This window comes from Brevundimonas sp., from assembly GCF_041648055.1.
Taxonomy (GTDB): Bacteria; Pseudomonadota; Alphaproteobacteria; order Caulobacterales; family Caulobacteraceae; genus Brevundimonas.
In genome coordinates this window covers 164,557-220,921 of sequence record NZ_JBAZPS010000004.1, presented here as the reverse complement: position 1 = coordinate 220,921, position 56,365 = coordinate 164,557, and the positions used below count along the sequence as shown (strand labels likewise).

Sequence of the window (56,365 nt, the reverse complement as noted above, 5' to 3'; positions counted from 1 at the left end):
GGCCACGAACTCTAAAAAGCCGGCACCGATGACGATCGGGTGGATGGGGGCTGCTCGTTCGCTGGCGCGGTTCTTCAGCCTTTTATCGTTGGACCGGATCCCATCCTTGAAGAGTGAGAGATCCAGATAGGCTACCCCGTCATCGATCTTCACGTCCGCGGTCTTTAGCTGACAGATTTCGCCCAAGCGGGCTCCGCCAAGGCACAGCGCCGGGACCCAATACCTCGATGGCTGGGGGGAGCCCTTGAACTGCTTCAGGCTGTCAAAGAGCTGTATGAGCTCAGATGGGCTGAAGCCGCGACGTTGCACGGTGATGGTAGCAGGACCGGCGAGCCCGATCGCCGGGTTGAAGTCCATCAGTCGCCTGATCTTCACTGCCCAGTTGAAGAGCGAGGACATCGCAATGACGTATGACCTCACTGTCCCGACGCTCAGGCGAGCGCGTCCATCTCGTTCACCCAGCCTGATCGCTTCTGATAGCGGCACATTAGGATAGAGCTTGGACGCGTTGGCCGGCACCATCTGGAGGAACTTTTTGACAGCGATGGCGTCGTCCCTGGTGATCGACCGGACGGGTTTGTCAGCCCCCAGGACTTCCTTCAGCGCACGAAAGATGTGGGCACCAGCCTTGTCTGCGGCGGCTTGCCCGTTCTTCGCAGCCTTTTCGGCCTGATAAGTCTCAATCAGTTCGGCGACCGTTCTGTCGTCGGCGCGCGGGATATAGGATGTAGGGCCCGGCGCTATGATGAGCTGGTCCGGCGCGCGAGCTACAGCGTCTGCAGCCGCCAGGATACTAGCAGCGATTGATCGTGACGATTCTTCCAGTTGCACCACTTCGAGCCATGCTCGAGCGAATGCAGGCCGGGCCTGCTCCACCACCGAAATGGGAACCCTCAGGCTGAGCCCAGCGTCCTGGGAAGCTTGCAGCAAGGTCCGATCGAAGCCCTCGATGTCCTGCCAAAGGCTTGGGTCGACAGCCATCGATTGGAGACGGCCCCGCAAGAGGCTCGTAAGTGATGCCGAGGGGTGAGGGTCTGAAGACAGCTCGGGCCGATGCTCAAAAAATCTCAGCGCCCACTGGCGAGCGGAAAGGCCAACTTCCGGCCCGACAGTGATCACGGTCGGAATGTCGATGGCCATTTCACCTCTCGGAATTCCAAGCGCCGTTCGCAGGTTCCGGACAAGAGGGCGTGAGGCGACGTCCACCGTTGACGTAGCCTTCAAGGCCATCGTCTCGGTCGCGCGCCAGTCATCAATTGCTCGTAGGAGCGCAGGGAGGTCGGCAAGAGGGCCAGGTCCGAACCGCCGCGCCTCTGCAATGGCCTGGTCCCAGCCGCGCCATATGCCCTCAGCCAAGCGCTCGGCGCGGGCGTAGTCAGCGGTGCCTGTGCTCTTCATGAGCCAGCGTGTTGGGAAAGCATGACGGACGTCGGGAGGGACGGCGCGGCGCATGTGATACGGCGCATTGGGGATCTGCTCCCACTTCCCGGAAGGGCTCTTCTGCCGCTTACGTGTCAGCCCAAATCGGAGCGCCATCGAGGGTTCACATACACACCAAGTACACACCACAGCGTAGGCGCAAACAACCGCGGAGCAAGGCCATTTTGATATTTAAGGAGGATTCGGGACCATGGTGGGTGATGTAGGGTTCGAACCTACGACCCGCTGATTAAGAGTCAGCTGCTCTACCAACTGAGCTAATCACCCGTACCATGTCGTCGGGGCAGGCCTCGCAAGGCCCGTGCCGTCCCGGTTGTCCCGGGGCGGGACTGGCGAGAACGGGCGGATGTAGAGGGCAACGGCGGTCAAGGCAAGGCGTTTCGATCCGGCGTTCCGGTTTGTCGCAGGTGGCTTACGGTCAAGCTGGCGATCATGATAACCACCGCTGCGTAGCCGGGAGTGAACGACATGGCATTGCGCGACATATCGGGGGCGGTGGATTTCACCGTGCTGGAAGCCATGACGGCCGGTGATGACGCTATCGGCGAGGAGGTGCTGGGTCTGTTTGTCCAGCAGGCCTCGCTCTGGTCGCCGATGCTGGATGCGCGAAACGACGGCTGGCGCGATGCGGTGCATACGATCCGGGGGGCTGCAGCCGGGATCGGGGCCAAGGCCCTGGCCGAGGCGTGTGCGCGGGCCGAGGGTGAGACCAGGGCCACCGTCTCGCCCCGGCTTGACCGGGTGCGCGATGCCCTGGATGCGGCTCTGGCCGACGTGGCCGCCTATCGCCACGCGCTGATGCTGAAGAGCTTGAGAGCCTAGCCTCGCGTCCGGTCCCAGACCGCGAGCTCGTGGGCGATGCAGCGGTCGATCAGGGTGCGCCACACGGGCTCGGCGATGTCGGGCGACAGGCCGGCGGGCCCGGCGGCGGCCAGCACTTTGCTCACGACATCCTCGATGCGCGCGTCGTCATGGACCACGTCGCGGCTGGGCTTGATGCGCGCGGCGGCGTGCATGTAGCGCTGGCGCTCGCCCAGCAGGGTCACCAGGGCGCGGTCCAGGGCGTCGACGCCCTGGCGCACCTGGGCCATCGTCTCGCAGGCCTCCGGCGCCGTGCGGGAATCAATGGTGATGCTCTTGGGAGCGCCCACTTAAAACGCTCCGCTCATCCCGGCGAAAGCCGGGATCCAGTTCTGTCCAGCTTGACGCAGGCATTTCAGGACTGAAGGGTTTGCCAACACGGTCGCACCGTTCACCCAAAATACTGGGTCCCGGCTTTCGCCGGGATGAGCGGATTTATAGCGGTCATCCGACAAAGGCGCGCTCCAGCACATAGTCGCCCGGTTCGGCGTTCGAGCCTTCCTTCAGGCCATAGGTTTCCAATAATTCGCCAGCTTGCTTGATCATGGCCATCGAACCGCACAGCATGACGCGGTCGGTATTGGGCGAAAACCCGACGGGCAGGCCCAGGTCGGTAAAGACGTCTCCCGACTTGATCCGTTCGGTGATCCTGCCCGGCGTCTCGAACCGCTCGCGCGTCACGGTGGGATAATAGACCAGCTGGGCCTTGGCCTCCTCGCCGATCAGGGGGTCGTCGTGGATGCCGGCGGTGAAGAAGTCGCGGTAGGCCAGGTCCGCGACGTTACGCACCGTATGGCAGACGATGACCTGACCGAACCGGGCATAGGTATCGGGGTCGCGCGCCACTGACAGCCAGGGGGCCAGGCCCGTGCCCGTCCCGATCAGCCACAGCCGCTCTCCGCCCGTCAGGGCATCCAGCACCAGGGTGCCGGTCGGCTTCTTGCCCATCAGCACGGTGTCGCCCGGCTTGATCTTGACCAGCCGCGAGGTCAGCGGCCCGTCGGGCACGGCGATGGACAGGAACTCCAGCTCCTCGTCCCAGTGCGGGCTGGCGATGGAATAGGCGCGCAGGATCGGCTTGCCGCCATCCTCGCTAGGCAGGCCGATCATCACGAACTCGCCGGAGCGGAAGCGGAAATCCTCGGGCCGGGCGATGCGGAAGCTGAACAGCTGATCGGTCCAGTGGCGCACCGACAGCACCTCCAGTTCATGGAAGGGGCTGGCCTTGACGGGAGGGGGGGATACGGCGGCGTCGGTCATGTGCGGCGTCTGTTAGCGGTTGAGGGCGTCCGGCGAAAGGGATGGGGTGTCGCTGTCGGGTGTCAGCCGGCGTCGCGCGGCATCCATTGCGGCCAATGGGCGGTGACGGGTCGTCCGTCGACACTCAGCGCCCCGTCCAGCCGGTCGACGCGCAACAGGGCGATGGCGGCACCCTCGTGCCCGCCCATTACCTCGCCGGCGCGCAAGCTCCCGTTCAGCACCTCGGCCCCGAATGGTGGCGGCGGGCCGTCGAAGGTCAGACCCATCATCCGGTTCTTGACCGTGCCGCGCCGGTGCATGCGCGAGGCCGTCTCCTGGCCGATGAAACAGCCCTTGTGGAAGTCGATGCCGTGCAACAGGTCGAAGTTGGCCTCGATCGGCCAGGTCTTGTCCGGCACCGTGTCCAGCGCCGGATCGGGCACGCCGTGCCGGATGCCGTGGGCGCGATAGTCGTCCTCGCTCGCCGTCGTCTCGACGTTAAGGCCCCAGGCCCGGCCGCCCAGCGCCGACAGTCGCGGGTCCGCCACGAACCCCGCCGCCTCGCCGTCCCAGGCGGCGAATACCGCCTCGTCCAGCGCCGCGATCTGCACGTTCGAGCGCAGGCGATACATCGACAGCCGCTGGATCAACGCCTCGCGCCGGTCCGCCGCCACATCCAGCACCACACCTTCCGCCTCGCCCCACAGGAAGAGGTCGAACAGCAGCCGCCCCGGCGGCGACAGCAGGGCCCCATACCGCACGGCACCGTCCGCCAGCGTCTCCACGTCCTGGGTCAGCAGATTGTGCAGGAAGGGTCGGGCATCGGGGCCCGACACCCGGATCAGGGCGCGGCTGTTCAGGCGGGCGATCTGCGTCATGGGGCCTAGATAGGGGCCCTCGTCCCCGCCGACCATAGCTGGGGACAGTTGCGCACCCCCTGATCCCCGGCCGAGAATCCGTATACGGTCCAGTCATGTCGGCCCGTTTCCCCATTCTGTACATTGCCGAGGCCAGCCCGGAGGATGCCGTCCTGTCGTCCGGCGTGCTGGCCTATCTGGTCGAGGCCATGCCGACGGCGGACTTCACCATCGTGGGGTCCAGGACCAGCGCACCGCTGTTCGCCGACACCCCGCGTCTGCGTCGCCTGATCGTGCTGGACAAGGAGACGCGGCTGGACTGGCTGGGCCTGTGGAACCAGGTTCGCGACACCCGCTGGGGGCTGGTCGTCGACATGCGCGGCTCGACCATTTCCGGCAAGTTGAAACGCCAGAAACGGGCCGTGCGGGGCGCAAGCGAGGCGGGGGTGCATGCCGTCGAGCTGGCCGCCCGGGTGCTGCACCTGGACGATATCCCGTCACCCCGCCTGTTCGTGTCGGAGGAAACCCAGGCGACTGTCGACGCCCTGATCCCTGCGATCACCGGCCCCATCATCGCCGTAGCCCCCGGCACCGACTGGATGGGTCGGCACTGGCCCGCCGAACGCTATGCCAAGGTCGCGGCACCCCTGATCGCCGACGACGGTCCGCTGGCGGGCGGACGGCTGCTGATCCTGGGCGATGAAAAGGACCGCGACGACGCCCACACCATTCGCCTGGCGGTCAGCCGGGGCCGGGCGACGGAGCTGGTCGGGCGACTGACACCCTTGCAGGCCGTGGCCCTGCTGGGGCGTGCAGCGCTGTATCTGGGGCCGGATTCGCTGTGGACCCATCTGGCCACGGCGGCGGGCGCGCCCGTGGTCGCCGCCTTTGGCCCGTCGGACGAGGCCGAGCGCGGCCCCTGGACCGGCATCGCCGTGCGCGGTCCTCGCTCGGTCGAGGAATACCGCAAGATCGACCCCCGCCTGAACCAGGCCATCCAGCACATGAACGACCTGCCCGCCGAGCGGGTGCTGAAGGCGGCGAAGAAGGTGCTGGCTGGGTCCTAGCCCACCGCCGCCACCACCGCCTGATACGCCGGATTGGCCCGGCCCTCGGCGTCCAGCAGCAGGGGGCTGTCGCTGCTCTTGCCCTCGCGGACCAGCCAGCTGTCGATGTCGCGCAGGCCCCAGGTGGTGAAGGCGTACCGCTGCCGCTCCGGCAAGGCCATGAACGCCTCCGCCAGTTCGCCCACCCGCGCCACCTGCTGTGCCCGCTTGTCGGCGACGCTGCGCAGGTCGGGCATCCGCCCCTCGCGCTGCATCGGGAAATCCAGCTCGGACACATGGATCGGCAGGCCAAGAGACGCGGCGTCCCTCATGAAGGTCGTGACCTGACCCGCCGGGATTTCGATATCCAGATGCGACTGGGTGCCGATGCCGCCGATGGGCGCGCCCAGTTTCAGCAGCCGCTCGACCAGCTTGAGGAAGGTCGCGCCCTTCTTCGGGATGTTCTCCAGATTGTATTCGTTCAGGAACAGGACCGCGTCCGGATCGGCCGCCTTCGCCTGTTCAAAGGCACGGACCATATAGCCATCCATGCCCAGCGCCCGGCTCCAGTGACAGTCGCGCAGGCCGTCGCCGTCCTCGGCCACCGGCTCGTTGACCACGTCCCAGCCCGCCATCTGGCCCTTGTAGCGACCCACGAAGGTGGAGATGTAGCGGTCGTATTCGGCGGCGAACCGATCGCGCGGCACGGTGGCGTCGTCGAACACCTCGGCCCCTTGCGAATACCAGATGACCGTGTGGCCATGGACGCGCAGGCCGTTGTCGCGGGCAAAGCCGACGACGCGGTCCGACGGCTCGAAATCATAGGTGAAGCCGGGCCCCAGGGTCCGCTCCATCTTCTGCTCCCACTCCGGCGTCAGCTGGGAACAGTGTTTCAGCGTCTGGGCGATCCAGTCCGCCTGATCCAGCTGCCAGGTCATCCCCGTCGCCCCGAACGGGCAGGGCAGGATGTCCTTCAACGGCGCGGCCTCCGGCCCCGGCGCGGGCGCGGCGGAGGCGAAGCGGTCGCAAGCGGCGAGGGCAGGTACAGCCAGCAACGGCGCGGCCAGCAGGTCGCGGCGGCTGGGCCTCACGGTCTCAGACCGCGCGCCGCCGCAATCCCATCTCGTCGAACGCGGCCGTCTCGCGTTTACCGGCGGCAAGAAGGGCGTTCAGGCGGGTGGTTTCGGCGACGTGTTCGAACTTCTTCAGCTCTTCGAAGGCGCTGGTCAGGGCGTCGCGCGCCCCTTCTTCCTCGGCCTCGATGGCGGCGACGTCGGCCTGGACGGCGGCCTTCTTCTGCTTCCAGCCGTTCAGATAGGCCCGCAGCATCATGGCGGCGTCGACGTCCTGACGGGCGCGGTCCTGCTCGCCCTCGGCCTCGGCCTCCAGCATGGCCAGACGCATTTCCGTCTTCGCCTTGCGATCGCTGATCTCGGCCAGACGCTTCTGCAGCGTCTCGACCTCATAGTTGGAAATGCGGATCAGCGATTGCGCCCAGGTGGTCATGAAGGTCACGATACGGTTGGAGGGTTAAGCGAAGGTGAGGGTCTAGGTTTCAGGTTCTAGGTTCTAGGTTCTAGGTTCTAGGTTCTAGGGGAGAGGCGGTTGCGCAGCGCAGTGAGCATTCTCCCGACTTCCGCAGCCAGTTCGAGGACCGCCTCGCAGCGTTCCGCGTCGGCGAGTTCAAGGGCTTTCACCAGCAACACAAATGTCTCGATTTCAGAGAGCGAACCACGCGCGATGCTGATGAAGTGAGCGTAGTCTTTTCTGGTCCCTCGACCGTGCCCCTCGGCGATATTGGCAGGAACCGATGCTGCGGCGCGGATGATCTGGGATGTCATCCGAAACTCTTCCTGTTTCGGCATCAGGCGCGTCAGCCGATACGCTTCCACAGCCAGGCCCATCGATTTCTGCCAGACGACGAGGTCGCGGTAAGACTGTACCGAAGCCGTCATCCCCTAGAACCTAGAACCTGAAACCTGGAACCTCATGCCAGCATCCCCTGGTTCAAAATGACCTCCAGCCGCTGGAACGCCTCCGCCAGCGGCGTGTGATCGTCCTTGTCCTGGCCCAGGAAGGCTTCCAGCGCCGGATTCAAGGCGATGGCGCGGTCCACGATGGGATCGGCCCCGGTCCGGTAGGCCCCGATCTTGATCAGCTCTTCCATGTTCGCATAGGCGCTCAGGCACTGACGCGCTCGCTTGTTCAGCTCGCGCTCGGGCGGCGTCTGGCAGGCGGGCAGGGTGCGGCTGACGGATTTCAGCACATCGATGGCGGGGAAACGCCCGCGCTCGGCGATCTTGCGGTCCATGACGATGTGGCCGTCCAGGATACCGCGCACGGCATCGGCGATCGGCTCGTCATGGTCCCCGCCGTCCACCAGCACGGTGAACAGGGCGGTGATCGGCCCCGCCGTCGTCCCGTCGGCCCGCACCGGGCCCGGCCCGGCCCGCTCCAGCAGCTTGGGCAGTTCGGTGAAGACGGTGGGGGTGTAGCCCTTGGTCGTCGGCGGCTCGCCCGCGGCAAGCCCGATCTCGCGCTGGGCCATGGCAAAGCGGGTGACGCTGTCCATCAGGCACAGCACCTCCAGGTCCTGATCGCGGAAATATTCGCTGATCGCCATGGTCATATAGGCCGACTGGCGGCGCTTCAGCGCAGGCTCGTCCGATGTCGCCACCACCACGACGGCCCGGCGCAGGCCCTCTTCGCCCAGCGTCTCCTCGACGAACTCGCGCACCTCCCGGCCCCGCTCGCCGATCAGGCCGACCACGACGACATCGCAGGTGGCCTCCTTGGCCAGCATGGACAGCAGTACCGACTTGCCGACGCCCGAGCCGGCAAAGATGCCCAGACGCTGGCCCCGGCAGGTGGTGGTGAAGACGTCCATGGACCGCACGCCCAGGTCCAGCCGCTCGCCCACCCGGCCACGCGAATGGGCCGGGGGCGGCGGCGCGCGCAGGGGATAGGCCGCCGGGCCCTGGGGCAGGGGCCCCTTGCCGTCGATCGGCTGGCCGAAGGCGTCGATGATCCGGCCCAGCCAGGCGGTCGTCGGCCGCACGCTGGCGGCACTGTCGATGATGCGGATATCAGCCCCGGGCGCCACGCCCTCGACCGGGCCGAACGGCATCAGCAGGGCCTTGGCATCGCGAAACCCCACGACCTCGGCCGGCAGGGGATTGAGACCGCGCCCGCGCTGGATCTCCGCCCGCGCCCCGACCGACAGCCGCGACAGCCCGCCCTTGGATTCAATCAGCAGACCGTTCACCCCCGCGACCTTGCCGGTCACGACCAGCGGATCGATCGCTTCGACGGCGGCGGTGAGTGAGCGCACGATGCAGAGGACCCCGAAGGCCGCGCTGAGCCAGCCCGGCAAATACTGCCTCTACGGATGGGTGATCGTGGTTAACAGGGGGTGAAGGCGACGACGCTGTCCACCGCTTCGAACGCGGCGGACTTGCTGCGAACCTCGGCTCCGTCCTTGATCTTCATGGGCGTCGTCCTTTCAGGCCGTTTCCGTCTTGAGCGTGTGGGGATGTCGCAGCCTCGACAGCGCCGCGATCATCGGCGGCACCAGCATGTGCGGCACCGTCAGGATCGACAGGGTCATGAAGCTGGCCGCCATGATGCGATCGGGCATGGCCGCGCGAATCTCCAGGCCGAAGACCAGCACCCCGATCGCCCCCGCCGCCAGCGTCAGCGGCACGACCACCCAGCCCCAGGTCGCGACCCCGCGCCACTTCAGCGTCAGCAGGCTTTCACGGAAATGCCGGGGCGAATGGAACAGGCAGAAATACAGCGCAAAGCCTACGATCGGCGGCAGGATCAGCATGCCGGTCAGGGCCGCCAGCCCGCCGATGGCCTGATCACGCCGCCCGGCCTGCCACAGCGCGGCAATGGCGATCAGACCCAGACCGACGGCCACCGGCAGGACCAGCATCAGCCCGTCCGTCACCGCCGATGCGCCCGCCCTGTCGGTCAGGCCGATGAAGATGGCGTCCAGTTCGGCCCGGTGCAGCAGCGTCGGCGCGGCCAGCAGGGCCAGGGCCAGACCGGCCCTCAAGATGACGGGGCCCGCCCCGTCCCAGTCTTCGGAAAAATGCGCGGCGGCGATGGCGATGAAGGCCCCCAGGGCCAGCACAGGCTCGGCTCGCCACAGGCCGTACATGGCCGCCGCCAATCCCAAGTACAGCAGAACCAGTGTGACCATCCCGGTCCACGGGCCCGCCTGCTGCGCGCGAATGATCTCCAGGTCCAGCGTGCCGTGCGGCAGGCCGAACACCAGCAAGGCCAGACAGGCGATGGCCGTGGCCATGCCCCCCGACAGCGGCACTCCGGCCGCCAGCGCCAGAAGGGCGAGGGCGAGCGCCCCGACCACCAGCATCGACCCCGACAGTGATCGTGGCAACCCCGGTATCGATGCAAAGGTGACAGGCATCGTGATGCCTCCAGTTGGGACACTGTCCGGACGGGCGCGAACCCGTCCGGACGTCGTATCCGCCTGACGCCGTCAGGACGCGGTGGTGACCGTGTGGCCTGGCTCACCGTATTCGACCGCCGATTTGCGGACGGCGATGATGTAGACCAGCACGCCCACACCGGCCTTGGCGATGATGTCGGCGATGGTGTAGCCGATCTGGACCGCCGTCTCGACGCTGCCGCCCCCCATGTTGGTGAAGGGGATCATGTAGACGATGGGATAGAAGCCCCAGGAGGCGAAGGTCAGCATGCGGGCCCCCTTGATCAGGCCCTTGACGCTCTCCGGCTGGCGCTCGATCGAGGCCCCCAGACCCTTGAACAGCTCCCACACGATGTACAGGAACGGCACGGTCGACAGCGTGCCCCAGATGGCGCGCGTGGCGTTGTCGTCGGCGATCTCGCCCGGATAGCCCAGCACGATCATCAGCGCAGCGGCAAAGCCCAGCTTGATCGACTTGGACATGGTCTCCGACTGCGACAGCCGCATGACCAGGATCAGTTCGATCAGCAGCAGCGGCACGGTCAGCAGCCAGTCGACGTAGCGATAGGCGTCGTTGAACGCCAGGCCGGTGACCTGGATCACGCCGTTGCGGACCTCATAGGCGGACTCCCAGCTCTCGAAGATGCGGAAGTAGTGATAGGCGGCGATGGCGGTCACCAGGCCAGAAATGACCAGGGCCGAGCGATAGGCGGGACCGACCTGCGAGCGGCTCAGCCACAGGAAAAGGGTCGCCGCCGCCATGGTGGCGAAGGTGAAAGAAAAGGCGTTGTAGACGAGCAGGTACTGCCCGACGTCGATGGTTGGCATTGTGAATCCTCCAGTCGGCCCTTGTCTGGCCTTGCTGGAGAACCGTCAGCCTTTAAGCCCGTCTGCGCCATACGGCCTTTAGGCCGTACCCGGAGTGTCGCCGCCCTTAGAGCCCGGCTTCGACGGCCACGCGGATGGCGTCCGCGACGTTATGCGTGCCGATCTTTTCCAGGATCAGGCCCCGGTGCATCTTCACCGTCTTTTCGCTGAGCGACAGGTTGTAGGCGATCTGCTTGCTGCGATGGCCGGTGGCGATCTGTTGCAGGATTTCGCGCTGTCGCGGCGAGAGGGTTCGTACCACTTCGACCGCATGGTGGTGACGGCTGGACGAGGGGCCGACCGCATCGGGCTCCAGCTCGACCTGGGAGCCGAGGAAATACTCCAGCTCGCCATCGGGCGTGAACACCGGTGCCACCAGCACGGCGTTTCGGAACGGCTGACCATCACGCTTGTAGTTCAGGATTTCGACCAGGGTCGCCCGACGATCCCGCGTGCCCTGGCGGATGCGTTCGGTCAGCCAGGGTTCGGTCGCCGGCCCGGCCAGAAACCGGCAGTTGCGACCCAGGATCTCGTCGTCGCTATAGCCGGTCAGCTCGCAAAAGGCCTGGTTGACCGCGATGATGGGATTGTCCAGCAGACGCGGGTCGCTGACGACCGACGCGATCGGACTGCGGACGATGGAGTCCCTCAGGCTGATACCGTCTTCGTCCAGTTCGTAGGCCATTCGCTCCGTCGTCCCCCGAACAGGACCCTACGCCCAGGATCGGAGGTGGCAAGCAGTCATCCCGTCGCGGTCTTTCTCAGGCCGGCGCGACCGGCTTGCCCGCTTGCCCATCGACGTCACGATGTCGATGCTAGCGAAACCAGAAGGCGTCCGGGTCTGCCGTGATCTCGCTGCCCTTGTCGATCACGCGGCCGTTTCGTTCCACGTCGATGCCTCTGATCGCGTAGGAGACGGATCCATCGATTGCGGCGGAGGCGCGATAGACGATCAGCATCACCCCCGGTCCGCTCTCAGGGCATGTGCCGGAAACCCGAAAAGTTGCGGCCGGCTCGCCGACGAAGAAGTCTGCCAGTTCCGGCGAGATATCGACCCGCCGTCCGTTGTAGCGGATGCGTGGCCCCTCGAATTCAGACCCCCACCCGTTCAACCCTTCGATGGAAACGCGTCGCCCCCGACACACGACTTCGGTTGATGTCGAGACCACAACAGGCAGCGGCGGCCTGCTCGTTCGCACGACAATCTCCTGATGGGGAAGCAGGACCGACAGGATGAAGGCTGTTGAGAGCATCACACGACCGCCAGATTTACTCGACTGACGGGCAGACTAGGCTGGCACGACGGGTTCTGCCAGCGTCACATCGCGCGTTCCCGTCGTCAGGATGGCCCCGACCGAGGCCACGACGATAAAGCCGATGGCCAGCCATTGCAGGCCGCTGAGCTGTTCATGCAGCAGGACCAGTCCCGCCACCGCCCCGATGGCCGGTTCGCCTGACAGCAGGACGCCGAAGGTGCGTTTGGGGATGTGGCGGAGCGCAATCATCTCCAGCGAATAGGGCAGGGCGCTGGACACCAGGGCGACGCCCAGCCCGATCAGCAGGACGGACGGGGCCAGCAGGGCGACACCGGCACTGGCTACGCCGAAGGGCAGGATGACCACCGCCGCCGTGCTCATGCCCAGGGCCACCGACTGGCCCGCGTGCATATGCGACAGCCGCTTGCCGAAGACGATGTACAAAGCCCAGAACAGACCCGCCGCCGCTGCGAATGCGACGCCGACCGGGTCCAGCGCCTCCAGCCCGCCCCGGATCGGCAACAGCAGGCCCAGGCCCGCGACGGCACAGGCGATCCAGACGAAATGGATAGGCTTGCGCGCATGGATCAGCGCCAGCGTCAGAGGCCCGGCGAACTCGATGGCGATGGCCAGCCCCAGCGGAATGGTCCGCAGCGACATGTAGAAGCACAGGTTCATCAACCCCAGAACCAAGCCGTACAGCAGCACCCCCTTCGCATCCGCCCGACCCAGAGCGAACCGCCATGGCCGCCAGATTGCCACCAGCACCAGGGCCGACAACCCGACCCTGAGGGCCGAGGTGCCCTCTGCCCCCACCACCGGAAACAGCGACTTGGCGAACGACGTGCCCACCGCCAGCGAGACCATCCCGCCCAGCAGGGCCAGATAGGGCAGGGCGGCGGCAAGGGACGGGCGGGAAGAGAGACGTATCATCCGGCCCCTTAAGCACAGGTCTTCGCCTTTACGGATAGGCGTTCGTACCGGATCGGTTCACGCCGATGACGCGTTATCCGACACAGGCCCGCCTTGTGCCGAGGGACCGCTGCGCTATGTCTAACGCCAGTCAGCGTCCGCATCGCCCCAGTGCACACAGTGCACTCGATTTTCTACAGTGCACTTCATCTCCGACAGCGACAGAGCCACCCCATGACCGACATCGCCTATGACGCCTCGCGCCACCTGAAAGCCGGTCGGGGCAAGGTCTATGAATCCATCCTGGACACCATCGGCGACACCCCCATCGTGGGCCTGCCGCGCCTGTCGGCGGAGTATCAGCCCAAGGCCAAAGTTCTGGCCAAGCTCGAGTTCTTCAACCCCGTGTCGTCGGTCAAGGACCGGATCGGGGTGGCCATGATCGAGGCGCTGGAGCAGTCCGGCCGCCTCAAGCCCGGCGGTGTCCTGATCGAGCCGACATCCGGCAACACCGGCATCGCCCTGGCCTTTGTCGCCGCCGCCAAGGGCTACAAGCTGATCCTGACCATGCCCGAGAGCATGTCGATCGAGCGGCGCAAGATGCTGGCCCTGCTGGGGGCCGAACTGGTGCTGACCCCGGCCGAGAAGGGCATGAAGGGGGCCATCGCCATGGCCCAGGAACTGCTGGACCGCACCCCCGGTGCCGTCAGCCCGGCCCAGTTCGACAACCCCGCTAACCCCGCCATCCACAAGGTCTCGACCGCCGAGGAAATCTGGAATGACACGGGCGGCGCGGTGGACATCATCATCGCCGGTGTCGGTACCGGCGGCACCATCACCGGCGTGGGTCAGGCTCTGAAGGCGAAAAAGCCTTCGCTGCGCATGATCGCGGTCGAGCCCACGGCCAGCCCCGTCCTGTCGGGCGGCGAGCCGGGCCCGCACAAGATCCAGGGCATCGGCGCGGGCTTCGTCCCCTCCATCGTCGACCGTTCGGTCATCGACGGGGTGGAACAGGTCTCCAATGACGACGCCTTCGACATGGCCCGCAAGGTCGCCCGCGTCGAGGGCATTCCCGTCGGCATCAGCTCCGGTGCCGCCGTCCTGGCCGCTTTCCGCCTGGCCGCCCTGGACGAAAACGCAGGCAAGACCATTGTAGCCATCATCCCCAGCTTCGCGGAGCGGTATCTGTCGACGGCGCTGTTCGAGGGGTTGTAGTTTGCTGGCCTCGGCGTTGCTCGCCGTCGCCCTGCTGGCGCAGCAGGAAGCATCTGGGCCGACCTCGCCTCTGGCCAGCCTGCACGCGGCGCATGCCTTGGCGTGCGGCCTGGATGATCGGGATTGTCTGGTTCAGGAGTTGGGATTTCGCCGTGCGGCGGATCAGGGGGTCCGGCAGGATGCTTTGCTGAACCTCGACTGTCAGGCCCGCTACGGCGCGGACGCGACGCCGCATCAATGCCAGGCCATCTGGAAGGAAGTCGATGCCGACAACCTGCCCAGAGTAGAAGCTATTCTTGATCGTCATGGCTGGCCGACCGGGAGTTCTGACTTCCAGAAGGCCATATGGCTGATCGTCCAGCATGCGCCCGACGAAGGCGGTGGCACGGAGTTGCGTGAGCGCTGGCTGCCCGACGTGCGCGCCGCCTACCAGCGTGGCGAGCTGAGCGCGTTCGACTATAGCGCCATGGTGGACCGGGTCAGCATGGCCCGTACCGGTCTGCAGGTCTACGGCACCCACCGCCCCTGCCGAGACGGGGCCTTCGACCGCAGTAGCGTCGACAGCGCCGAGGCCGTCGAGGCGGCGCGTGCGGAACTGGGCATGGATATTCGCTGGGCGGAGCTGTTGCCCTTTTACGATCAGAAGTGCGCGGCCGAGGCATCCATTCCCGGTTAACCGCGTCCGGGCTAGGCTCGCCGTCCATGTCCGAACCGGCCACCCTTTCTGACGAGGCGAACCCGCAAGGGGAGTTCCGCGCGCGGCATGCCCTGCTGAAGCGGTTGGCCGATGTCGTGTCCCTGCCGGCCAGCCGGATCAATGCGTTCGAGCGGGCGGTGACGGGCGATCTGCTGGTCGAGATGCTCAGCCTGGCCACGACCGAGGACCGCAAGCGCGTGGCCCAGCGGCTGGCCCCGCTGTCGGAACTGCCCAATGCCCTGGCGCGGATGCTGCTGCGCGACGAACCCGAGATCGCGGGCCTGCTGATCGAGAACTGTGCCTCGCTGAGCGATGCGGACCTGGCCGCCTGCGCGCGCGACACCGGCCGCGAACACCGGCTGCTCATGGCCGAGCGCAAGGGCCTGAGCGAGGTCGTCACAGAAACCGTCATGAGCTTCGGCGAAAGCGACGTCATCGAGGCGGTGCTGAAGAACCGCACGGCCCGGCTGGGCCAGTCCGCGATCGAGGGTGTCGTCAGCCTGAGCCGGCACAATGTGGTGCTGTGCGAACATCTGCTGAAGCGTCCCGAACTGCGGCCCTCGGCGGCCTATGTCATGTTCTGGTGGTGCGGACCCGACGACCGGCGCACCATCCTTCAGCGGTTCGCCGTGTCGCGCGAAGTCATGCAGGAGGTGTCGGAGGACATCTTCGCCATGGCCGCCGACGAGGGCTGGCAGGACCCGGTGTCGCGCAAGGCGCTGCAGTTCATCGAGCGGCGCCAGCGCAACCGCGCGGCTGTCGAGCGCAGTCCCTATGGCGGGCTGGAACAGGCCATCGCCGCGGCCGCCGAGATCGGGCTGAACCGTGAGGTGGCCGCCGAAATCGCCTATCTGTCGGGGGTCAAGCCGCTGACGGGGGCCAAGATACTGGGCGATGCGGGCGGCGAGCCCCTGGCCATTCTGTGCAAGGCGACGGGTCTGACCAAGGGCGATCTGGCGGCCCTTTGGCGGTCGATGAAACGGCCCGAGGTTACGGCCAGCGGCGAGGTCTCTCCCGCCTGGGAGCGCGTCCAGGTCACCTATGACATGCTGGCGGTGGACCGGGCACAGACCGTGCTGCGCTACTGGAACTGGTCGCTGTCCTCGGCGCTGACGCCGGCCCTGCTGCGGGCCATCCGCGACGGCGATGAAGAGATGCAGAACGAATATTCACCGTCGGAACGAGCCGCGATGCTGGCCCTGGCCGATAATTTCGGCCGCTGATCAGTCGATCGGGCTGCAGAACTCTAGCCTGTGCTTGGCGATCGCTGAAATTGCCGGGGCCTACAGTGTTGCGTTCAAGAACAAAGAAACCTAATAGCCACGGCAACGTCGGATCGTTCTGATCTGTCGATCCGGTCAGAATATCTGACCACATCATCTGGGGCACGGACCATGGAAGACAACGCACAACTTCTGGAAATGACGGCGGACATCGTGTCGGCCTATGTCGGCAACAACAATGTCCAGGTGACCGAAGTCCCCGGCCTGATTTCCAGCATCCATGCCGCCCTGTCGCAAATCTCGACCGGCGTCGTCGAAGTCGAGCCCGAGGTCAAGGAACCCGCCGTTTCGGTACGCAAGTCGATCACCCCCGACTTCCTGATCTGCCTGGAAGACGGCCGCAAGTTCAAGTCGCTGAAGCGTCACCTGCGCACCAAATACAACATCAGCCCCGAAGAATACCGCGCCAAGTGGAACCTTCCCAAGGACTACCCCATGGTCGCCCCCAACTATGCCAAGGCCCGTTCGGACCTGGCCAAGCAGATGGGCCTGGGCCAGGGCGGCCGCAAACCCGCCCGCGCCGCCGCCGGCCGCGCCAAGAAGTAGTCACCGGCTGACATATTGAGATCGAGACGCCCGCGACCGGCAACGGTGGCGGGCGTTTTGCTGTGCGGGATGGGGGCTCTGCAGCGAAGCCGGAAGCTGACATTCCTGAGGTCCGCTAGGGGTGGAAAGCGGACTCGTCGCCTCTGTCGATGATAAACACCTTGGGCGCTCACAACACTGCTTGCATAACAGCGAGATCTAATCGGTGGCAGAAGCAGCGCATCCCATCTACGTCGCGACCCACAGGAAGGAGTGGCTCACAGGGGCAAAAGACCTTCCGACGGTTATCGTGTTTAATGCAGTCGTCATCCGACTGACCATCCATTATGCTTCATTGGCTGACGTTTGAAGGCGGATCAGCCGCCATGTCAGCCCAGAGGAAACGAAATGCGCACTATCTATTTCGCCGCCGTCGCGGCTGCCCTATCACTCGCCGCCTGCTCCGAAAACACGGAAGACAAGGCAGCCGCCACTGCTGATAACGCCGGGGCGACAGTCGCTTCTGCTGCGAGCGACACCGCCGCAAACGCTGACGCCGCTGCTGATAGTGCCGCCGCCGCAACCAGCGAGGCAGCAGCCAACGTAGATGCAGCCGCCGACACTGCCGCTCGAAAGACTGACGCCGCAGCCGACGCCGCAGCCCGAACAGAGTAGGTAGTCGCAGAACGACGCGCCGGAGATCAACTCGGGCGCGTCGTTCAATCGGGCAGTTGCGTACGCTGCGCTTTAGCTAATGCGATGCTTCAGACCGCTGATCGTATCGTGGTCAGCCTTGATCGACACATACTCTTCAGCCATGCGCTGGCGCAGCGTTTCGGGAAGATCAGTGTCCTTGGTCGCGTGTTCAAACCGCGCCTTGATCACGTCCTCGCCACGCTCGACCTCGTCAATCACGCCGCTGTCGTCACGGCCCATAAGTTCACCTCTAATCTCAGCGAACTTGTTGTGGATGCGTCCGAGCAAAGACTGGTCATCCTCTGGTTCACCACCAAAAGTGCGAACTTCGGCCTGGAGCCGACGGCTGAGTTCTTCACGCTTACCAGCGCGCTCTGTGAACAGGGTTTTTAGTTCCGGATTGCTGACGCCGTCGGCGGCATGACGATAGCCGTTCACGCTATCCAGCGTCGTCTCGATCAGGTCGTTGAGAGTCTTGATGGCGCGATCATTGTTGGTGTGCATTGGGGGTGTCCTTTTTCGAAGGGACACATAGAACCGTCGACCCTTAGCCAGGTTCCCCGCGACTGTCGTGTGCGTGGACCGAGAGTCCGCTAAGGTCGGGAGCAGACGGCAACTCCTTGGTAGGAAGCGGACCTGCTTAGGCCTAGCTCCTTAGCGTCTGCTAAGGGTCGAGAGCAGACGGTGGCTCCCAGTCCAGAACCAGACGTCTCCACCCCGCCGGAGGGCTGGTTCCTTCGCAGTCAATACGGCGATGAGGCTGCGAGTGCTGCTTTTCACATCGTGCAGCATGGCGACCAAGCGCTGTGGAGGCGGTTCCTTCCTACCTTGAGCCCTTAGTTGCGACAGACGAGGTCGATGGTGAAAATGACGCCAAGATGTATGATCGTCTGGCTATCTTCGAGGGCCATCCGCAACGATACGGGACCCAGTTCACCTGTGTTGAATCTCGCTCCCTTGGAGGATGAAGCGCGAGTCGGTTCGTGACGTGCTGAAATGAACTTCACTCTTCCCCTCTCGGTCTATGTCGAGCACATGACAAACGGTCCGCCTTGCGGCTGACGTCTTTAGCGGGTCGAAAGCGAATGTCGGCTTCCAGCCTAACAACGTCATCTTCAGATTGGTGGTGAATTCCATGCATAGACATCTCCACTTCAGCACCGCCCTGATATTGTTCACATCAGTTCTGACGTCCTCGTGCTCGACACCGGAAACCTCCGACACCCGCACGCCGATCGAAGCCGCGTATGAACCTGGAGACTTGGACAGCTACGAACTCGAGAACCTGGCACTTGATCTGGCCACCGAACGCACCGGGTTGCCCAGAGAGGCTTCGCTCTGGATCAAGCGCTCGATAACCAGCGGCGTGGTTTGCGGAGCACTCGCGCGGCCTGAGGGAACGCCCTTGCTGTTTCTGGCGGGCCGGGGCGGTGGTTTTCTGGGGCTCCCGATAGCGCAACTTCAGCCCCACGTTGTCGAGCGGACGATCGATCGATCAAATAGGGCTGTGATGACTGCCTGCGCCGAGCACCGCCTCGTTCCCCCTGCCCGGGTTCAGGCCTTGCTCGCAGACACAAACTAGCCGCTGCCAACTCCTTAACGAACGCTAAGGGTCGAAAGCGGACAGATGCCCTAGGGTGGTTAGCGGACGATAGAAGGGGCATTGTGACTGGCATGAATACGCACGACAAAGCTCCGCCCACGGAGCTGAAGCCCGCCAATGCGGTTTGGGAAGTTGCGAGGTTTTTGGGCATTTGCCTATTCGGATTTGCCGGCGTCAGCGTCTTGATAGGAATTGGGCTCATCGTCGTTATGGGCCTGAGCATCGCTGCAATGTGACGTCCGCAACGGGTCGTTGGCGGTCCTCGGCCAACGGGCAGTTCGCGGAAGGTCGATCATTGAAGCCCCAGCCTCAAACTCAGCTCATGAAACAGGGTTTGGTTAGCCCGCCAATCCCGCTATCACTGGCGTCGGGGAGGACATCATGACCGACGCACGCAAACCCGGCGATGAGCTGGCCGAAGATGTCCTGGGCATGGGCGGGCGTGAGCTGGTCACGGTCCGGGACCTGCTGCTGCGCCCGGCCACGGTGCTGATGGCGTGGATGGAGGGCGGGGCCGAGGGCGGCGGCGTCTATGCGCGTCCCTTGCGGCTCTATCTGGCGCTGAATGCCATACTGATGCTGATCCTGTTCCTGAAGGGCGGGGCCGGCTTCATGCTTGAAGGCTATCCGTCCGAGGTCATGACCCCGCTGCTGGAGCAGTCCGGCAAGACCCGCGATGCCTTCATCGCCGACGCCGATGGCTGGATGACGCTGGTGATGGTGCCCTTGATCTCCCTGTTCTTCGCCCTGGCCGCGACGCCTCTGCTGCGGTGGTGGGACAAGGACGATCTGGGCTGGCGCAGGGGCTTTCGGGCGACCTTCGGCTGGCTGTGTGCCTGGACCGTGCCGATGATGCCCCTCGCCTGGTGGGGCTATGGCAAGGGACCCGTGGCTGCGTTGGTGTCGCTGGTGATCATGCTGCTGGGGATCGTCGCCTTCGTCCGGATGGGACGCGGGCGGTGGTTCAAGACGAGCCTCGGCGGCGTCGTGAAAGGCGTCGTGCTGATGATCGCTGTTCAGATCGCAGCGGGATTTGGCGGCGTTCTGGTCGGCGGGATCGGCATACTGGGTGCCATCTTCAGCCCCTGAGCGGTTGAACGCTCTGGATCAGGCCGCCTGCGCGGTCCGCCGCATCCGCCAGAAGCGCAGGGTGCGCATGGCCGCTTCCTTGGTCAGTTCGCCGTACATGCGGGCATAGGCCTGGGCCTTGCCCATGGCGTCGCCGTCGTCGTTCAGCAGAACCACCGCATAGGTCAGGAACAGGGCCCGATCCAGGTCCGCGCCCTTGCAGACGACGGCCAGGGCATCCAGCTCGCGCCGCTCGACGATCTTGCTGGCGGTGTGGAAGTCGATGTCTGCCAGCTGGGCCAGGGCGATCAGGAAGGAGGTCTTGGAGCCCGAGCGCAGGAAGCGGGCCAGCATCTGGGGCGTCAGCTGACCGGCGGCGCGCAGCTCCTCGACATAGGCCAGGCTCTCGGCATAGTCGGCCGGCAGGATGCCATCCTCGGCCGCCATGCGGGCGCGGCCGGCGGACAGGGCGCTTTCCAGCAGGGCGGGATCCAGCCGGGCGTTCTTCTCCAGGATCTGGTTCCGCAGGCGGGCCTCGACCACGAAATACATCTCGTTCAGCAGGTCGGGCTCAAGACTGGCGCGCTGGACCGTGGCCTCGTGCAGGTCGCGGTTCGCCTTGGCGCGCTCGACCACAGCCTCGGAACCCTGGCGCGATAGCCGGGCACCGTCGTTGCGCAGCAGTGTGCCCAGGGTCTCGTCGTCACCCTTGTCGATGATGGCGTCGGAGACGGTTTCTGACACGGTCTCGCGCTGGGAAACGGCACGCATATGGGCCTGGGTGCGGCGGTTGACGACATCCACCAGATCGCTGTCGGTCAGCACCTGCGACTTGGCCAGCACCACGCCGGCGACCTCGGATACGTCATGGGCCAGGCTGCGCATCAGGGTGGGCGGCGCATCCAGCGCATTGGCGAACCGGGCGGCCAGTTCGGCGCGGACGGCAGTTTCCATGTCACTGGCCAGCTGGGTCAGGATCTGGCCGTACAGCGCGTCCTCGGTGCCGGTACGGACCGTCGAGCCGAAGAAGTGGTCGGTCAGTTCGCGCAGCAGGGCGCGGCGATTGTCGCTGGACCCGTCCTGGGCCAGGGCGATCAGCTGGGGCAGCCGCGACGGCGCGATGTCGACGCTCACTGATGGTCTCCGTCGGAGGCGGCGGGCGCGGCGCGGACGCGGCCCTGGTTGTCACGATACAGGTTCGGGCCGGGCGCAGGCTCGGCCAGGTCGCGGCCCGCAGGCATGTCGGTCAGGGTGACGGCCAGGGCGTCGACATAGGTGGGCTGGGGCAGTGCGACAGCGTCCGGCTGTTGCCCGTTCTGGCGATGCACGGAGTAGCGGCGCGAGGCTTGGAGGTCCGGACGATCGGAAGGGTTGGCGGTGACGGCGGCCATCTGGCGCGGGGCGGGCGCGGCTTCGCCCTGCGGGCCAGCCGGGGCTGCCTCGGCAGAGGGGGCGGGGATCGGGGCCGGAGCGGCCGGGGCCTGGCGTTGCAGGCGGAAGATCGGGGCATCACGGCGCGGAGCCATCGGGTCGGCCACCTCCGGCGCAGGCCCTTGCGGCTCGGCATAGGTCGGTGCGGCGGCTTCCGGGGCCGGGCCCGGGGCGTCGGCATAGACGGCCTGGGACGGCGCGGGCTGTGCCCCACCCTGACCGGCCAGATACTCCGGCAGGAACTGACGGTCGTCCTGACGCTGAGCCTGGAACTGAGCCTGCGGCTGGGGTGCCACATTGGGCGAATAGGACGGCGCGCGCGGTGGTGGCGGCAGGTCGACGCGCGCCTCGACCGGTGTGGCAGCCGGAGCGGGGGTCGGTGCAGGCGCGGCCTCGCGGACTTCCGTCGGTGCGGCAGGCGCAGGCGCAGGCGCAGCATTCGCCATGCCATAGGACGCGCCCGGCGTAATCCAGGCGCTGGCCGGGGTCAGCGTGCGGCGGGCAGGCGTGGCGGAGGCGGCGACGGGCGAACCGGCGCGGGCAAAGCCACCATGTGGAATGGGTGTGTTGGAGCGTCGCGGTGCGGCCGTTTCGTTTGACGCGGTCTGAACGCCCTGCGGCATGACGGCGGGGCCGCGCCCGGACCAGTTCATGTAGCGGGGAGCGGCGGCCTCCTGGGCCATGGTCTGACTGGCCAGCAGCAAGCTGCTGACAAGCGTCAGTGCACCGGCAGTTACGATGGAAGGTCGATACAGGTCGGGTCGGCGCAAGGGGGGCAGGCTCCGCGCGAGGGATCGCTCGCCCCAACCTTTACCGAACGGCTCTTAACCCGCTCCTAATGGACGTTGTTATGTAAACGGTTCCGGAAGACCGATCAGCCCCGTCCGGGCAGATACTGGGTCGTGAAGGCCTGACGCCAGTCCAGGTCGGCCGGATACAGCCCCGCCTGCGACATCACCTCGAAGAAGGCCTGCCACCGCTCGGGCGTCATGGCCCCCAGGCCATACAGGGCCGCATCGCCTCCGCTGACGACGCTGTTGGTGCGCAAGGCAGCCCGGGCCTGGTCCAGCTCGGCCTGACCCATGTCGCTGTTGGCCTGACGGATCAGCGCATCGGCGGCGCGCCCGTCGCCCTGGATGTAGTCGCGCCAGCCCTCGACCGAGGCGGCGATGAAGCCGCGCAGGGCGTTGGCATTGTCTCGCGCGAATCCGTTGGGGGCCAGCACCATGGAACCATAGGAGGGATAGCCCTCGTCGGCGGGCAGAAGAATGCGCGGCCTGAAGTCGGCGGCGGTCTCGACCTGCGCCACGTCGCGTGTCAGCTCGCCCTGCAGCACGCCGTCGCCGTCGGCCAGAAAGGCGGCCAGATCGCCGTCGAACCGAACCAGCTGATCGTCGGTGAAGCCATAGGTGGCGCGCAGCCACAGCCAGACGGTGTCGCGGGCGCTGTCGGACACATACAGCGGTCGCCCGACCAGGCCGGCGATGCCCTCGACCGCCGGTTCGGGGCGGGCGATCAGCACCTGTGGATCCTTCTGGAAGAAGGCGGCGACCGCCCGCACGGGTGCGCCCTGGGCGACGAGATTCATGGGCAGGAAACTGGACGAGGCCAGGCCCAGCTCGACCATGCCGCTGGCCAGCCGTTGGGGCACATCGCCGCCGGGGCCGCCCTGAATGAGCTGGACCGTCAGGCCGCGCTTCTCATAGGCCCCCGACGCCAGCGCCTGGTAGAAGCCGCCATGCGTGGCCTGGGCCGGGCCATCGGTGGCGAAGCGTAGCCTAACCCGGCCGTCCTCGCCCACCGGGGCCTGGGCACGGTCGCAGGCGGCGACGCTCGCCGTGAGTGCGACTGCGCCTGCACCGATCAGCAGGGCGCGGCGGTGGGGGAGATTGCTGGGTTCTGCGCTGGACGCCATCGCTTGGGTTTACGGCGGTGCCCGGAGGAAGGGAAGAGGATGGGCAAGGGCGGATGTGTCGCGTCGGCCCTCCCCAGCCGGCCCATTCGGACCACCCTCCCCAGGAGGGGAGGGAGAAGGCACCATGCGCTCAAGCCGCGAGCCGCCGCGCAGCAGTCACACGCCAGATGCCCTCAAGTCGTGAGCGACCGCGTCGCGAACATGGGGCACCAGAATTGAGCGAGGGGACGAGGCTCCCCGGCGGACCGGTTTGCTTCGTCCCCTCGCCAAGTCCGGGTTGGACCTGGCCATTGAGGTTTCGGACCCTGGCTTTAGCTTCGTCAGAGCAAGCCCTGAGGAAGGTCGGCTGTATCCTGTCGCGCTCCTGGTCTCTGGCGTACCGTTTGGCCGAAGCCGCCCGTCGTCCGTCGATCCCGATCCGGTTCTCCGTGAACGTCTCTGGCCGAAGCCGTCGTCGTTCGGGAGCCTTGATCCTGCCCTTCGTTTCCTCGCCTCCGAAGAGGTTCGGTCGCCTGGGTCAGAGAGCCGGGCCGGTCCGCTTGATTGCCGGGTCTCCCCGGTTTTCCGCGCCGCCGTGTCCCTCGGCCTGTTGACGTTCGCGCCAAATCCGTTAGACGGCAAGCGTTCGAATTCGGCCAGCTGTGCGGAACCGCCCCGGCCCCGGTGGGTAACCCTGTGCATATCCGTGGACGGACGGAATTCTGGCTGACGGATCAGCGGTTTGTGTTGTCCACAGAAACCGGGTCGCTTTTCATCTGAGCCTCTAGCCAGCACAGAATGAAGGCCTGGGCGGCACGAGCGGTGGCCGGCGAAAAATGCTGGAAGCCGTGCGGGGCTGTGGGCACATCCAGCAGGGTCGTCGACGCATGCCTGGCCCAGGCCTCGGCCATCAGCAGGCTGTCATCCCCAAGAGGGTCTTCCTGGCCCATGACGAACAGGGCCGCAGGCATGCCGGTCAGGTCGGCGTAAAGGGGAGAGATATCCGGCTGGCGCAGTCCGGCCTCATCACGGTCAGGGGCCAGACGGGCGAGGTCACGCTGCAGATTGGGGCCATCGAACAGCAGGGCCTGGCGCGTCGCGGATCGCACGCTGGGTGTGCCCGACAGATCGAACACGCCCTGGACGAAGGCACAGGGCGGTAGAGCCTGCTTACCCGCATCGCGCAGTCTCAGCATGGCCAGGGCTGCCAGATGCGCCCCGGCGGACTCCCCTATGACCAGCACCGTCTCGACCCCGAACCGGTCACGGCCTTCGGTTATGGCCCAACGCATCGCATGCGCGCAGTCGGCGACGGCATCGGCAAGGCTGTCTTCCAGCCCCTGGGTCAGAAGACGATAGTCGACCGACACGACGACATGACCGGCGTCGACGAAACAGGCCGTCAGCCGGTCGTTCAGGGCCGCGCTGCCAACCACCCAGCCGCCACCATGCAGGTCCACAACGATGCCCTTGGCCGCCCCCGCAGGCTCAAGAATGCGCAAGGCGACAGGACCTTCGCCGCTCTGGATGGTCAGGTTGGACACCCGTATGCCCTTGCGCCCCAGTCGGGCGGCGGACACGCGCCCAGAGGCCCGGCTGGCCAGCGCGTTCAGCCGCGTGCCGACTGCCAGCCGCCAGCCGCTGATCTTCAGCCGAGGGGCGACGGCCATGACGGCATTCACACGTCGGGCGGCCTTCAACTCGGCAGGCGTCAGGGACAGGGTATGGCGCGTCAGGGACATGGCGTCAGACTAGGCTCTGCCGCCGCGACCGCCATGCGACCGGTCAGCCCGCCAGAGCCTCGCGCCGGGCTTCCAGCTCCAGCCACTCCTCTTCGGCTGAGGCCAGCAGGGCGCGGGCGCGGTCGGCGTTGGCGGTGGCGCGGTCGAAGGCCTTGCGGTCGCGGGTGTAGAGGTCGGGGTCGGCCAGGGTGGCGTCGTGGCGTTCGATGTCCTGGGGCAGGGACACCAGCAGGCCCTCCAGTTCTTTCAGCCGGTGGGCATCCTTGAACGACAGCTTGCCGGGCTTCTTGGCGGGGGCAGCGGCGAGGGTGGCCGGGGCCGGGGCGGCGGCGGCGCGTTCGGCGGCGGCCTTGTCTTGCGGGCGGGGGTTGGCACCGGGCTTCAGGAAGCCGGGGTTCTGGCGGATGAAGTCGGTCCAGCCGCCGGGTGTCTCGACGATGTCGCCGCGTCCGTTCATGGCGATGGTCGAGGTGGCCAGACGGTCGACGAAGTCGCGATCGTGGCTGACCAGGATCAGCGTGCCGTCATAGCTTTCCAGCAGCTCCTCCAGCTTGTCGAGCGTGTCCATGTCCAGATCGTTGGTCGGCTCATCGAGGACCAGCATGTTGGCGGGCTTGGCCAGGGCGCGCGCCAGCAGCAGGCGGTTGCGTTCGCCGCCCGACAGGGTCGAGATCGGCTGGCGCAGCTGACCCTCCTGGAAGAGGAAGTCCTTGGCATAGGCGGCGACATGTTTGGGGATGCCGCGCACCAGAATGCTGTCACCGCCGCCGGGCGTCAGGGAATCCCACAGGGTCATGTCCGAGCGCAGGCCCTCGCGCGACTGGTCCAGATAGACGGGCTCCAGATTGGCCCCGAGCCGCACCGTGCCTTCGTCGGGGGCCAGTTCGCCCAGCAGGATCTTGACCAGGGTGGTCTTGCCCGCGCCGTTGGGGCCGACGATGGCCAGGCGGTCGCCGCGGATGACGCGGGTGGTGAAAGGTTTGATGACGGGACGGTCGCCGAAGGTCTTGGAGACGCCCTTCAACTCGGCCACCAGCTTGCCGGAGGTGGAGCCGGAATCGACACCCAGGTTCAGCTCGCGCGGGCTGTCCTTCATCCGCTCGGCGCGGTCGGCACGCAGGGCGTCCAGCGAGCGGGCGCGGCCCTCGTTGCGGGTCCGCCGGGCGGTGATGGAGCGGTAGAAGGTCTCGGTCTCGCGCTCGATCGTCTTGGTCAGGCGCTGCAGGGACTGGGCCTCTTCCTCCTGGACCTTGGTGGACCATTCGTCGAAGGCGGCAAAGCCCTTGTTCAGGGTGCGGACGCGGCGCCCTTCCAGCCAGTGCACTGCATTGGTGACGCGGTTCAGGAAGGCACGGTCGTGACTGACCACCAGGATGGCGAACCGGGCGGAGAGCAGTTCTTCCTCCAGCAGTTCGATGGCCAGGATGTCCAGGTGGTTGGTCGGCTCGTCCAGCAGCAGCAGGTCGGGCTCTTCGGCGAAGGCCTTGGCCAGGGCGGCCCGGCGGGTCTCGCCGCCCGACAGCCCTTGCGTTGATTTCTCGGGGTTGAGGCCGAAGGTGGTCAGCCAGCTCTCGGCGGTCCAGCGTTCGGCTCCGCCGGAGGACGCATAGTCCAGCAAAGTCTCGCCCTGGATGTCCGGCTCCTGAGGCACATAGGCGAAGCGGACGCCCGCCTGCACCGAACGGTCGCCCTCATCGGCCTCGATCAGGCCCATGACCATCTTCATCAGGGTCGACTTGCCAGCCCCGTTGCGACCGACCAGGGCGGCGCGGCTGCGCGGCTCCACGGCCAGATCCACCCCCTCGAACAGGGGGCGTTGACCGTCTTGCAGACGGACGGACTTGAGGGCGACGAGGGGGGGACGGGCAGCCATGAGGCGGGGGGTATAGACAGACACTGGCGGTTTCGCCAGCGAAAGCCCGCGCCGAGGCTGGCGAACCGCCTCAGCCGCGGAAGATCAGGCGAACTGTCCGGCCTTCTTCTTCGTTTTCGGTTGCCGGGCACGAGGCGTGGGCAGGAAAGGACTGACGGCCGTCATGACGGCCGCTGACATGAGCCAGAGGCCCAGGGTCACAGTCATCTGATCCTCGAACCGTCCGGTCGGGACGATCCAGAACATTGCGAATACAGCGATCCAGCCGAAGGCGACCCACAGGCGGCGCCAGTAAAGGGCCCCGTCCTCTCGTCCCCACGACAGGGCCCGGTCTGCCAAAGCCACCACGCAGACCACAGCCACCGCAGGCAGAAACAGGCCGGACAGAGGGGCCGTGGCCATGGCGGCTGTGGCGGCCACCGCCGCCGCGCCCAGACCCAGGCTGACCCCGCGACGCCGTTTGTCGGACATCTGGGACCATTCGTCGGGGAAGGCTTTCACGCCGAGGGCCAGTGGCAGGCCGCCCGCAAAGGCGCCGATCAGCAGCATGCCCGCGCCCGGCCAGCGGGCGTCCAGCTGGAAGGCGCACAGGGCCAGGACGGGCGACAGGCCGCCCAGGCTCCAGATGTTGATGGTCTCGCCGGGCCGGGCCATGTGGCTGACCGTGATCCGTGCCCAGGCGGCCAGGCCGATCCCGGTGACCAGCAGGCCGAGCGCGGCGACAGAATGGGACGGCAGGATCAGGCTGACCGGCGGCAGGAGCAGGGCGGCCGGAGCCCAGCCCATCCGTTTCCACAGCGGCTGGTCCCACGGATAGCCCTCGATCCAGCGGCGCGAGGGCCAGCCGATGCCCCAGACCCAGGCCAGGGCGAGCAGTCCCGCGATGCAGGTCCACAGCACCCAGGCGGCACCGAAGAGGGGCCAGTTGGGGACGCCGAACTCGTTCGACAGGACGGTGAAACCGCCCAGCACCGGCGGCGCGATCACCAGCAACAACAGGCGGACCAGATTGGTCAAACCGGGCCGACCCAGGCGTTTGCGCCAGCGTTCGACGGCCGGTGGGGCCAGCTGGGTGGCCAGGGCCGGGATCTCGTAGTCGATCCGCTCCAGCAGGCGTCTGACCTCGCGATCCAGGCCAGGCTTGAACAGATCACCCAGCCTGCGCAAAGGAGTCTGTTTGGCGCGCAGGGTCTCGAAGGCCGCGTGGCCGGGGCTGCCCGGACGGACGATCTGACGCGCCGCATGGATGGCCCGCAGCCGCATCATGACCGGCTGGGCATGGCTGAGATCGACACCGACGCGGGCGTCGCTCCAGCCGAAGAACTGTACGGCCGGTTCGATCAGCACCTCGACCGCAGGAGGGCCTCCGGCGATCAGATGGGCCAGCCAGTGTTCGGTGCGGCCATGCACGTCCAGCGCAGCCATGGCGGGCGACCGGAACACGGCCATCAGGGCACTCATGCGGTCGTCGAAGGTGGCGGTCGGTGACTGCACCTGCTCCATCAGGGCGTCGCACAGGGCGGCATGGGCCTGACCGCGCGCCTGCTCGCCCGCCAGCTCCTGACGGATGTCGTCGGCCATTTCGGGTTCTTCGGGACGCTGCCAGTGGCCTTCCGGACGAGGCGACCGATCGCCGGAACCCGCCGCCCGATCGTCACGCCGGTTCTCGGGCCGGGCCGACCAGACGTGACCGCCATGCTCCATGAAGGCGTCGTCATCGTCATAGGCGTCATCGCCATACTCGTCGTCGCCATACCCGTCGTCGCTGGACTCCGACGGGCCGACGACCGGGGCCGCCCAGCCCCGCCGGGCCATGTTGGACGCCTGCTCATAAGCGGCCCTCAGGGTTTGAAACCCCTCCGGATCGTCCTCGGGATGGACCTGTTTCAGCCGTCGCGCATAGGCCCGCCGGATGTCATCGACCTCATTGGTCGGCGAGATGCCCAGCGTCTTCCAGATGGAGCCCCCTACAGCCACGTCTCGCCCTCGAAGCGGTCGAGGATCTGGGTCAGTTCGGTGCGGGCGTGTTCGATGGCGCGGGGGTCCTGGGCGTCCAGAACGGCCTGGAAGTGGCCGATATGGCCGTTGATGAAGGCCCGGTCCTCGCCCAGCGAATCTTCGTAACAGCGCTCGGCACGGGCCATGACGGCCTTGTTGGCGTCGGCTTCGCGCGGGTGCTGCTTCAGCTTGGCCAGGGCGGCGCGGCGGGCCTCGAACTCGGCGTCGGCCATGACGGCCTCGTCGGCTACGACCAGCTCGTGGCGCTGGCCAGTCTGGGGGATGTGGACGTCGACTTCCAGCAGGCCGTTGATGTCATAGGTGAAGCGAACCTCGAGCTGGACCGAATTGGCTGGACCGGCGGGGATGGGCACCTTCAACTGACCCAGCAGGATGTTGTCGGCAAGGTTGCGCGACTCGCCCTGGTAGACCGGTATTTCGACGAGTCGCTGGTTGGCTTTGGTGTTGGAATAATACTGGACGCGACTGGCCGGAATGATGGTGTTGCGCTCGATGATCGGCGAGAAGGTGACGCCAATAATGCGGTTGTCGGGGGTGTATTCTGCCGCGCCGATGCCCAGGCTGTAGGGGCAGACGTCGGTCATGACGACTTCCTTCAGCGCCACGTCGCGGGCCTTGAGCCCGGCCTGCACCGCCGCCCCGATGGCCACGGCCTCGTCGGGATTGACGGCATTGGCGGGGAAGCGGCCGAACATGCGGGTGATGGCCTTGCGCACCACCGGCATGCGGGTGGAGCCCCCGACCAGGATGATCTCGTTCAGTTGGTCCGCCCGCAGGCCTGCATCGCGCAGGGACCGCAGGACAGGGTCGCGCAGACGGGTCAGAAGGCCCTGGCACAGAGTCTCGAAATCCTCGGTGTCGATCTTGTGGCTGAGCGTCTGGTCCTTCCAGACCACGGACATGGTGGCCGAGGCATTCTCGGTCAGGGCCCGGCGGGCGCGTTCGGCCGCGGCCCGGATGCGTTCACGCAGGGTGGAATCGCCGCGATCCTTGTCCGGCACCGCCTTGCCGACCACGCGCTTGAACTCCTCGATCAGGACCTCGTTGAAGTCCTCGCCACCCAGCCGGTTGTCGCCGGTCGAGGCGCGGACCTCGATGACGCCCTCGAAGATTTCCAGCACCGAGACGTCGAAGGTGCCGCCGCCCAGGTCGAAGACCAGAAAGCGGCTCTCATTGCCCAGTTCGTGGATGCCGTAAGCCAGGGCGGCTGCAGTCGGCTCGTTCAGCAGGCGCTCGACCTTCAGGCCCGCCAGTTCGCCGGCGCGGCGGGTGGCCTTGCGCTGCTTGTCGTTGAAATAGGCCGGGACGGTGATGACGGCCTCGGTCACCGGCTCGCCCAGATGTGCCTCGGCATCGGCCTTGAGACGGGCCAGGACCAGGGAGGACAGCTCCTCGGCGGTGAAGCTCTTCTGGCCCAGTTTGGTGACGCGGGTCGAACCCATGTAGCGCTTGAACGCCGTGGTGGTCAGGTCGGGATGGGTCGACTGTCGCTCGCGCGCGGCCAGGCCGACGATGACGTCGCCGGTCTTGTCGTCCAGGCTGACCGCCGAGGGGGTCAGGACGTGTCCCAGGCTGTTGGGGATCAGTTCCGCCTTGCCGTCGCGCCAGATGCCGACCGCACAATTGGTCGTGCCCAGGTCAATACCGATGATCACGCAAGTCCCCCGAAACGCCCTCGTCCGCCTTCCTAGCGTGGCGGCAGGGCGGGTGGAAGACCGCAGCGAACGCCGATCCACCCGCCGTTGTGGCCGTTAACCGCTTTTTCGTCGGCATCCCTCAGGGTCAGTGTCCTACAGGAAGCGCGCCTTTGAGTACCGAGTTGGACCAGACACTGCATAGGCGCGCGGCAAGAGCCCTGGCGACGCTGATGATCGGCGCGGGCCTGTTTGCACTGCTGGCCTTTTTCAGTCTGACCTTTGCGCGAGAGGCAGGACGGGTCGCGTCGATCTGGCCTGCCAATGGTGCCCTGCTGGCCCTCGTTCTGATGCGGCCCCGGTCCGAGCGGGCCGGTCTGATCTGCGGGGCGCTGCTGGGTGGCTTTCTGATCAATCAGGTGATGGGCGATACTCCGCTGATTGCCGCCGGACTGGCCCTGGCCAACGGCGTGGAGATCGGCCTGGCGACCCTGCTGATGACCCGGATGGGGCGGGCCGTTGATATAAGCCGTACGCAGACGCTGTTCCGCTTCGCATGGCTGGCAGGGGGTGTGGCCCCTCTGGCCTCATCCTTCATTGCGGCGGGCACTCTGGCGATCTGGCATGCCGAGCCGCTGGTGGGCAACATCGGACGGTGGTTCGTGGCCGATGCGCTCGGCATTCTGATGATCACGCCGCCGCTGTTGCTGGCAGCCTCGGCCCAGGCGTGGCGGGAAAGCCGGGCTACGTTCGGTCAGCGCTCGCTCATGGCCGGCACCCTTGCGGCGACGCTGGCGGTTGTCTTTCTGCAGACGCGGTTTCCCCTTCTGTTTCTGGTGCCGCCGGTCCTGATCCTGATCGCCTTCCGATGCGGGCCGGGCTCGGCATCCGTCGCCTTGCTGGTTTCGGCGGTGGCCTCGCTGGCTGCCGTGGTCGCCGGAACGGGGCCGCTGGCGCTGGTGGACGGTGGTCTGGATCAGCGCGCGATGGTTCAGCAACTGTTCCTGGCCGTGCTGGTCTTCACCACCCTGCCGGTCGCGTCGGTTCTGGCCGAAAGGGCCAAAGAGCGGCGCGAGGACGAAGCGCGGATTGCGGTACTGAGCCTGGCGGAAAGCGTGGCCGGGCTGGGTAGCTGGCGACTGGATCTGGTGGGCGGGCCGCGGGTGACCTGGTCGGAGCAGGTCTATCGCATTCACGGGGTGGAGCCGGGAACTTTCGATCCGGCCTATGATGACGCCATCGACTTCTATCACCCCGAGAACCGGCCCCTGATCCGCGACTGGGTGGCGAGTGCGCTCGAGACAGGTGTGGCCGAGCCCCTGACGCTGAGGCTGATCCGGTCCGACGGCGACGAACGCCGGGTTCGAACCCAGGGCGAGGTCCAGAGAAACGAGGCCGGTCAGATCACTGCCCTGTTCGGGATTTTCCAGGACGTGACGGACAGCGAACGCCGGCACATGGAGGTCGCGGCCAGCGAACAGCGATTCCGCGCCCTGGCCGAGCATACCAGTGACATCATCGCCATCTTCGATCTGGACGGGACGTTCCGCTATCTGTCACCGGCCATCGAAAGGGTTCTGGGCTGGTCGCCGCAGGAGCTGGTGGGCACCCGGACCTGGAGCATCATCCATGCCGAGGATCAGGACGCGCTGAGGCTGGCGTACCGAGCCTATCTGGCCGCCGGGCCGGGGGCACCGTCGCCGCACATACGGTATCGGGGTCGGCACAAGGATGGAGGCTGGGTCTGGCTGGAGGCCCATCCGACCGTCGCAAGGGATGCCGCCGGAGAGCCGGTCGAAATCCAGGACACGGTCCGGGACGCCACTGCGGCCAAGGCGCTGGAGGACGCCCTGACCCAGGCCAAGGAGGCCGCAGAGTCGGCTGCGGAGGCCAAGTCGGAGTTTCTGGCCAATATGAGCCACGAACTGAGGACGCCGCTGACCAGCGTGATCGGCTATTCGGGCCTGCTGCAGGGCACCGATGCGCTGGGCGAGACTGAGCGGCTGTTCGCGGACCGGATCGCCATGTCCAGCCAGGCGCTGCTGGCGGTCATCAACGATATTCTGGATTACTCGCGGCTGGAGGCCGGCGGCATTGTGCTGGAACCGGCTGCGATGGCTCCGCGCGATCTGGCCGACACGGTGGCGGGCATCATCGCGCCCCAGGCCATGAGCAAGGGCCTGGACCTGCAGATCGCGGTCGATGATGACGTTCCCCGGACCGTCATGGCCGACGAGGGACGGCTGAAGCAGATCCTTCTGAACTTCCTGTCCAATGCCGTGAAATTCACCGAGGCAGGCAGCATTCGACTGGGCATGAGGTACGACGACGGGCGGCTGAAGGTCGAGGTGAAGGACACCGGGATTGGCCTTACGCATGAGCAGTGCGCCCGTCTGTTCCAACGCTTCAGCCAGGCCGATACGTCCACCACGCGGCAGTATGGCGGCACCGGCCTGGGGCTGGCGATTTCCCGGCGACTGGTCGAAATGATGGACGGATCGGTGGGCGTGCAAAGTGCCCCGGGCGAGGGTTCGACCTTCTGGTTCGATGTTCCGGCGAGGGCTTGCAGCGCGCAGAGCAACGCAGACCAGCAGGACGCTCTGCATCCAATGCCCGAGGGGCTTCGTATCCTGTTCGCAGATGACTCCGAGGCAAACCGTGGGCTTATGGCCGCCATCACAAGCGAATGGCCGATCCTGCTGGAGACAGTGGTGAACGGAGCGGAAGCGGTCGCGAGAGCGAAGGACGGCGGGCTGGATCTGATCCTGATGGACCTCCAGATGCCGGTCATGGACGGCATGCAGGCAACCCGTGCCATCCGCGAGCTTGAGGGTGCGAACGGACGGGTTCCGATCATCGGATTGACGGCGGATGTGCTTCCCGAACACGTCGCGGCCAGCCATGCCGCCGGGATGGACGGGCACGTGGCCAAGCCGATCAAGGTCCACGAGCTGGTGTCACGGATCGCCAGCGTGTTGAGTAAGCGTGAGAAGGAAGAGGCGGCATGACAGGCTCGATTCTAGTCGTCGAGGATGACGCCATGATCCGCGATATCGCCGACAGGATCCTGACCTTGGCGGGCTATTCAGTGGCACCGGTCGCCTCGGGTGCCGCAGCGCTGGATCTGCTGAAGAGGGTTCGCTTCGATCTGGTTCTTCTGGACATTCACATGCCGAACATGAGCGGGCTGGACCTGCTGGATCACATGCGGCGGCTGTATGTGAAGGTGCCGGTCGTCATGATGACGGCGGACCGCGAGATGTCGACGGTAGCTGCTGCGCGCGAGAAGGGGTGCATCGGTTATGTGGTGAAGCCCTTTCTGCCGGAAACCCTGGTGGAGCGGGTCAGGAAAGCCTTGGTGCGGACCTGAGTTGGAGCCTATAGCGGCGCGCATGACGCCCTTCTGGCAGACCAAGACCCTGGCGCAGATGACGCCCGCCGAGTGGGAGAGCCTGTGCGACGGGTGCGGGCTTTGCTGCCTGATCCGCTTCGAGGACGAGGACACCGGCGAGGTGTTTCCCACGAAGGTCCACTGCAAGCTGTTCGACCCGGACACCTGCACCTGCACCGACTATGCGAACCGCAAGGCGCAGGTACCGGATTGCATCAAGCTGACGCCCGGCAATGTCGGAGCGCTGAAGTGGATGCCCAAGTCGTGCGGATACCGGCGGGTGCATGAGGGGCGGGGACTGGCGGACTGGCATCATCTGGTGTCGGGCAGTCGCGAGACGGTGCATACGGCGGGGGTGTCGGTCCGGGGACAGACCATCAGCGAGCTGGATCTGGACGAGCCTGAAGATGCCGTCGCCTATGAAGCGATGGAGTGGAACGAGGAGCGCGGCACAACGTCCGGCCGCTAACCAATATTTTGTCGTTTGCGTGCCAGGCTTCGCTCATGCCCAGTTCGCGTCTCAGGTCCCACAAGTTCAAGGCAGAGGCGCTGAACCTCGACGGGCCCTTCGATCGGCTGACCGCCCTGGCCTGTTCCATCTTCGATACGCCGTTCGCCATGGTGTCGGTCATCGATGGGGACCGGACCATCTTTCGCGCCAATATCGGCCAGGACGAGGACAGCCTGCCGCGCCAGCAGACGGTCACCGACCTTCTGGTCAGCTTGGGCCCCGATGCGGTGTTCGTGGTCGAGAACGGCCTGACCGATCCGCGGGTGAAGGACCATCCAATGGTGGTCGGCAAGCCGCATCTGCGGGCCTATGTCGGGACGACGATCGTCAATGCCGACGGCGAGCCGATCGGTGCGCTGGGGGTCATGGACACCAAACCAAGACCTGCGCCGACCGAGGCGCAGATCGCCAGTCTGAGGCTGCTGGCGGGGCTGGCCGGGCAGGAAGTCGAAAGCGCGCACAAGCTGCGAAGGGCGGCCGAACACACGGCCATGCTGGAGATGTCGGAGGCCCTGGCGGGACTGGGACACTGGCACTACGACGTGGCGGATCACAGTGTGAGCTGGTCCGACGAGGTGTTTCGCATTCATGGGGTCGAGCCGGGGTCGATGGAGCCCAGCCTGGCGACGATGGCACCGCTCTATCACCCGGCGGACCGCGAGGCGGCCAAGGTTCTGATCCACAGGGCCCTGACGACGGGCGAGGGTTATGACACCCGGCTGCGGCTGAACCGCAACGGCGAGGAACGGGTTACCCGGTCGCGAGCCCAGGTCGAACGCGACGATCAGGGCCGGATCGTCGCCCTGTTCGGCGTGGTCCAGGACATCACGGAAACCGTCCGGGCCGAGCGCGAGCAGCAGGAACTGGTCGAGACGCTGAAGCTGGCCGAGGATCTGGCAGGGATCGGCTGCTGGCGGCTGGATGTCGAGACAAGCCATGTCCGCTGGTCGGACCAGGTTTACCGCATCCACGGTCTGGATCCGGCGACGTTCGACCCGGCCCTGGACGACGCGGTGGCCTGCTATCATCCGGACGATCGCCAGGCGGTGATGGACTGGTGCGCCAAGGCCATTGAAAGCGGTGAGGCGGACGAGTTCAGGCTGCGACTGATCCGGGCCGATGGCGAGGAGCGAATCGTGGCCTCCCAGTGTCGTCCGGAGGTGGGCGACGACGGCAAGACGCGTGCCCTGTACGGTGTCTTTCAGGATGTGACCGCTGCGGCACGGGCACACGAAACCATCATGGCCAGCGAGGCGCGATATCGGCTGTTGGCCGACAATGCGACCGACATCATCGCCACCTACGGGATCGATGGTCGCTTCAGATACATCTCGCCCGCCATCGAGGCGGTCATGGGTTACACAGCGGACGATATGATCGGCGGACGTTTCCAGGACTTCATGCACGCCGAGGACGTGGAGAAGGTCCGCACGGCGTTCGCGGACTATGCTCTGTCGGACCCCGACACTGCGCCACCCCGGATCGCCTACCGCGGGCTGGCCAAGGATGGGTCGGTCGTCTGGCTGGAGGCGCATCCCAAGCTGATACGCGATGCCGAAGGCCGGCCGGTCGAGTTCCATGACGTGGTGCGCGACATCAGCGAGACCAAGGCGCTGGAAGATGCCCTGATCACCGCCCGGGACCGGGCCGAAGCCGGGGCGCTCGCCAAATCGGAGTTCCTGGCCAACATGAGCCATGAGCTGCGAACGCCGCTGACCAGCGTGGTCGGCTTCTCGGGACTACTGTTGAGCAGCGATGCCCTGCCGGAGACCGAGCGGCGCTATGTCGACCGGATCGCCACGGCCAGCGATGCTTTGCTGGGGGTCATCAACGACATTCTGGACTATTCCAAGCTGGAGGCCGGGGCGGTGTCGCTGGAGCCGCTGGCCTTCTCGGCGGAGACGATGGCGCGGGGCGCGGCCTCGATCGTCGAGGCACAGTGCGAGGCCAAGGCGCTGGCGCTGGAGGTGGTCGTCGATCCGGCGGTGCCGGCGATCCTGATCGGCGACGAGGGGCGGCTGCGTCAGGTGACGCTGAACTTCCTGGCCAATGCGGTGAAGTTCACGGCCAGGGGCAGTGTCCGGGTCGATGTCAACTGGACCGGCGAAAGGTTGCGGGTGGCGGTGACGGATACCGGCATCGGCGTGTCGCAGGACAAGATCGCGGCCCTGTTCGAGCGTTTCACCCAGGAGGACAATTCGACCACGCGGGTCTATGGCGGGACCGGGCTGGGGCTGTCGATCTCGCGTCGCCTGGTCGAGCTGATGGGCGGCGAAATCGGGGCGGATAGTTGCAAGAACGAGGGCTCGACCTTCTGGTTCGAGGTGCCGCTGATCGCCGGTGAGCGGCGGGCCGAGCGACGCGTTCAGGCCCCGGTGACGGACAGCCAGTCGTCGGGTCTGAGGATCCTGGTGGCGGACGACGCCCCGGCCAACCGCGAGCTGGTCTTGGCCATACTGGGCAGTATGGGCGTGCATGTCGACGCCGTGGCCGACGGCGTCGAGGCGGTAGAGGCGGCGCGGACGGGAGCCTATGACCTGATCCTGATGGATGTGCACATGCCGGCGCTGGACGGACTGGACGCGACGCGGGCGATCCGGGCGCTGGACGGGGAGGCGGCACGGACGCCGATCATCGCCCTGACCGCCAATGTGCAGCCCGAGCAGGTCGAGCGGTGCCGCGAGGCCGGGATGGACGACCATTGCGGCAAGCCGATCCAGGTGTCGGAGCTGGTGCGGGTCATGTCGGCGCGGCTGGACCGGCGCGCGGAAGACCGGGGCGGGCCAGGTCGGCTGGCGGGCACTGCTGCCTAGAGTTCGCGGATTGTTAGTCGGATTGGCGGACGAAAAGCGTTTGCGATAAATCGCCTGACGGAAAGTATGGGCGATCTGCCTGGCTGAGGACGCTGGTCCGGTAGAGTCTGGGCATGACGGGAAATCAGGACAAGACGGCCAGCCGGGCGAGCAACCGGGCGGGCGTGGTGAGGGCAATCGACATGATGATCGAACACGCCCTGTTGACGATGGCCGCGACGAGACTGGAGCCGGGGGATACTCTGGCGGTCCAGCGCTACATGCGCGCCGCCGAACAGATCGCCAAGTCGAAGCGGGCCGCCGATACCCTGGCGGGCGGTGACGAGAAACCTGACGTCGAACCTGAAGCAGCAGAGGACGACATGGCCGACGATGACGACGACAGCGCCGAAGTCATGGAGCGGGTTTACAGCCAGCTCCAGTCCAATATCGATTATTCACGGGCCTCGCTCGAACGAAAGCGAATGGAAGGCTGGACTGTCGCCGGAACAGCTGCGCGAGGCCCTGAGGGCGACTCCGAGATTCCATAGCCATCAGCATATTCCGGAGGTCGACTGGCGCACCTGGGTGCTGCTGGGTGGACGAGGGTCGGGCAAGACCTTTGCCGGTTCCCACTGGATCACCCAGATGGCGCGAGACAAGCCAGAAAAGCGGATCGCCTTGATCGGACCGACCTTGCACGATGTGCGCGAGGTCATGGTGGAGGGGCCGTCGGGCTTGAAGGCGGTCTGCGAAAAGGCTTTTCGACCGCGCTGGGAGGGCGGACGCAAGCGGCTGGTCTGGCCGCATAGCGGGAGCGTGGCCTATGCCTTTTCGGCCGATGACCCGGACAGCCTGAGAGGGCCGCAGTTCCATCATGCCTGGGCCGATGAGTTCTGTGCCTGGCGCAAGCCGGAGCGGGTGCTGGAAAATGTGCGGCTGGCGCTGCGTCTGGGAGAGGATCCACGGCTCATGGTCACGACAACACCCCGGCCCATGCCCGCGCTGCGACGCCTGCTGGCTCAGAACGGCACGGTGCTGGAAAGGGCACCGACAGCCGCCAATGCCGAACATCTGTCGCCCCGGTTCCTGGAGCATCTGAAGGCGCTGTATGCCGGGACGCGGCTGGAGGCGCAGGAGATCGAGGGGCTGATCGTCGAGAGCGAAGGCGCGCTGTTCCGGGCAGAGGATCTGGCGCGGGCGCGGGGTGCGAGGCCCGCGACGCTGGAGCGGATCGTGGTGGCGGTCGATCCGCCGGTGACGGCGGGCGGCGATGCCTGCGGGATCGTGGTGGTCGGGCGTCGGGACAAGGTGGCCTTTGTTCTGGCCGACAAATCCGTGCGCGGTATGAGCCCCCAGGGCTGGGCCGACCAGGTGGTGGCGGCGGTGCGCGAGTTCGGTGCGGACGCGGTCGTGGCCGAGAGCAATCAGGGTGGCGAGATGGTGCGGACCGTCCTGGCCCATTCGAACTGTCCGGTGCCGATCAGGCTGGTGCATGCCAGCCGGGGCAAGGTCGCGCGGGCCGAACCGGTGGCGGCGCTGTACGAGCAGGGGCGGGTGGTGCACTGCGGGGCGTTTCCGGCGCTGGAGGAGGAGCTGATGGCGCTGGGGGCGGCCGATGGCGGTCCCAGCCCGGACCGGGCGGATGCCCTGGTCTGGGGCGTGACGTGGCTGATGCCGGCACCGAAGGCGGGGCCGAGTGTGCGGTGGCTGTGAACTGATTTTCAGGCTGCCCCGTCAAAGGGCGGTGAGAGACCAAGGAGTTCCATCATGTTCGATTGGCGACGGCCCCTGGAGGGTCGGCGGCGTAGAGTCGTGCCTGAAACCAAGGAGAGCCGGAGCGGGCCGTTGATCGCGTTCTCGCATGGTGGGCGAGCGCGGTGGACGCCGAGGGACTATGCGCATCTGGCGAGCGAGGGTTCGGCAAGAATGCCGTGGCCTATCGCTGTGTGCGGATGATCGCGGAGGGGGCGGCGTCGGTGCCGATGGCGGTGTTCGTGGACGGGGTGCGGACGGCGGATCATCCGCTGGCGCGGCTGCTGGCCCGGCCCAATCCGGAGCAGTCGGGGGCGGAGTGGCTGGAGGGGCTGTATGGCGCACTTCAGACGGCGGGCAATGCCTATGCCGAGGCGACGGGCGATGTGGACGGGGACGGTGCGCCCGATGAGCTTTGGGGCCTGAGACCCGACCGGATGAAGGTGGTGCCGGGTCGGGCGGGCTGGCCGGAGGCCTATGAGTATTCGGTGGACGGGCGGTCGGTGCGGATCGGACGGCAGGCGGATGGCTGGATGCCGGTTATGCATCTGAAGCTGTTTCACCCGACGGACGATCATCATGGCTTTTCGCCCCTGGAGGCGGCGGCGTTCGCGATCGATGTGCACAATGCGTCGGGGGCCTGGAACAAGGCGCTGCTGGACAATGCGGCGCGGCCGTCGGGGGCGTTGGTTTACGGGGCCAAGGACGGCGAGCGGCTGACGGGCGAGCAGTTCGAGGCGTTGCGGGCGCAGGTCGGCGAGAGCCATGCGGGCACGGCCAATGCCGGGCGGCCGATGATCCTGGAGGGCGGGCTGGACTGGAAGCCGATGAGCTGGACGCCGGCGGACATGGACTTCATCGCGGGCAAACATGCGGCGGCGCGGGAGATCGCGCTGGCGTTCGGGGTGCCGCCCCAGCTGCTGGGGATACCGGGGGACGCGACCTATGCCAACTACCGCGAGGCCAATGCGGCGTTCTGGCGGGGGACGGTGGTGCCTCTGGTCAGGAAGACGGCTGGAGCGCTGACGGGGTGGCTGGGTGGGCGGTTCGCGCCCTCTGGTTCCGGCGGCGTGCGGATCGAGGCGGACCTGGAAGGCGTGCCGGCGCTGCAGCCCGAGCGGGATGCGCTGTGGGCGCGGCTGTCGGCGGCGGGGTTCCTGACGGATGCGGAGCGGCGGCAGATGGCGGGGGTGGGGGAGTAGCTAGGGGCCAGGTTCCAGGGATTAGGTTCTAGGGACGCTGAGGCGGTCGCCAGTGCCTGTTCCCTAAAACCTAGAACCTAAAACCTAGAACCTAGAACCTAGAACCTGAAACCTTGGGAGGCATGACATGAGCGAGCACCAAATCCGGCGCGTGCCGACGGCCCTGCTGATCGCGCTGACGGTGCAGACGGTCGGGGGGCTGGTCTGGGCCGGTGGGGCGGCGGCAAGGATCGGGACGCTGGAGGAACGGGTCGGGGAGCAGCGGCTGGTCTCCGAGCGGCTGGCGCGGCTGGAGGAACAGAGCGCGGCGACGCGGGCGGCGGTGGAGCGGATCGAGACGCGGCTGGAGGGGCGCTGATGGATGTGATCGTCGACGAAGGGCTGCGTATCCGCGGCTATGCCTCGCTATGGAACGTCGCGGACCTGAACGGGGATGTGGTGGCGAGAGGAGCCTTCGCGGCCAGTCTGGCGAAGACCAGCGCGGGCGGGGTGCGGATGCTGCACCAGCACGAGGCGCGGGCCGTGGTCGGGGTCTGGGACCGGATCGAGGAGGACGAGCGCGGACTGTATGTCGAGGGACGGGTGATGGACTGGTCCGCCGAGGCGCGGTTTGCGAGCGCGCTGAGCCGGGCCGGGGCGCTGGACGGGCTGTCGATCGGGTTCCGCAGCCATCGGGCGCGGCGCGACGGGCGGTTGCGGGTGCTGGTCGAGGTGGAGCTGTGGGAAGTGTCGCTGGTGACGTTTCCGATGCTGCCGGGGGCGCGGTTCGGGGTGGTGTCGTCGCCTACAGCGAAGCTGAGCCTGTAAAGAGCTCTTGACAGCCGGGGCTGTGCCTGTAAAGAGCTCTTTACAGGCAGGTTGAGGAACGCGTGCGCAATCTGGTGCGGGAGATGCGGGAGGCGAAGGGGTGGAGCCAGGGTGAGCTGGCCCGCCGCCTGGGTGTCTCGCGTCAGACGATCAATGCGGTCGAGACGGACAAATACGATCCGAGCCTGCCGCTGGCCCTGCGCATGGCGGTGCTGTTCGAGGTGCCCGTGCCGAGCCTGTTCATCGACGACTGGACACCGGAGGAGACGCTGTGACCACCCTTGATCAAGCCAAGATACGCAAGATGCTGCTGGCCTTCGTTCTGGGGGCGCTGGGCGGGGGAGGGGCCATGGCCGCCTTTCTCTGGCTGGGCTTCGAGCCGGGCTGGAGGGTCGAACAGGTGGCGGTCGGCGGGGTGGGCGTCGTCTATCTGGTGACCGGCCTGTTCACCCTAGGCGGGGCGCTGATGCCGGGCATGGGCGCCAGGGTGCTGAACGTCGCGGACCGGGAGGAACTGGTCGAGATGCGCAACATGCTGGTGGGCAGTTCGGTGTCGGCCATCGCGCTGGGGATCATGTTGCTGGCGCTGGTCGGATCGGGACCGGGTGGGGCCGTGCCCGACATCGTGGTGATTGCGGCGGTGGGGCTGTCGCTGCTGACGATCGGGGTGATCGGCGTGAAGCAGTGGAGATTGTACGACGAACTGTGGCGTCAGCTGTCGTGGGAAAGCTCGGCGTTCGCCATGTCCATTCTGCTGCCCATTCTGTTGATCTGGAGCGTGGCGGTGCATCTGGGATGGCTGTCGGCCATGGATCCGCTGCTGGTCATCGCCGTGGCGGCGGCGTCCATGCTGGTCGGAGCCTTCATCGCGGCCGGGCGGCGAGGCATGCTGGCCCCGCGCTGACCCGAGCTGGAGTGATCAGTCGCCCGATGCGGCGGCCGTTCGGGCCGAGGCCTGCCAGGCGGCCAGACTCTTGCGGATAGCGGACAGGACGGCGGGGCGGCGGATGGCCTGGGCGATCCAGAAACCGGGGATCAGGACGAAGACCCAGCCGATCTGGAAGATGGTGACCAGCAGGAAGGCGACGACGGCGATGACGACCCACAGGCCGGCGAGCAGGGTCTTGTCGTCCATGCTGGCGATGTCGGGCATGTCGGTGGTGCCGGAGCCAAACCCGGTTCCGGGCGCGATCGGGGGCGGGGTGGAGATCGCGCCATTGGGACCAAAGGTGAAGGCCGGGTCGCGGCGGGGCGGCGCAGCCTGCGGTGTCTGAGCAGGGCGCTGGGCCGGGCGCTGTGCTGCTGTCGGCAGGGTCTGGCGCATCGGCTCGGCCTGCTGGGCCGGTCGCGGGGCAGACGGGAGGCCGCGGACCGGGGCGGGGTCGGCGGACGGTCGGGGCTCGAATGGGATGGAGCGGCCCTGGGCGTCCAGGGTGAAGACCTGTTCGAAGCCGACGGTGTCGAAGTTTATCGCGCGCGTGTCCTGGCCATAGCTGTCGGCCTGAAACGCGGCCACGGTGCCGTGGCGCATCAGGACCTGGAAGGCGACGGCATCCTGAAGCCCGTCGATCATGACGTGGACCGTGCCGAACCAGCCGTCGGCCGTGGTGGCGGGGCGGGGGCGGTCGAGGGTCAGGCCGGTATAGGCACCGAAGGCCATGTTGCGACGCTGGCTGGCCCGGGCCGCGGCGAACTGGGTGGCGAGGTCCGGGATGGTGTGCCGTAGTTCATGCGCCAGGGCTGCCATGACGGCTCGCTCCAGCCGAGTCAGGGGGATGTTGGCGACGGTGGCGCGGGACGCGGCCATCGCTCAGTTCGCCTCTGGCAGATAGTCGGCGGGCACGGGCAGGTCGGGGGTCTCGGCCTGCCAGTAGACACTGACGATCCACCAGCGGGTGCCGTCGTCGAACAGCTGGATGGAGTTGATGCCGCGCATGAAGGGCCGGGCGTCGGTCGCGGCGCGCCGGGCGTCATAGGTGGAGAACAGATGGGCGATGCGGCCATAGCGGTCGGTGCGGCGGGCGATTTCCTGCTCATGAAAGCCGTCGCGGACCAGGCCGGGTCCGGCGCGATCGACATAGTCCTGGGGCGTCAGGGGGCGCAGATTGCCCTGACCCTGGGCGTCCGTGCCGGTGGGCATCAGCCGGGCGGACGGATGGAACAGGTGGCGGAACCGGTCCCAGTCGCGGGCCACACCGGCGTCGCCGGAAATGCTGGCGTAGAGGGCGGCGACGATGGCGTCCATCGAGGCGACGTCGGGGGCGTACGCAGGGTTGGAGGCGGCGGGTGCAGGCGGCGGGGTCTGCGCGAATGTAGGTGAAGCCAGTGCAAGCAATGCGGTGGCACCGAGGATTGCTAGACGCATCGGGAGTTCTCCTGGAAACGTCGCGGACGTTTGGGTGTCGCCGAGAATGCTGTTCAGGCCGTCTTTCGAAGCATGCGGCTGATGTGGTTTTGGCAGATGAGTCTGAACGACTGAAAGGTGGCAACGCCAATTAGCCCGAAGATGGCAGAGGCGCGGATCTGGGGGTCGAGCCAGAAGGACCCCAGCGTCGATGTGATCCAGTTGTCTGGTGCGTGTGTGAGGAAAAGTACGGCCGCCAAGGTCGCTACCGCCACGCCACGTTCGAGCATCGAAAAGGGCTCGGGAAGTCGTCTCGCTAATGACGAAATCCAGTTCGGGGGCGGATGATCGTCTGGCGGTTCTGCCAGCATATGGACTTCGGACCTGGGGGGTTCGGCAAGAGAGTGAATTCGCTCGAAGGTGCCTTGGCCACGTCGTTTGGGTTGCGTCTGCAGCGATGCCATCAGGCCGCCTACGAGGCCAGCGAAGGTCGCGGCGACGCCGCCCAAGGTGAAGATGTTTTCCGCCACGGATGCCCAGTGCGCGTCCAGAAACCACAAGGCCTGGATAGCGAGAGCGAGCGGGAACACCAGAGAGACGGCAACAAGGCCGAGCCATGACCGTCGCAACGTACCGACAAGATTTCGGGTGACTGTGTTCATTCATCCGACCCTAACCGCAAACCGCGGTTCCTGAAAACCGGAGAGACCATGAAAGAGACCAAGACCGTCTCGGGTACGCCCGAGGCTCGCGCAGCCATGCACGAAATGATGGCGGCGTTCGAGGCGTTCAAAGGGGCGAACGATGCCCGGCTGGACGAGATCGAAAAGAAGGCGTCGGCGGATGTGCTGCTGGAGGAGAAGGTGGCGCGGATCGATGCGGCGGTGGGAGCGGCACAGGCGCGGCTGGATCGGGTGGTGAGCGAGGGGCGCAGGCCGGAGCTGGGGCTGGCCCCCTCCACCACTTCGTGGTCCCCCTCCCCCACAAGGGGGGAGGAGACGAAAGCGGCGTTCGACGGCTATCTGAAAACGGGTGCGAGCTACGGGCTGGAGCTGAAGGCGGGGTTGTCGTCGGCGTCGAACTCGGCGGGCTATGTCGTGCCGCCGGAGACGGAGCGGGCGATCGAGCGGCGCCTGATGGCGGGCTCGCCGATGCGCGAGATTTCGACGGTTCGGACCGTCGGCTCGGGCGTGTTCAGAAAGCCGGTGTCGACGGCGGGCGTAGTGTCCGGCTGGGTGGCGGAGACGGCGGCCAGGCCCGAGACCGATCCGGCGACCCTGGCGTTGCTGGAGTTCCCCTCGGCTGACCTCTACGCCAGCCCGGCGGCGACCCAGTCCCTGCTGGACGACGCCATGATCGACCTGGACGAATGGCTGGCCGCCGAGGTCGAGGATGCCTTCGCGGCCCAGGAGACCCAGGCCTTCGTCAACGGCGACGGGGTCAACAAGCCCAAGGGCTTCCTGAGCTATACGACCGTGGCCGATGCGAGCCAGACCTGGGGCCAGATCGGCTATGTGGCGTCGGGGGCGGCGGGTGCGTTCACGGCGACGACGGCGGCCAGCAATCCGACCGACCGGCTGATCGACCTGATCTATACGCCCAAGGCCCAGTACCGGCCGAACGGGCGGTTCGTGATGAACCGGCGCACGGTGTCGGCGGTGCGCAAGTTCAAGGATGTGGACGGCAACTACATCTGGACGCCGCCGTCGCGGGTCGGGGAGACGGCGTCGCTGCTGGGCTATGCGGTGACCGAGATCGAGACCATGCCGGACATCGCGGCGAACTCGCTTTCCATCGCATTCGGGGACTTCCAGCGGGGGTATCTGATCGTGGATCGCGCGGGCGTGCGGGTGCTGCGCGATCCCTATTCGGCCAAGCCCTATGTGCTGTTCTACACGACCAAGCGGGTCGGCGGCGGGGTGCAGAACTTCGACGCGATCAAGGTGCTGAAGTTCGCGGCGACCTAGGTCGCTGACGTTCACCTCCCCGCGCGCGAAGGCGCGTGGGGAGGACAGATCGCGGAGCGATCAGGAGGGGGCGGCGCGGTGGCGACCGTGCGGGTCGCGAATTCCCCGCCGCCGGAGCCGCCCCCTCCTGGTCGACGCGAAGAGCGCCGACCTGTCCTCCCCATTTGCCTGCGCAAATGGGGAGGTGATGGCCAAGCCATCCTTTCCCCCAACATCGGAGAATCCCCATGACAGCACCCGTCAGCCTGACGGAGGCGAAGCTGTTCCTGCGCGTCGAGCACGAAGCGGAGGACGGGCTGATCGAGACATTGATCGCGGCGGCGCGGGCGCGGGTGGAGGGGGAGGTGGGGCTGAGCCTGACCTCGACCAGCCCGGCACCGCTGCGGCTGGCGATCCTGATGCTGGCCTTGCGCGCCTATGAGCGGGGCGAGGTGGAGATGGCGGTCGCGCCGGTCGAAGTCTGGATCGCACCGTATCGGGTGGTGCGGATATGAGGGTCTTGGCGAGTGTGTTTGAGGCCGTTGAGGCCCGCACGCCCTATGGCGGGGTCGCGGTCAGCTATGAGCCGGTGGGGCACGCCTGGCTGAAGCTGGGGGCGCGGAGGCGGCGCGAGAGGAGCGAGCCGGGCGGGCTGCAGGCGGTCGAGGTGGTGACGGCGGAGACGCGGTCGGACCCGCGGCTGATCGCCGGGCGGGTGCTGAGGTTCGGCGGGGCCGACTGGCGCATCCAGGCGACCGAGACGGTGGGTGGCCGGGCGATCCTGATGCTGGAGCGCAGCCGATGAGCGGGCATGAGCTGGCGCTGCAGAAGGCGCTGATTGCGCATCTGGCGGAGGATGTCGCGGTGATGGCGCTGCTGGGGGATCCCGCGCGGATCTGGGATGCGCTGCCGTTGGACGCAGAGTTGCCGCATCTGCTGATCGGACGGTGCGAGAGCCGGCCGGTGGGGGCGGACGGCGGGGGCGTGGAGCATCGGCTGACGCTGACGGTCGTGTCGCGCTTTCGCGGGACCGAGGAGGCCAAGGCGGTGCTGGCGGCGGTGCGACTGAGGCTGACGGATGCGCGGGTTGAGGCCGACGCGGTGCGGGCGGTCAGCCTGGGCGTCACCTTCGCCGACGTGTTCCCGGCGGCGGACGGGGCGAGGACCTATGCGGTGCTGCGGGTGCGGGCCGTGACGGAGGAGGTGGAACCATGAGTGTACAACGCGGCAAGGACATGCTGCTGAAGATCGAGGGAGCACCGGAGGTGTTCACCACGGTGGCGGGGCTGAGGGCGCGGACAATTTCGCTGAATGCCCGGACGGTGGATGCGACGGACGGCGACAGCGCGGGGCGGTGGCGCGAGCTGCTGGGCGGGGCCGGGGTCAAGTCAGCGGCGGTGGCGGGGCAGGGGATATTCCGCGATGCGGCGTCCGATGCCCTGATCCGCGAGGCCTTCTTTGCGCAGGAGGCGAAGCGGTGGCGGCTGATCGTGCCGGATTTTGGCCAGCTGGAGGGGCCGTTCCTGGTTTCGGCGCTGGAATATGCGGGCGAGCACGAGGGCGAGGCGACGTTTGCGATCAGCCTGGCCAGCGCGGGCGAGATCGGGTTCTCCAGCCTGTGAGCGGGGTGAACGGTATGCGCGGCGAGGTGTCGGTGGTGCTGGCGGGCGAAGCGCGCCGGCTGTGCCTGACGCTGGGGGCGCTGGCGGAGATCGAGACGGGCTTGCAGGTGAGCGGGCTGGCGGGGCTGGCCGAGCGGATGCGGGCGCTGTCGGCGGGGGATCTGCTGGTGGTGCTGGTGGCGCTGTTGCGGGGTGGAGGCGAGCGGGAACTGGCCGAGGGGCTGGCCGATGCGGCGGTCGATCCGCGCGAGGCGGCGCAGGCTGTGGCGCGGGCGTTTGCGGCGGTGGCGGAGTGACGCGTAGCCCCCTTCACCATGCTGCGCATGGTCCCCCTCCCCCGGAGGGGGAGGAGACTCCCTGGCCGGAGATGATGCGGATGGCGGCGGGGTTCGGCGCGGGGCCGCAAGCGTTCTGGCGGCTGTCGCTGAAGGAATGGCGGATGCTGACGGAGCGACCGGACGTGGTCGGGCCGATGGGGCGTGGGGTATTTGAGCAGATGGCGGAGCGATGGCCGGATGAGTGACGTGTTCGATCCCGATGGCCTGGACGCCGTGCCGCGCAGGGTGGCGGAGGCGCAGGCGGCGCTGGAGGCGCTGAGGGAGCCGGCGGAGCGGGCGGCGGCGTCGATCGAGGAGGCGTTCGGGCGGGCGGGGGACAGCCTGACAAGGTCGCTGGCACGGGCGGCGGCGGACGGGGAGATCACCCTGGCCGAGCTGGCGCGGTCCGTGCTGGCGGCGGTGCATGCGGCAGCGGGCGGTGGACGCGGCGGGGGGCTGGGGGAGGCGATCGCCCAGGCGGTCGGGGCGGTATTCGGCGGCGCGCGGGCCGATGGCGGCAGCGTGCTGGGTGGCGGGGCCTATCTGGTGGGGGAGCGCGGGCCGGAGGTGTTTCGGCCCACGGGTGCCGGAACGATCGAGGCGGCGGGCGGCGCGGGAGTCACCATCAACATGCGGGTGGACGGCGGGGCGCAGGGGCTGCTGAGGTCCGAGGCGCAGATCGCCCAGATGCTGGCCAGGGCCGTCGCGCTGGGCGCGCGACGGCTCTAACGCAAGAACGGATCAGGCGAAGGTGTTGGCGGTGTCGTCGACGGGGTTCTTGGGATTGGGGCCGTATTTGTTGCGGCCCGGCTGGCTGTCGGCGATGCCGAGCCATAGCAGCCAGCCCAGGTTGATGACGACGAAGATCAGGGCCACCAGGCCGAAGGAGCCGAACAGGGCCATGATGGCGGCGGGATCCTCGTTCTCCAGCGCCTCAGCATTCATGGCGATGGTGCCGAACATGGTGGCGAAGGTGACGATGATCATAACGAGGTTGGCACCATAGGGGGCCAGCACCCACCAGCCGGTGCGTCCCATGTCATGCAGGCGCTTCACCTGCATGGCTGTCTGGGGCCATAGGAGCGCCAGGCCGATGAGGGTGCCCAGGATGGGGATGAAGCCGAGGACAATGCCCGCGACGAAGAGGATGGCCCAGGTGATCCAGAAGTGCGACCGGCGCAGGCGTCCCTCGAACTGGAACATGGCGGTCTTGAAGTCGTAGGCACCGGTGGCAGCCGGCGCGGCGTAGCCGTAGCCGCCGGCGGGGGCCGCCGAGGGCTGGCTGGTCAGGGCGATGATGTCCGTGGCGACGCCGTCGGTGCCGACGAAATCGACCTTGTCGCCGATGCGCAGTGCGGCGCGGATGCTGGATGCAGAGAAGGTGTAGCGACCGCCGTCCTCTCCGGTGATCAGGCCGTCGCCCGAGAAACTGTCAACGCTGATGACTTCGCCGCGCATGGGTGTGGTCCTTGATGTAAAAAGTCAGCCGAAGACTTCGGCGGTTTCGCGGCTGTGGCCGCCGGGGACGGGTCCGTGCACGTTCCGGTAGTTCTGGGACGGCAACAGGGTGATGATGAAGGTAATCAGGCCGCCGATGTAGGGGATGACGCCCAGCAGGACGAGCCAGCCGGTCAGGCCGACATCGTGGAAGCGGCGGATCATGACGCAGACATTCGGTAGAAACAGCGCCAGCCAGACGATGCCAGCGGCGATGAAGAAGAGCCCGCCCAGAGCGGTCAAGCCGTCGTTGTAGGTGTCGCCGCCCACGCCAATGAAGATCATGCCAGGCACGAGCGGGATCAGCAGGAAGACCCAGTAGAAGAGGGTGAACCACCAGTACTCTGAGCGACGCGCGCGACCGTTGCCGTCAACATACAGGCGCATGGATTTCATGAAGTAGCCCCAGGGGCCGTGTTCGGGCTTGCCCTGTCGTTCGGTGCGGGGCGAAGCATAGGCGGACGATGCGGGGGCGGCCTGCAAAACGACCACGTCGGTGGCGAAGCCGTCGCGGGGCAGGAAGTCGACGGACTGACCTGCGAACAGGCGCGCCGGGCGGATCAGGTCACGGAAGGACAGACGGTAACGCTGACCGTCGTCGCCGCTGATCAGGCCTTCGCCCGAGGCCTCGTCGAACTGAAGAATTTCGCCCCGCACGCGCGCCCCCCGGCCGACCCTCGGTCTGTCGTGGGCAGATTGGCGGAAAGCGGTGCGGTGGACAACCGCAAACACAAGGATTTTCCATGAGTTTTCATGACGTCAGGCTGCCTGCGCGGCTGGCCTTCGGGTCGACGGGGGGAGTGGAGCGGCGGACCGAGATCGTGACGCTGGGGTCTGGCTACGAGCGGCGCTCGACGCCGTGGGCGCAGGGGCGCAGGCGGTATCTGATCGGGGCGAACCTGAGGTCGCTGGATGACATGGCGGCGCTGACGGAGTTCTTCGAGGCGCGGCGGGGGCGGCTGTACGGGTTCCGGTTCCGGGATTTCGCGGACTTCAAGTCGTGCGCGCCGGGGGCGGTGGTGTCGGCGGCCGATCAGGCGCTGGGGACCGGGGACGGTTTGCGGACGCGGTTCGACCTCATCAAACGCTACGGCGAGGGCGAGGGCGAGGACGCGCTGGAGCGGCGCGTGCGCAAGCCGGTGGCGGGGACGGTGCGGGTCGCGGTGGCGGGTGTGGAGCTGGATGCCGGCGGGTTCACGGTCGATGCGGCGACGGGCGAGGTGACGCTGGCGGCTGCGCCGCCGGTCGGGGCAGCGGTGACGGCGGGGTTCGAGTTCGACGTGCCGGTCCGGTTCGATGCGGACCGGATCGAGGTCACGCTGGAGAGCTTCGAGGCCGGGCGGATGGCGGCGGTACCGCTGATCGAAGTGCGGGTTTGAGGAAGGGGCTAGGTTCTAGGGGTTAGGTTCTAGGGGAGAAGCGAGCGCTGGGACGCGCCAGCGGATGACTAACCTAGACCCTAAAACCTAGCCCCTAGAACCTCATGGAGGGGCGAGATGAGATCGATACCAAACGAACTGGCCGACCGCATCGAGAGCGGGGCGGCGGGGCTTTGTCATGCCTGGGTGCTGACGCGGGCGGATGGCATCAGGCTGGGGTTCACGGACCATGACCGCGATCTGGACGTCGAGGGCGTGGTGTGCCGGGCGGCCAGCGGCTGGACCGCCGGGGTGGCGGAGAGCGAGGTCGGACTGGGAGCCGGAGCTGCGTCGATGGCGGGCGGGCTGGATGACGAGGCGATCAACGACGCGGATGTCGAGGCGGGGCGCTTCGACGGTGCGGTGGTCGAGCTGTGGCGGGTGGACTGGGCCCGGCCGGAATTGAGGGTGCGGTTGTGGGTCGGGACGCTGGCCTCGATCCGGCGCGAAGGGGGGAGTTTTGTCGCCGAGGTGGCCGGGCCGATGGCGGCGCTGGAGCGGGTGGTCGGGCGGACCTATGGGCGCGAGTGCGATGCCGTGCTGGGCGACGGACGGTGCCGGGTCGATGTGGCGGCCTTTCCGGGTCGGGGCTGTGATAAGCGGTTTGCGACCTGTGTGGGCGTGTTCGGCAATGGGGTGAACTTTCAAGGGTTTCCCGATGTGCCGGGCGACGACTTTCTGACGGCGGTACCGGTCGAGGGCGGGCGCAACGACGGGGGGAGCCGACGGTGAGGGGAGAGGCTGAACCATTCTCCCTCCCCCACAGTGGGGAGGGACGGCGAAGCGAAGCGAAGCCAGGGTGGGGCACGAAGACGAGAGCTCCGGCACTTTCGGACCCCACCCTGACCGCTGCGCGGTCTGTCCCTCCCCATGAAGGGGAGGGAGAAGGAATCGTTCGCGTTGCCCGTTCCTGGCTCGGAACCCCCTACCGTCATCAGGCGAGCGTGAAGGGGGTCGGGGCGGACTGTCTGGGGCTGGTGCGCGGGGTGTGGCGCGAGGTGGTGGGCGGGGAGCCGGAGCCGGTGCCGGCGTATCGGGCGGACTGGGCCGAGGTCGGGGGTGAGGAGACGCTGCTGGCGGCGGCGCGGCGGTGGCTGGTGGAGATACCGGTCGCGCGGGCCAGGCCGGGGGATGTGCTGCTGTTCCGGATGGCCCCGGGGTGTGCGGTGAAGCACTGCGGAATCCTGAGCGACGTGGACGGGGCGGAGCCGAGGTTCATCCACGCCTATTGGGGGCGGGCGGTAGTCGAGAGCTGGCTGGGGCGCTGGTGGCGCGAGCGGCTGGCTGCGGCGTTCATGTGGCCGCAGGCGGCCTATGACAATCAGGGAGCGGGCTGATGGCGCAGGTGATCCTGACCAGTGTGGGGCAGTCGGTCGGGGGACCGATCGGGGCGTTCATCGGCTCGACCCTGGGGCGGGCCATCGATCAGCGGGCGATCGCCAGCCTGGAGCCGGCGCGGCAGAGGGGGCCGAGGCTGGAGACCCTGAGGGTGCAGGGGACGGCGGAGGGTGCGCCGATGGCCTGCATCTTCGGGCGGGCGCGGGTGACGGGTCAGGTCATCTGGGCCGCGCGGTTCCAGGAGGGGCGCACGACGCGCTCGGCGGGCAAGGGCGGCCCGCGGACGGTCGAACACGACTATGCGCTGAGCTTTGCGGTGGCGCTGTGCGAGGGCGAGATTGACGGGGTCGGGCGCGTCTGGGCCGACGGCCAGCCGATGGATATGTCGGGCGTGACGATGCGGGTGCATCGGGGTGGGGCGGATCAGGTGCCGGACCCGCTGATCGAGGCGGTGGAGATGCGGCAGGCCCCCGCCCCCTCCGGCCCTTGGGGCCCGTCGTCAGGACACGACGTGTCCTTCCTCCACCCCCATGAAGAGGGAGGAGACGCGCCCGCCTATCGCGGCTGTGCCTATGTGGTGTTTGAGGATCTGGCGCTGGGGCCGTTCGGCAATCGGGTGCCGCAGCTGAGTTTCGAGGTGTTTCGGCGGGCGCGGGGTGCCGAGCCCCGGTTGGAGGATCGGCTGGAGGGGGTGTGCCTGATCCCCGGGGCCGGTGAGTTCGTGCTGGCAACCGATGTGGTCATGCGGCGCGACGGGCTGACGCGGTCGACGCCGGAGAACCTGCACAATGGCGAGGGGCGGGCGGACCTGCTGGTATCGATCGATCGGCTGTTGGCGCAGGTGCCGAATCTGAAGCGCGTCAGCCTGGTGGTGGGGTGGTTCGGGACGGATGTGCGGGCCAGCCACTGTGTCGTGAAGCCGGGGGTGGAGCGGCGGGACAAGACGACGGAGCCGATGGGGTGGTCGGTGGCAGGGCTGGATCGGGGGAGCGCGCATCTGATCAGCCGTGCCCCGGCCCCGGCCCCCTCCACCGCCTTCGGCGGTCCCCCTCCCCCGATGGGGGAGGAATATGGTCCTGCTTATGGGGGGACGCCGTCGGACGAGAGCGTGCGGCAGGCGGTGGCGGCGCTGAAGGCGCGGGGGGTGGCGGTGACGCTGTATCCCTTCGTCTTCATGGATTGCGAGGGCTATCCGTGGCGCGGGCGGGTCAGCGGGCGCGACGGGTCCAATGCGGCGGCGGATGTGGCGGCGGTGTTCGGGACGGCGGACGGCTGGGGGCTGCGTCGGATGGCGCTGCACTATGCGGCGCTGGCGGCGGAAACGGGGGCCGACGGGCTGCTGATCGGGTCGGAGATGCGGGGCCTGACCTGGACACGGGATGCGGGCGGCGGCTTTCCGGCGGTCGAACAGTTCAGGACGCTGGCGGCGGAGTGCCGGGCGGTGGTCGGGCCGGATGTGGCGATCAGCTATGCGGCGGACTGGTCGGAATATTTCGGGCGGCAGACGGGTGGGGAGGTGCGGTTTCATCTCGATCCGCTGTGGGCCGATGCCAACATCGATTACGTCGGCATCGACTGGTATCCGCCGCTGGGCGACTGGCGCGAAGGCGACGGCGGGGTGGATGCGGCGACCTGGGCCGGGCCCGACGACGCCGACTATCTGGCGGCGCAGGTGGCGGGCGGGGAGGGGTTCGACTGGTACTATGCCTCGGACACTGATCGCGCGGCGCAGGTGCGGACGCCGATCGTCGATACGGCTCACGCCGAGGACTGGGTCTTTCGGCCCAAGGACCTGAAGGGGTGGTGGTCGAACGCGCATCATGAGCGGCCCGGTGGGTTGCGCAGTGCGACGCCGACGGCCTGGGTGCCGGGGATGAAGCCGATCCGGCTGACGGAGTTCGGCTGCGCGGCGGTGGACCGGGGGGCGAATGCGCCCAACCTGTTTCAGGATGCCAAGAGTTCGGAAACGGCTCTGCCGTCTGGATCAACGGGCGCGCGGGACGACCGGATGCAGCGCCGGGCGCTGGAGGCGGTGCTGGCGCACTACGCGGAGCCCGACAACAATCCGGCTGCGAGTTTGTATGCGGGGCGGATGCTGGAGGCGGCGGATGCCTGGTGCTGGGATGCGCGGCCTTATCCGGCGTTTCCGGGGCGGTCGGATGTCTGGGCCGATGCGGGGGCGTGGCGGACGGGGCACTGGCTGAACGGGCGGCTGGCAGGGGAGACGCGGGACCTGATCGCGGCGATCCTGAAGCGGGGTGGTCTGGATGAGGGTGGTTTCGAGATCGGACCGGTCGCGGGCGAGGTGCAGGGTTATGTGATCGACCGGCCGATGCGGACGCGCGATGCGCTGGAGCCGCTGCTGGCGGGGCTGGGTCTGGTGGCGGCGGAGCGGGGCGGGAAGGTCGCGGTGCTGGGTGAGGGCGCGGTCGATCTGACGTTGGCGGAAGAGGCGATGGCCTTGCCGGATGAGGGGAGCAGCGTGCGGGCGGACCGTCGGCTGGAGGCGCAGCCGGGGGCGGCACGCGTACGTTTCATCGACGGGAATGCGGATTATCAGACCGGGGCGGTGGTCGTGCGGTCGGGTGGCGAGGCCGGTGGTGTCGATCTGGACTTGCCGGCGGCGTGCACGGCGGCGACGGCGCGGGCAGCGGCGGAGCGGGTGCTGGCGGGCGCGGACGGGCGGTCGCTGACGGTCGCGCTGGGGCCGCTGGAGATGCTGACGTTGGAGCCGGGGGATCGGGTCGAGGTCGAGGGGTGGGCGGGGCTGTGGCGCGTCCTGCGACTGGATCAGGACGAGACGCCGTCGGGCGTGCTGGAGCCTGTCGTCGATGTAGCGACGGGCGAGGACGATGCCGTGCCGGGGCCGGGCGAGCCGGGGTCGGTGGTGGGGGCGCCATTCCTGAGGCTGCTGGAGCTGCCGCCCTTGCCGGGTGCGGAGAACGACGGACGGGCGCTGGCCGTGGTGGCGGCGGACCCGTGGCGGGTCATGCAGGTGTTTGCGGGGGTGAGCGCCGATGCACTGACGGCTCGGGGCGAGGCGCGGTCGTCGGCGACGGTGGGTGTGCTGGTCGAGGCCCTGGCACCGGGGCAGCCGTGGCGCTGGGATGAGATTGGCGAGGTTCGGGTGCGGCTGGAAGGGCGAGACCCGGAGAGCCGGTCGGACCAGGCGGTGCTGGGCGGGGCCAACGCGGTGGCCGTCGAGACGAAGGCGGGCTGGGAGATCGTTCAATTTCGCAATGCCACGCCGGATGATGGCGGGGTGTGGCGGCTGACGGGTCTGTTGCGCGGGCAGCAGGGGACGGAGGCTGCGAGGGAAGCGGGGGCATCGGCGGGAGCGATCTGTGTGATGCTGGATGAGGCACTGGCGCGGGTGGCCTCGCCGCGTGGCGAGCGGGGGCTGCCGCTGATCTGGCGGGCCGGACCGTTGGGCGGACCGGCGGGCGGGGCGGGTGTCAGCGAGGTGATGCAGACGCTGACGGGGCTCCATGAGCGGCCGTGGCGGCCGGTGCATCTGAGGCTTGCTGCGGAGAGCGAAGGGCGGCGGGTCGTTTGGCGCGGTCGGTCGCGGATCGATGGCGACCGCTGGGATGGCGAGGCGGCGGGAGCCGATCCGCTGCGGTTCCGGGTGCGGGTGCTGGCGGGCGAGGCCGTGCGGCGCGAGGTGGTCGTGGAGGGCGAGAGCTGGACCTATGCAGCGGGCGATCTGGCCATGGACTTTCCGGGCGGGGTCGGAGCGGACGCGACGCTGGCCGTTGCGCAATGGGGCGAGGGGTATGGCTGGGGCGATGAGGCGCGGGCGGGGTTGCGCTAGATTCCGCGTCGATCCCTTTGCGCTGCAACAGGAATGGCCTAACTGACGAGGAAGCAGTGGGTCTGATGGAGCAGTGAGCGCGTGGCGGGTGATCCCTACAAGGAACTGGGTGTTTCCCGGACGGCGAGCGCCGACGAGATCAAGAAGGCGTTTCGCAAACTCGCCAAGGAACTGCATCCCGACAAGAACCCCGGCAATACGGTGGCCGACGAGCGGTTCAAGCGGATCACGGCCGCCTTCGACCTGGTCGGGGATGCCGAGAAGCGCGCCAAATACGACCGGGGCGAGATCGATGCCGATGGGCGCGAGCAGTTCCGGGGCGGTGGCTTCGGCGGTGCGGGCGGCGGGCGCGCGGGCGGCAATCCGTTCGGCCAAGGCGGCGGACCGCAGGCCGGCGCAGGCTTCGAGAATATCGATCTGGACGAAATCTTCGGCGGCATGTTCGGCGGCGGGGCTGGGCGCGGGCGGGGCAGTGCAGGCAGCGGCTATGCGCCTAAGGGCCAGGACGTGCGGGCCACGCTGGAGATCAGCCTGGAGGACGCGATCAGCGGCAATACGCGGCGTATCCAGTTTTCGGACGGCCGTACGCTGGATGTTGCGATCCCGAAGGGCGCGTCGGACGGACAGACGATCCGGTTGAAAGGACAGGGTGCGGCGGGTCGCGGCGGTGTCGCGGGCGATGCCCTGATCGAGCTGAGGATCGCGCGGCACCCGGTGTTCACGCGCGAGGGCGCGGACCTGACCATGGACCTGCCGGTGACGCTGTATGACGCGGTGCTGGGCGGCAAGATCCCGGTGCGGACGCCGGAGGGTACGGTCAGCATGACCATTCCCAAGGGCTCCAACTCCGGCAAGGTGCTGCGTCTGAAAGGGCGAGGCGCGTTTGCGGACGGCAAGCGCGGCGATCTGCTGGCCAAGCTGATGATCATGTTGCCCGAGACCGAGGACGCGGCCCTGACCAATCTGGCGCAGGGGATGCGGGACAAGGGCCCCTACA

Annotated in this window: 56 protein-coding genes, 1 tRNA gene and 2 pseudogenes (2 of these 59 running past the window's edge); 31 read left to right on the top strand and 28 right to left on the bottom strand. The window is 67.3% G+C overall.

What is annotated here, in order from left to right; genetic code table 11:
* The 3 genes and pseudogenes from WC585_RS10895 to WC585_RS10885 form a co-directional block, all read right to left on the bottom strand.
* Positions 1-1,140, bottom strand: partial view of a site-specific integrase gene (locus WC585_RS10895; RefSeq protein ID WP_373258025.1) — the 5' portion only. 318 nt of this gene lie to the left of the window's left edge; only the first 1,140 of its 1,458 coding nucleotides appear in the window; its start codon is at positions 1,138-1,140; its stop codon lies beyond the left edge, outside the window.
* Positions 1,141-1,314: 174 nt separating this feature from the next.
* Positions 1,315-1,452, bottom strand: a pseudogene (locus WC585_RS10890) (DUF6538 domain-containing protein); the annotation flags it as partial.
* Positions 1,453-1,631: 179 nt separating this feature from the next.
* Positions 1,632-1,707, bottom strand: a tRNA-Lys gene (locus tag WC585_RS10885).
* Between the two features lie 201 nt (positions 1,708-1,908).
* Here WC585_RS10885 and WC585_RS10880 point away from each other — a divergent pair.
* Complete coding sequence (locus WC585_RS10880; RefSeq protein ID WP_373258000.1) at positions 1,909-2,262, top strand: Hpt domain-containing protein; 354 nt, start codon at positions 1,909-1,911, stop codon at positions 2,260-2,262.
* On the opposite strand, the gene WC585_RS10875 is transcribed toward WC585_RS10880, so the two are convergent.
* From WC585_RS10875 to WC585_RS10865, 3 genes are all read right to left on the bottom strand, one after another.
* Positions 2,259-2,531, bottom strand: coding sequence for a chorismate mutase (locus WC585_RS10875; protein WP_373258024.1), 273 nt, complete (start codon positions 2,529-2,531; stop codon positions 2,259-2,261). The two genes, WC585_RS10880 and WC585_RS10875, sit on opposite strands and share 4 nt — an antisense overlap.
* 214 nt (positions 2,532-2,745) lie before the next feature.
* The gene (locus WC585_RS10870) at positions 2,746-3,561 is read right to left on the bottom strand and encodes a ferredoxin--NADP reductase (protein WP_373257999.1); all 816 of its coding nucleotides are present in this window, start codon (positions 3,559-3,561) and stop codon (positions 2,746-2,748) included.
* A gap of 62 nt (positions 3,562-3,623) precedes the next feature.
* A complete protein-coding gene (locus tag WC585_RS10865; protein WP_373257998.1) occupies positions 3,624-4,418 on the bottom strand; it encodes a folate-binding protein YgfZ in 795 nt (264 codons plus the stop codon).
* Positions 4,419-4,513: 95 nt separating this feature from the next.
* On the opposite strand from WC585_RS10865, the gene WC585_RS10860 reads away from it, so the two are divergent.
* Positions 4,514-5,464 carry a glycosyltransferase family 9 protein gene (locus tag WC585_RS10860; RefSeq protein ID WP_373257997.1) on the top strand — a complete coding sequence of 317 codons (951 nt, stop codon included), beginning with the start codon at positions 4,514-4,516 and terminating at the stop codon, positions 5,462-5,464.
* Here the strand turns inward: WC585_RS10860 and WC585_RS10855 are convergent.
* The 9 genes from WC585_RS10855 to WC585_RS10815 form a co-directional block, all read right to left on the bottom strand.
* Positions 5,461-6,534, bottom strand: coding sequence for an endo-1,4-beta-xylanase (locus WC585_RS10855; protein WP_373257996.1), 1,074 nt, complete (start codon positions 6,532-6,534; stop codon positions 5,461-5,463). The genes WC585_RS10860 and WC585_RS10855 overlap by 4 nt on opposite strands.
* Positions 6,535-6,538: 4 nt before the next feature.
* Complete coding sequence (locus WC585_RS10850; protein WP_373257995.1) at positions 6,539-6,949, bottom strand: flagellar FliJ family protein; 411 nt, start codon at positions 6,947-6,949, stop codon at positions 6,539-6,541.
* A 77-nt stretch (positions 6,950-7,026) separates the two neighbouring features.
* Entirely contained in the window at positions 7,027-7,398 is a 372-nt protein-coding gene (locus WC585_RS10845) for a four helix bundle protein (RefSeq protein WP_373257994.1), read from the bottom strand.
* 32 nt (positions 7,399-7,430) lie between these two features.
* Positions 7,431-8,774: a flagellar protein export ATPase FliI gene (gene fliI, locus WC585_RS10840; RefSeq protein ID WP_373257993.1), complete on the bottom strand. Its 1,344-nt coding sequence runs from the start codon at positions 8,772-8,774 to the stop codon at positions 7,431-7,433.
* 171 nt (positions 8,775-8,945) lie between these two features.
* Complete coding sequence (locus WC585_RS10835) at positions 8,946-9,878, bottom strand: Brp/Blh family beta-carotene 15,15'-dioxygenase (RefSeq protein ID WP_373257992.1); 933 nt, start codon at positions 9,876-9,878, stop codon at positions 8,946-8,948.
* 72 nt (positions 9,879-9,950) lie between these two features.
* Positions 9,951-10,727 (bottom strand): bacteriorhodopsin-like, encoded by a 777-nt coding sequence (locus WC585_RS10830; protein WP_373257991.1) that lies wholly within the window; start codon positions 10,725-10,727, stop codon positions 9,951-9,953.
* A gap of 106 nt (positions 10,728-10,833) precedes the next feature.
* A complete protein-coding gene (locus tag WC585_RS10825; RefSeq protein WP_373257990.1) occupies positions 10,834-11,451 on the bottom strand; it encodes a LuxR C-terminal-related transcriptional regulator in 618 nt (205 codons plus the stop codon).
* A 130-nt stretch (positions 11,452-11,581) separates the two neighbouring features.
* Positions 11,582-11,725: a hypothetical protein gene (locus tag WC585_RS10820; protein ID WP_373257989.1), complete on the bottom strand. Its 144-nt coding sequence runs from the start codon at positions 11,723-11,725 to the stop codon at positions 11,582-11,584.
* Positions 11,726-12,055: 330 nt separating this feature from the next.
* Entirely contained in the window at positions 12,056-12,955 is a 900-nt protein-coding gene (locus WC585_RS10815) for an EamA family transporter (RefSeq protein ID WP_373257988.1), read from the bottom strand.
* Between the two features lie 213 nt (positions 12,956-13,168).
* On the opposite strand from WC585_RS10815, the gene cysK reads away from it, so the two are divergent.
* From cysK to WC585_RS10795, 4 genes are all read left to right on the top strand, one after another.
* Positions 13,169-14,149, top strand: a complete 981-nt coding sequence (gene cysK / locus WC585_RS10810) for a cysteine synthase A (RefSeq protein WP_373257987.1) — start codon at positions 13,169-13,171, stop codon at positions 14,147-14,149.
* A gap of 1 nt (position 14,150) precedes the next feature.
* Positions 14,151-14,825 carry a DUF6624 domain-containing protein gene (locus tag WC585_RS10805; protein WP_373257986.1) on the top strand — a complete coding sequence of 225 codons (675 nt, stop codon included), beginning with the start codon at positions 14,151-14,153 and terminating at the stop codon, positions 14,823-14,825.
* 26 nt (positions 14,826-14,851) lie between these two features.
* Positions 14,852-16,069 (top strand): DUF2336 domain-containing protein, encoded by a 1,218-nt coding sequence (locus WC585_RS10800; protein ID WP_373257985.1) that lies wholly within the window; start codon positions 14,852-14,854, stop codon positions 16,067-16,069.
* Between the two features lie 171 nt (positions 16,070-16,240).
* Positions 16,241-16,675 carry a MucR family transcriptional regulator gene (locus tag WC585_RS10795; protein ID WP_373257984.1) on the top strand — a complete coding sequence of 145 codons (435 nt, stop codon included), beginning with the start codon at positions 16,241-16,243 and terminating at the stop codon, positions 16,673-16,675.
* 726 nt (positions 16,676-17,401) lie between these two features.
* Here the strand turns inward: WC585_RS10795 and WC585_RS10790 are convergent.
* Complete coding sequence (locus tag WC585_RS10790; RefSeq protein WP_373257983.1) at positions 17,402-17,854, bottom strand: PA2169 family four-helix-bundle protein; 453 nt, start codon at positions 17,852-17,854, stop codon at positions 17,402-17,404.
* Positions 17,855-19,334: 1,480 nt separating this feature from the next.
* Between WC585_RS10790 and WC585_RS10785 the strand changes: the two genes are divergently transcribed.
* Positions 19,335-20,042 carry a hypothetical protein gene (locus tag WC585_RS10785; RefSeq protein WP_373257982.1) on the top strand — a complete coding sequence of 236 codons (708 nt, stop codon included), beginning with the start codon at positions 19,335-19,337 and terminating at the stop codon, positions 20,040-20,042.
* 18 nt (positions 20,043-20,060) lie between these two features.
* Here WC585_RS10785 and WC585_RS10780 read toward each other — a convergent pair whose 3' ends face one another.
* The 7 genes from WC585_RS10780 to WC585_RS10750 all read right to left on the bottom strand — a co-directional run bounded on the left by WC585_RS10780 (position 20,061) and on the right by WC585_RS10750 (position 30,635).
* Positions 20,061-21,155 carry a DUF2336 domain-containing protein gene (locus WC585_RS10780; RefSeq protein ID WP_373257981.1) on the bottom strand — a complete coding sequence of 365 codons (1,095 nt, stop codon included), beginning with the start codon at positions 21,153-21,155 and terminating at the stop codon, positions 20,061-20,063.
* On the bottom strand, positions 21,152-22,222 hold the full coding sequence (locus WC585_RS10775; protein WP_373257980.1) for a hypothetical protein: 1,071 nt from the start codon (positions 22,220-22,222) through the stop codon (positions 21,152-21,154). The genes WC585_RS10780 and WC585_RS10775 overlap by 4 nt, the downstream gene beginning before the upstream one ends.
* Before the next feature lie 104 nt (positions 22,223-22,326).
* Positions 22,327-23,367 (bottom strand): ABC transporter substrate-binding protein, encoded by a 1,041-nt coding sequence (locus tag WC585_RS10770; RefSeq protein ID WP_373257979.1) that lies wholly within the window; start codon positions 23,365-23,367, stop codon positions 22,327-22,329.
* Positions 23,368-24,080: 713 nt separating this feature from the next.
* Entirely contained in the window at positions 24,081-25,088 is a 1,008-nt protein-coding gene (locus tag WC585_RS10765) for an alpha/beta hydrolase (protein WP_373257978.1), read from the bottom strand.
* Between the two features lie 43 nt (positions 25,089-25,131).
* Positions 25,132-26,961, bottom strand: a complete 1,830-nt coding sequence (locus tag WC585_RS10760; protein WP_373257977.1) for an ABC-F family ATP-binding cassette domain-containing protein — start codon at positions 26,959-26,961, stop codon at positions 25,132-25,134.
* A gap of 84 nt (positions 26,962-27,045) precedes the next feature.
* On the bottom strand, positions 27,046-28,938 hold the full coding sequence (locus WC585_RS10755) for a hypothetical protein (protein WP_373257976.1): 1,893 nt from the start codon (positions 28,936-28,938) through the stop codon (positions 27,046-27,048).
* On the bottom strand, positions 28,929-30,635 hold the full coding sequence (locus WC585_RS10750; protein WP_373257975.1) for an Hsp70 family protein: 1,707 nt from the start codon (positions 30,633-30,635) through the stop codon (positions 28,929-28,931). Before WC585_RS10750 ends, WC585_RS10755 begins: the two co-directional genes overlap by 10 nt.
* Positions 30,636-30,787: 152 nt before the next feature.
* Between WC585_RS10750 and WC585_RS10745 the strand changes: the two genes are divergently transcribed.
* From WC585_RS10745 to WC585_RS10695, 11 genes and pseudogenes are all read left to right on the top strand, one after another.
* Positions 30,788-33,622 (top strand): PAS domain-containing protein, encoded by a 2,835-nt coding sequence (locus WC585_RS10745; protein WP_373257974.1) that lies wholly within the window; start codon positions 30,788-30,790, stop codon positions 33,620-33,622.
* Positions 33,619-33,984, top strand: a complete 366-nt coding sequence (locus tag WC585_RS10740; protein WP_373257973.1) for a response regulator — start codon at positions 33,619-33,621, stop codon at positions 33,982-33,984. Before WC585_RS10745 ends, WC585_RS10740 begins: the two co-directional genes overlap by 4 nt.
* Positions 33,985-34,006: 22 nt before the next feature.
* Complete coding sequence (locus WC585_RS10735; RefSeq protein ID WP_373257972.1) at positions 34,007-34,474, top strand: YcgN family cysteine cluster protein; 468 nt, start codon at positions 34,007-34,009, stop codon at positions 34,472-34,474.
* A gap of 35 nt (positions 34,475-34,509) precedes the next feature.
* The gene (locus WC585_RS10730; protein ID WP_373257971.1) at positions 34,510-37,329 is read left to right on the top strand and encodes a PAS domain-containing protein; all 2,820 of its coding nucleotides are present in this window, start codon (positions 34,510-34,512) and stop codon (positions 37,327-37,329) included.
* 113 nt (positions 37,330-37,442) lie between these two features.
* On the top strand, positions 37,443-37,859 hold the full coding sequence (locus WC585_RS10725) for a hypothetical protein (protein ID WP_373257970.1): 417 nt from the start codon (positions 37,443-37,445) through the stop codon (positions 37,857-37,859).
* A 37-nt stretch (positions 37,860-37,896) separates the two neighbouring features.
* Complete coding sequence (locus WC585_RS10720; protein ID WP_373257969.1) at positions 37,897-39,024, top strand: DNA-packaging protein; 1,128 nt, start codon at positions 37,897-37,899, stop codon at positions 39,022-39,024.
* A 54-nt stretch (positions 39,025-39,078) separates the two neighbouring features.
* A pseudogene (locus tag WC585_RS10715) lies at positions 39,079-40,265 on the top strand (phage portal protein).
* 127 nt (positions 40,266-40,392) lie between these two features.
* On the top strand, positions 40,393-40,623 hold the full coding sequence (locus WC585_RS10710; protein ID WP_373257968.1) for a hypothetical protein: 231 nt from the start codon (positions 40,393-40,395) through the stop codon (positions 40,621-40,623).
* A complete protein-coding gene (locus WC585_RS10705) occupies positions 40,623-41,072 on the top strand; it encodes an HK97 family phage prohead protease (protein WP_373257967.1) in 450 nt (149 codons plus the stop codon). Before WC585_RS10710 ends, WC585_RS10705 begins: the two co-directional genes overlap by 1 nt.
* A 62-nt stretch (positions 41,073-41,134) precedes the next feature.
* The gene (locus WC585_RS10700; RefSeq protein ID WP_292174546.1) at positions 41,135-41,347 is read left to right on the top strand and encodes a helix-turn-helix transcriptional regulator; all 213 of its coding nucleotides are present in this window, start codon (positions 41,135-41,137) and stop codon (positions 41,345-41,347) included.
* The gene (locus WC585_RS10695; protein ID WP_373257966.1) at positions 41,344-41,976 is read left to right on the top strand and encodes a hypothetical protein; all 633 of its coding nucleotides are present in this window, start codon (positions 41,344-41,346) and stop codon (positions 41,974-41,976) included. Before WC585_RS10700 ends, WC585_RS10695 begins: the two co-directional genes overlap by 4 nt.
* Positions 41,977-41,991: 15 nt before the next feature.
* Here WC585_RS10695 and WC585_RS10690 read toward each other — a convergent pair whose 3' ends face one another.
* Genes WC585_RS10690 through WC585_RS10680 form a run of 3 tightly spaced genes read right to left on the bottom strand, consistent with a single transcriptional unit; the run spans position 41,992 to position 44,078 of the window.
* A complete protein-coding gene (locus WC585_RS10690; protein ID WP_373257965.1) occupies positions 41,992-42,879 on the bottom strand; it encodes a hypothetical protein in 888 nt (295 codons plus the stop codon).
* Between the two features lie 3 nt (positions 42,880-42,882).
* Complete coding sequence (locus WC585_RS10685) at positions 42,883-43,437, bottom strand: hypothetical protein (RefSeq protein WP_373257964.1); 555 nt, start codon at positions 43,435-43,437, stop codon at positions 42,883-42,885.
* Positions 43,438-43,490: 53 nt separating this feature from the next.
* On the bottom strand, positions 43,491-44,078 hold the full coding sequence (locus tag WC585_RS10680; protein WP_373257963.1) for a hypothetical protein: 588 nt from the start codon (positions 44,076-44,078) through the stop codon (positions 43,491-43,493).
* A gap of 48 nt (positions 44,079-44,126) precedes the next feature.
* Here WC585_RS10680 and WC585_RS10675 point away from each other — a divergent pair, with 48 nt between their 5' ends.
* The 8 genes from WC585_RS10675 (at position 44,127) to WC585_RS10640 (ending at position 48,030) form a co-directional block, all read left to right on the top strand.
* Positions 44,127-45,383, top strand: a complete 1,257-nt coding sequence (locus WC585_RS10675; protein WP_373257962.1) for a phage major capsid protein — start codon at positions 44,127-44,129, stop codon at positions 45,381-45,383.
* 227 nt (positions 45,384-45,610) lie between these two features.
* Positions 45,611-45,877, top strand: coding sequence for a head-tail connector protein (locus WC585_RS10670; protein WP_373257961.1), 267 nt, complete (start codon positions 45,611-45,613; stop codon positions 45,875-45,877).
* A gap of 14 nt (positions 45,878-45,891) precedes the next feature.
* Positions 45,892-46,167: a head-tail adaptor protein gene (locus WC585_RS10665; RefSeq protein WP_373257960.1), complete on the top strand. Its 276-nt coding sequence runs from the start codon at positions 45,892-45,894 to the stop codon at positions 46,165-46,167.
* The gene (locus WC585_RS10660) at positions 46,164-46,577 is read left to right on the top strand and encodes a DUF3168 domain-containing protein (RefSeq protein WP_373257959.1); all 414 of its coding nucleotides are present in this window, start codon (positions 46,164-46,166) and stop codon (positions 46,575-46,577) included. The genes WC585_RS10665 and WC585_RS10660 overlap by 4 nt, the downstream gene beginning before the upstream one ends.
* Positions 46,574-46,984, top strand: coding sequence for a phage major tail protein, TP901-1 family (locus WC585_RS10655; RefSeq protein WP_373257958.1), 411 nt, complete (start codon positions 46,574-46,576; stop codon positions 46,982-46,984). Before WC585_RS10660 ends, WC585_RS10655 begins: the two co-directional genes overlap by 4 nt.
* 14 nt (positions 46,985-46,998) lie before the next feature.
* Complete coding sequence (locus tag WC585_RS10650; RefSeq protein ID WP_373258023.1) at positions 46,999-47,280, top strand: GTA-gp10 family protein; 282 nt, start codon at positions 46,999-47,001, stop codon at positions 47,278-47,280.
* Entirely contained in the window at positions 47,277-47,507 is a 231-nt protein-coding gene (locus WC585_RS10645) for a phage tail assembly chaperone (protein WP_373257957.1), read from the top strand. Before WC585_RS10650 ends, WC585_RS10645 begins: the two co-directional genes overlap by 4 nt.
* On the top strand, positions 47,500-48,030 hold the full coding sequence (locus WC585_RS10640) for a phage tail tape measure protein (RefSeq protein ID WP_373257956.1): 531 nt from the start codon (positions 47,500-47,502) through the stop codon (positions 48,028-48,030). Before WC585_RS10645 ends, WC585_RS10640 begins: the two co-directional genes overlap by 8 nt.
* 12 nt (positions 48,031-48,042) lie before the next feature.
* Here WC585_RS10640 and WC585_RS10635 read toward each other — a convergent pair whose 3' ends face one another.
* Complete coding sequence (locus WC585_RS10635) at positions 48,043-48,759, bottom strand: DUF805 domain-containing protein (RefSeq protein ID WP_373257955.1); 717 nt, start codon at positions 48,757-48,759, stop codon at positions 48,043-48,045.
* A 24-nt stretch (positions 48,760-48,783) separates the two neighbouring features.
* Positions 48,784-49,455, bottom strand: coding sequence for a DUF805 domain-containing protein (locus tag WC585_RS10630; RefSeq protein WP_373257954.1), 672 nt, complete (start codon positions 49,453-49,455; stop codon positions 48,784-48,786).
* 86 nt (positions 49,456-49,541) lie between these two features.
* Here WC585_RS10630 and WC585_RS10625 point away from each other — a divergent pair, with 86 nt between their 5' ends.
* The 5 genes from WC585_RS10625 to WC585_RS10605 all read left to right on the top strand — a co-directional run.
* Positions 49,542-50,177, top strand: coding sequence for a TIGR02217 family protein (locus WC585_RS10625; RefSeq protein ID WP_373257953.1), 636 nt, complete (start codon positions 49,542-49,544; stop codon positions 50,175-50,177).
* Positions 50,178-50,294: 117 nt separating this feature from the next.
* Positions 50,295-50,948 (top strand): DUF2163 domain-containing protein, encoded by a 654-nt coding sequence (locus WC585_RS10620; protein WP_373257952.1) that lies wholly within the window; start codon positions 50,295-50,297, stop codon positions 50,946-50,948.
* A 110-nt stretch (positions 50,949-51,058) separates the two neighbouring features.
* A complete protein-coding gene (locus WC585_RS10615; protein ID WP_373258022.1) occupies positions 51,059-51,553 on the top strand; it encodes an NlpC/P60 family protein in 495 nt (164 codons plus the stop codon).
* Positions 51,553-55,368 (top strand): glycoside hydrolase/phage tail family protein, encoded by a 3,816-nt coding sequence (locus WC585_RS10610; RefSeq protein ID WP_373257951.1) that lies wholly within the window; start codon positions 51,553-51,555, stop codon positions 55,366-55,368. Before WC585_RS10615 ends, WC585_RS10610 begins: the two co-directional genes overlap by 1 nt.
* An 81-nt stretch (positions 55,369-55,449) precedes the next feature.
* A protein-coding gene (locus WC585_RS10605) for a DnaJ C-terminal domain-containing protein (protein ID WP_373257950.1) crosses the window boundary here: on the top strand, positions 55,450-56,365 show its 5' portion. Its footprint extends 17 nt past the window's final position; only the first 916 of its 933 coding nucleotides appear in the window; the start codon lies at positions 55,450-55,452; its stop codon lies off the right edge, out of view.

Coding starts and splice junctions, on each gene's coding strand:
- WC585_RS10765 (WP_373257978.1), bottom strand. CDS start 25,088: ATGTCCCTGACGCGCCATACCCTGTCCCTGACGCCTGCCGAGTTGAAG.
- WC585_RS10685 (WP_373257964.1), bottom strand. CDS start 43,437: ATGCGTCTAGCAATCCTCGGTGCCACCGCATTGCTTGCACTGGCTTCA.
- WC585_RS10850 (WP_373257995.1), bottom strand. CDS start 6,949: ATGACCACCTGGGCGCAATCGCTGATCCGCATTTCCAACTATGAGGTC.
- WC585_RS10825 (WP_373257990.1), bottom strand. CDS start 11,451: ATGGCCTACGAACTGGACGAAGACGGTATCAGCCTGAGGGACTCCATC.
- WC585_RS10865 (WP_373257998.1), bottom strand. CDS start 4,418: ATGACGCAGATCGCCCGCCTGAACAGCCGCGCCCTGATCCGGGTGTCG.
- WC585_RS10730 (WP_373257971.1), top strand. CDS start 34,510: ATGCCCAGTTCGCGTCTCAGGTCCCACAAGTTCAAGGCAGAGGCGCTG.
- WC585_RS10725 (WP_373257970.1), top strand. CDS start 37,443: ATGACGGGAAATCAGGACAAGACGGCCAGCCGGGCGAGCAACCGGGCG.
- WC585_RS10705 (WP_373257967.1), top strand. CDS start 40,623: ATGGATGTGATCGTCGACGAAGGGCTGCGTATCCGCGGCTATGCCTCG.
- WC585_RS10770 (WP_373257979.1), bottom strand. CDS start 23,367: ATGGCGTCCAGCGCAGAACCCAGCAATCTCCCCCACCGCCGCGCCCTG.
- WC585_RS10670 (WP_373257961.1), top strand. CDS start 45,611: ATGACAGCACCCGTCAGCCTGACGGAGGCGAAGCTGTTCCTGCGCGTC.
- WC585_RS10650 (WP_373258023.1), top strand. CDS start 46,999: ATGCGCGGCGAGGTGTCGGTGGTGCTGGCGGGCGAAGCGCGCCGGCTG.
- WC585_RS10820 (WP_373257989.1), bottom strand. CDS start 11,725: ATGCTGATCGTCTATCGCGCCTCCGCCGCAATCGATGGATCCGTCTCC.
- WC585_RS10635 (WP_373257955.1), bottom strand. CDS start 48,759: ATGCGCGGCGAAGTCATCAGCGTTGACAGTTTCTCGGGCGACGGCCTG.
- WC585_RS10655 (WP_373257958.1), top strand. CDS start 46,574: ATGAGTGTACAACGCGGCAAGGACATGCTGCTGAAGATCGAGGGAGCA.
- WC585_RS10845 (WP_373257994.1), bottom strand. CDS start 7,398: ATGACGGCTTCGGTACAGTCTTACCGCGACCTCGTCGTCTGGCAGAAA.
- WC585_RS10710 (WP_373257968.1), top strand. CDS start 40,393: ATGAGCGAGCACCAAATCCGGCGCGTGCCGACGGCCCTGCTGATCGCG.
- WC585_RS10640 (WP_373257956.1), top strand. CDS start 47,500: ATGAGTGACGTGTTCGATCCCGATGGCCTGGACGCCGTGCCGCGCAGG.
- WC585_RS10795 (WP_373257984.1), top strand. CDS start 16,241: ATGGAAGACAACGCACAACTTCTGGAAATGACGGCGGACATCGTGTCG.
- WC585_RS10790 (WP_373257983.1), bottom strand. CDS start 17,854: ATGCACACCAACAATGATCGCGCCATCAAGACTCTCAACGACCTGATC.
- WC585_RS10830 (WP_373257991.1), bottom strand. CDS start 10,727: ATGCCAACCATCGACGTCGGGCAGTACCTGCTCGTCTACAACGCCTTT.
- WC585_RS10680 (WP_373257963.1), bottom strand. CDS start 44,078: ATGAACACAGTCACCCGAAATCTTGTCGGTACGTTGCGACGGTCATGG.
- WC585_RS10740 (WP_373257973.1), top strand. CDS start 33,619: ATGACAGGCTCGATTCTAGTCGTCGAGGATGACGCCATGATCCGCGAT.
- WC585_RS10815 (WP_373257988.1), bottom strand. CDS start 12,955: ATGATACGTCTCTCTTCCCGCCCGTCCCTTGCCGCCGCCCTGCCCTAT.
- WC585_RS10760 (WP_373257977.1), bottom strand. CDS start 26,961: ATGGCTGCCCGTCCCCCCCTCGTCGCCCTCAAGTCCGTCCGTCTGCAA.
- WC585_RS10675 (WP_373257962.1), top strand. CDS start 44,127: ATGAAAGAGACCAAGACCGTCTCGGGTACGCCCGAGGCTCGCGCAGCC.
- WC585_RS10610 (WP_373257951.1), top strand. CDS start 51,553: ATGGCGCAGGTGATCCTGACCAGTGTGGGGCAGTCGGTCGGGGGACCG.
- WC585_RS10800 (WP_373257985.1), top strand. CDS start 14,852: ATGTCCGAACCGGCCACCCTTTCTGACGAGGCGAACCCGCAAGGGGAG.
- WC585_RS10660 (WP_373257959.1), top strand. CDS start 46,164: ATGAGCGGGCATGAGCTGGCGCTGCAGAAGGCGCTGATTGCGCATCTG.
- WC585_RS10785 (WP_373257982.1), top strand. CDS start 19,335: ATGACCGACGCACGCAAACCCGGCGATGAGCTGGCCGAAGATGTCCTG.
- WC585_RS10625 (WP_373257953.1), top strand. CDS start 49,542: ATGAGTTTTCATGACGTCAGGCTGCCTGCGCGGCTGGCCTTCGGGTCG.
- WC585_RS10735 (WP_373257972.1), top strand. CDS start 34,007: ATGACGCCCTTCTGGCAGACCAAGACCCTGGCGCAGATGACGCCCGCC.
- WC585_RS10880 (WP_373258000.1), top strand. CDS start 1,909: ATGGCATTGCGCGACATATCGGGGGCGGTGGATTTCACCGTGCTGGAA.
- WC585_RS10620 (WP_373257952.1), top strand. CDS start 50,295: ATGAGATCGATACCAAACGAACTGGCCGACCGCATCGAGAGCGGGGCG.
- WC585_RS10870 (WP_373257999.1), bottom strand. CDS start 3,561: ATGACCGACGCCGCCGTATCCCCCCCTCCCGTCAAGGCCAGCCCCTTC.
- WC585_RS10690 (WP_373257965.1), bottom strand. CDS start 42,879: ATGGCCGCGTCCCGCGCCACCGTCGCCAACATCCCCCTGACTCGGCTG.
- WC585_RS10875 (WP_373258024.1), bottom strand. CDS start 2,531: ATGGCCCAGGTGCGCCAGGGCGTCGACGCCCTGGACCGCGCCCTGGTG.
- WC585_RS10835 (WP_373257992.1), bottom strand. CDS start 9,878: ATGCCTGTCACCTTTGCATCGATACCGGGGTTGCCACGATCACTGTCG.
- cysK (WP_373257987.1), top strand. CDS start 13,169: ATGACCGACATCGCCTATGACGCCTCGCGCCACCTGAAAGCCGGTCGG.
- WC585_RS10860 (WP_373257997.1), top strand. CDS start 4,514: ATGTCGGCCCGTTTCCCCATTCTGTACATTGCCGAGGCCAGCCCGGAG.